This is a genomic window from Undibacterium sp. GW821-FHT07F11 (genome assembly GCF_059418665.1).
Map to the genome: position 1 here is coordinate 173,015 of NZ_JBWKQH010000003.1, position 50,253 is coordinate 223,267.

The 50,253-nt window shown below is 49.1% G+C and carries 35 protein-coding genes (1 of these 35 running past the window's edge); 19 read left to right on the top strand and 16 right to left on the bottom strand.

Annotated elements, in window-relative coordinates:
• The 5 genes from lpxB to AC07OI_RS08215 all read left to right on the top strand — a co-directional run.
• Positions 1–42, top strand: partial view of a lipid-A-disaccharide synthase gene (lpxB, locus tag AC07OI_RS08195; protein WP_492704330.1) — the final stretch only. Its footprint begins 1,119 nt before the window's first position; the window shows 42 of its 1,161 coding nt (coding positions 1,120–1,161); its start codon lies beyond the left edge, outside the window; its stop codon occupies positions 40–42.
• Between the two features lie 58 nt (positions 43–100).
• Positions 101–880, top strand: coding sequence for a TatD family hydrolase (locus tag AC07OI_RS08200; RefSeq protein ID WP_492704331.1), 780 nt, complete (start codon positions 101–103; stop codon positions 878–880).
• Positions 881–900: 20 nt separating this feature from the next.
• Positions 901–1,575, top strand: coding sequence for an ankyrin repeat domain-containing protein (locus tag AC07OI_RS08205; protein WP_495256863.1), 675 nt, complete (start codon positions 901–903; stop codon positions 1,573–1,575).
• Between the two features lie 348 nt (positions 1,576–1,923).
• The gene (locus AC07OI_RS08210) at positions 1,924–3,648 is read left to right on the top strand and encodes an ABC transporter permease (RefSeq protein ID WP_495256864.1); all 1,725 of its coding nucleotides are present in this window, start codon (positions 1,924–1,926) and stop codon (positions 3,646–3,648) included.
• Between the two features lie 42 nt (positions 3,649–3,690).
• Positions 3,691–4,992 carry an ABC transporter ATP-binding protein gene (locus tag AC07OI_RS08215; RefSeq protein ID WP_495256865.1) on the top strand — a complete coding sequence of 434 codons (1,302 nt, stop codon included), beginning with the start codon at positions 3,691–3,693 and terminating at the stop codon, positions 4,990–4,992.
• Positions 4,993–5,015: 23 nt separating this feature from the next.
• Here the strand turns inward: AC07OI_RS08215 and AC07OI_RS08220 are convergent, their stop codons facing one another.
• From AC07OI_RS08220 to imuA, 3 genes are read right to left on the bottom strand one after another with little or no spacing between them, the layout of a single operon-like run.
• Complete coding sequence (locus tag AC07OI_RS08220) at positions 5,016–8,180, bottom strand: error-prone DNA polymerase (RefSeq protein WP_495256866.1); 3,165 nt, start codon at positions 8,178–8,180, stop codon at positions 5,016–5,018.
• Positions 8,181–8,198: 18 nt separating this feature from the next.
• A complete protein-coding gene (locus AC07OI_RS08225; RefSeq protein ID WP_492704336.1) occupies positions 8,199–9,710 on the bottom strand; it encodes a Y-family DNA polymerase in 1,512 nt (503 codons plus the stop codon).
• On the bottom strand, positions 9,655–10,383 hold the full coding sequence (gene imuA / locus AC07OI_RS08230) for a translesion DNA synthesis-associated protein ImuA (RefSeq protein ID WP_495256867.1): 729 nt from the start codon (positions 10,381–10,383) through the stop codon (positions 9,655–9,657). Before imuA ends, AC07OI_RS08225 begins: the two co-directional genes overlap by 56 nt.
• Before the next feature lie 250 nt (positions 10,384–10,633).
• On the opposite strand from imuA, the gene AC07OI_RS08235 reads away from it, so the two are divergent.
• On the top strand, positions 10,634–10,861 hold the full coding sequence (locus AC07OI_RS08235) for a hypothetical protein (RefSeq protein ID WP_186951405.1): 228 nt from the start codon (positions 10,634–10,636) through the stop codon (positions 10,859–10,861).
• A 177-nt stretch (positions 10,862–11,038) separates the two neighbouring features.
• Here the strand turns inward: AC07OI_RS08235 and AC07OI_RS08240 are convergent, their stop codons facing one another.
• A complete protein-coding gene (locus AC07OI_RS08240; RefSeq protein WP_492704338.1) occupies positions 11,039–11,527 on the bottom strand; it encodes a nuclear transport factor 2 family protein in 489 nt (162 codons plus the stop codon).
• A 65-nt stretch (positions 11,528–11,592) separates the two neighbouring features.
• Here AC07OI_RS08240 and AC07OI_RS08245 point away from each other — a divergent pair, with 65 nt between their 5' ends.
• Entirely contained in the window at positions 11,593–12,111 is a 519-nt protein-coding gene (locus AC07OI_RS08245; RefSeq protein WP_492704339.1) for a winged helix-turn-helix transcriptional regulator, read from the top strand.
• Positions 12,112–12,154: 43 nt separating this feature from the next.
• Here AC07OI_RS08245 and AC07OI_RS08250 read toward each other — a convergent pair whose 3' ends face one another.
• A complete protein-coding gene (locus AC07OI_RS08250; RefSeq protein ID WP_492704340.1) occupies positions 12,155–13,411 on the bottom strand; it encodes an AI-2E family transporter in 1,257 nt (418 codons plus the stop codon).
• 239 nt (positions 13,412–13,650) lie between these two features.
• Positions 13,651–17,700 carry a Pls/PosA family non-ribosomal peptide synthetase gene (locus tag AC07OI_RS08255; protein ID WP_495256868.1) on the bottom strand — a complete coding sequence of 1,350 codons (4,050 nt, stop codon included), beginning with the start codon at positions 17,698–17,700 and terminating at the stop codon, positions 13,651–13,653.
• 411 nt (positions 17,701–18,111) lie between these two features.
• Between AC07OI_RS08255 and AC07OI_RS08260 the strand changes: the two genes are divergently transcribed.
• The 5 genes from AC07OI_RS08260 to AC07OI_RS08280 all read left to right on the top strand — a co-directional run bounded on the left by AC07OI_RS08260 (position 18,112) and on the right by AC07OI_RS08280 (position 24,011).
• The gene (locus tag AC07OI_RS08260; protein ID WP_495256869.1) at positions 18,112–19,134 is read left to right on the top strand and encodes a phospholipase; all 1,023 of its coding nucleotides are present in this window, start codon (positions 18,112–18,114) and stop codon (positions 19,132–19,134) included.
• Between the two features lie 89 nt (positions 19,135–19,223).
• Positions 19,224–20,534: a peptidylprolyl isomerase gene (locus AC07OI_RS08265; RefSeq protein WP_495256870.1), complete on the top strand. Its 1,311-nt coding sequence runs from the start codon at positions 19,224–19,226 to the stop codon at positions 20,532–20,534.
• 37 nt (positions 20,535–20,571) lie between these two features.
• Positions 20,572–21,162, top strand: coding sequence for a hypothetical protein (locus tag AC07OI_RS08270; protein ID WP_495256871.1), 591 nt, complete (start codon positions 20,572–20,574; stop codon positions 21,160–21,162).
• 817 nt (positions 21,163–21,979) lie between these two features.
• Positions 21,980–23,239: a hypothetical protein gene (locus AC07OI_RS08275; protein ID WP_495256872.1), complete on the top strand. Its 1,260-nt coding sequence runs from the start codon at positions 21,980–21,982 to the stop codon at positions 23,237–23,239.
• A 112-nt stretch (positions 23,240–23,351) separates the two neighbouring features.
• The gene (locus AC07OI_RS08280) at positions 23,352–24,011 is read left to right on the top strand and encodes a hypothetical protein (protein ID WP_495256873.1); all 660 of its coding nucleotides are present in this window, start codon (positions 23,352–23,354) and stop codon (positions 24,009–24,011) included.
• Positions 24,012–24,025: 14 nt separating this feature from the next.
• On the opposite strand, the gene AC07OI_RS08285 is transcribed toward AC07OI_RS08280, so the two are convergent.
• Together AC07OI_RS08285 and AC07OI_RS08290 are read right to left on the bottom strand one after the other, a co-directional pair.
• Positions 24,026–24,253 carry a secretin GspD/PilQ domain-containing protein gene (locus tag AC07OI_RS08285; RefSeq protein ID WP_495256874.1) on the bottom strand — a complete coding sequence of 76 codons (228 nt, stop codon included), beginning with the start codon at positions 24,251–24,253 and terminating at the stop codon, positions 24,026–24,028.
• The gene (locus AC07OI_RS08290; RefSeq protein WP_495256875.1) at positions 24,228–24,746 is read right to left on the bottom strand and encodes a hypothetical protein; all 519 of its coding nucleotides are present in this window, start codon (positions 24,744–24,746) and stop codon (positions 24,228–24,230) included. Before AC07OI_RS08290 ends, AC07OI_RS08285 begins: the two co-directional genes overlap by 26 nt.
• Before the next feature lie 515 nt (positions 24,747–25,261).
• Here AC07OI_RS08290 and AC07OI_RS08295 point away from each other — a divergent pair.
• Together AC07OI_RS08295 and AC07OI_RS08300 are read left to right on the top strand one after the other, a co-directional pair.
• On the top strand, positions 25,262–27,313 hold the full coding sequence (locus AC07OI_RS08295; protein WP_495256876.1) for a hypothetical protein: 2,052 nt from the start codon (positions 25,262–25,264) through the stop codon (positions 27,311–27,313).
• A 172-nt stretch (positions 27,314–27,485) separates the two neighbouring features.
• Complete coding sequence (locus AC07OI_RS08300) at positions 27,486–28,046, top strand: NUDIX hydrolase (protein WP_495256877.1); 561 nt, start codon at positions 27,486–27,488, stop codon at positions 28,044–28,046.
• Between the two features lie 120 nt (positions 28,047–28,166).
• On the opposite strand, the gene AC07OI_RS08305 is transcribed toward AC07OI_RS08300, so the two are convergent.
• On the bottom strand, positions 28,167–29,141 hold the full coding sequence (locus tag AC07OI_RS08305) for a site-specific integrase (protein WP_495256878.1): 975 nt from the start codon (positions 29,139–29,141) through the stop codon (positions 28,167–28,169).
• 206 nt (positions 29,142–29,347) lie between these two features.
• Between AC07OI_RS08305 and AC07OI_RS08310 the strand changes: the two genes are divergently transcribed.
• Entirely contained in the window at positions 29,348–30,418 is a 1,071-nt protein-coding gene (locus tag AC07OI_RS08310) for a DNA-binding protein (RefSeq protein ID WP_495256879.1), read from the top strand.
• A gap of 68 nt (positions 30,419–30,486) precedes the next feature.
• Here the strand turns inward: AC07OI_RS08310 and AC07OI_RS08315 are convergent, their stop codons facing one another.
• Positions 30,487–32,256: an ATP-binding protein gene (locus AC07OI_RS08315; protein WP_495256880.1), complete on the bottom strand. Its 1,770-nt coding sequence runs from the start codon at positions 32,254–32,256 to the stop codon at positions 30,487–30,489.
• An 18-nt stretch (positions 32,257–32,274) separates the two neighbouring features.
• Entirely contained in the window at positions 32,275–32,895 is a 621-nt protein-coding gene (locus tag AC07OI_RS08320; RefSeq protein WP_492704349.1) for a response regulator, read from the bottom strand.
• Positions 32,896–33,240: 345 nt separating this feature from the next.
• Between AC07OI_RS08320 and AC07OI_RS08325 the strand changes: the two genes are divergently transcribed.
• Complete coding sequence (locus AC07OI_RS08325; RefSeq protein ID WP_495256881.1) at positions 33,241–34,977, top strand: hypothetical protein; 1,737 nt, start codon at positions 33,241–33,243, stop codon at positions 34,975–34,977.
• Between the two features lie 136 nt (positions 34,978–35,113).
• Positions 35,114–38,530 carry a hypothetical protein gene (locus AC07OI_RS08330; RefSeq protein ID WP_495256882.1) on the top strand — a complete coding sequence of 1,139 codons (3,417 nt, stop codon included), beginning with the start codon at positions 35,114–35,116 and terminating at the stop codon, positions 38,528–38,530.
• 172 nt (positions 38,531–38,702) lie between these two features.
• Here AC07OI_RS08330 and AC07OI_RS08335 read toward each other — a convergent pair whose 3' ends face one another.
• The 3 genes from AC07OI_RS08335 to AC07OI_RS08345 are packed head-to-tail and all read right to left on the bottom strand — an operon-like array spanning position 38,703 to position 42,573.
• Positions 38,703–40,979 carry a xanthine dehydrogenase family protein molybdopterin-binding subunit gene (locus AC07OI_RS08335; RefSeq protein WP_495256883.1) on the bottom strand — a complete coding sequence of 759 codons (2,277 nt, stop codon included), beginning with the start codon at positions 40,977–40,979 and terminating at the stop codon, positions 38,703–38,705.
• Entirely contained in the window at positions 40,976–42,007 is a 1,032-nt protein-coding gene (locus tag AC07OI_RS08340; RefSeq protein WP_495256884.1) for an FAD binding domain-containing protein, read from the bottom strand. The genes AC07OI_RS08335 and AC07OI_RS08340 overlap by 4 nt, the downstream gene beginning before the upstream one ends.
• On the bottom strand, positions 42,004–42,573 hold the full coding sequence (locus AC07OI_RS08345; RefSeq protein ID WP_492704570.1) for a (2Fe-2S)-binding protein: 570 nt from the start codon (positions 42,571–42,573) through the stop codon (positions 42,004–42,006). The genes AC07OI_RS08340 and AC07OI_RS08345 overlap by 4 nt, the downstream gene beginning before the upstream one ends.
• 336 nt (positions 42,574–42,909) lie before the next feature.
• On the opposite strand from AC07OI_RS08345, the gene AC07OI_RS08350 reads away from it, so the two are divergent.
• Positions 42,910–43,119, top strand: a complete 210-nt coding sequence (locus AC07OI_RS08350; protein WP_492704354.1) for a hypothetical protein — start codon at positions 42,910–42,912, stop codon at positions 43,117–43,119.
• 426 nt (positions 43,120–43,545) lie between these two features.
• The gene (locus AC07OI_RS08355) at positions 43,546–44,589 is read left to right on the top strand and encodes a DNA topoisomerase IB (protein WP_495256885.1); all 1,044 of its coding nucleotides are present in this window, start codon (positions 43,546–43,548) and stop codon (positions 44,587–44,589) included.
• Positions 44,590–44,616: 27 nt separating this feature from the next.
• Here the strand turns inward: AC07OI_RS08355 and AC07OI_RS08360 are convergent, their stop codons facing one another.
• Both AC07OI_RS08360 and AC07OI_RS08365 read right to left on the bottom strand, forming a co-directional pair.
• Complete coding sequence (locus AC07OI_RS08360; protein ID WP_495256886.1) at positions 44,617–45,444, bottom strand: CheR family methyltransferase; 828 nt, start codon at positions 45,442–45,444, stop codon at positions 44,617–44,619.
• Between the two features lie 11 nt (positions 45,445–45,455).
• Positions 45,456–50,253, bottom strand: a 4,798-nt coding sequence (locus AC07OI_RS08365; protein WP_495256887.1) for a HAMP domain-containing protein, incomplete at its 5' end; no start/stop codon positions are given.

Genomic DNA, 50,253 nt, shown 5'->3' on the forward strand with positions numbered 1-50,253 from the left:
GTCTCGGCGCAAGCCGTATTACAATTGATTTCAGCAAAATGAGGTTTGACCTCAGTTTGCTGACTGATCATGGCATCAAATTTCCTTAAGAGTAGCAAGCATGTACGTTGACTCCCATTGTCATATCAATTTCCCCGAACTGGCTGAGCGTTTACCTGAGATATTGAGCAAGATGCAGGAAAATGGGGTGACCCATGCGCTATGCGTCTCGGTTGATTTGCCCGATTTTCCACAAGTACTGGCATTGGCGGAACAGTATCCGCACATCTATGCATCCGTAGGCGTACATCCTGACTATGAAGAAACAGAAGAACCGACAGCAGAGCAATTGGTCAAGCTGTCGGATCACGACAAAATCATTGCCATCGGTGAAACCGGTCTCGATTATTTCAGATTGAAGGGTGATCTGGAGTGGCAGCGTGAGCGTTTCAGGCAGCATATCCGTGCGTCTCGCATTTGCCGCAAACCATTGATCATACATACCCGGGCAGCAGCGGAAGATACCATACGCATCATGAAAGAAGAGGGCGCAGGTACAGCGCAGGGTGGTGTGGCCGGTGTCATGCATTGCTTTACCGAGTCGCTGGAAGTTGCGCAAGCGGCAGTGGATCTGGGGTTTTATATTTCCTTCTCTGGCATCCTCACCTTCAAAAGTGCCAAAGATTTGCAGGCAGTGGCAAAAGCCTTGCCGCTGGACCGTATTTTGATAGAAACTGATTCACCTTATCTGGCACCAGCGCCACATCGTGGCAAGATGAACGAACCTGGTTTTGTGCGACATGTGGGTGAATTTTTGGCAGATTTAAAAGGTATCTCTGTCAAAGAAGTGCAAGAGACTACGACCAGAAATTTCTTCCAATTGTTTCAATTTGCCCATTAAGGTCTGATATGCAAACAGCCTTGTCATCTGCATTCTTCTCATCAAGAAAATTTCATCTGCGTTGCCTGGCTTGTTTATTATTGTGGCTATCTTCTGCCTGTGCATTTGCTGACGACCGGGAAGCTTTGATTTTTGCTGTGCGCTTTGATCAGGTCGATAAGGTCAAAGAGTTATTGCAACGTGGTGTGAGTGTAAATATAACGGAAGCAATTCGTGGTGAAACCTTGTTGATGATTGCTTTGCGTGAAGATTCAAAAAAAGTCTTCCAAACCTTGCTTGATCGTAAAGATATCAAACTTGAAGCCAGAGCCAGTAACGGCGACACCATCTTGATGTTGGCCAGCTATCTTGGTAATTTTCCCTTCGTTAAGGCCGTGGTTGAGCGTGGCGCCGAGATTAATCAAGTCGGCTGGTGTGCCTTGCACTATGCGGCGGCAGGCGGCAACAAGGATATTGTTGCCTTATTGCTGGAAAAATCAGCCTACATAGACGCTGAATCGCCAAACAAAACTACTCCCCTGATGATGGCTGCCCGCTCGGGCAAGCATATTATCGTCAATCTTTTGCTGGAAGAAGGCGCTGATCCCACGTTAAAGAATGACCTGGGTTTAACCGCGCTCGACTTCGCAGTGGAAGTGGAGCAAAGAGAAATTGCTGCCATCCTGAAAGAGCGCATGCAAGCCGTAAAGAAATAAAATTTTGCATCGCAACATCTTGCCTGCAAAACAAAGTCTATGTTAAAGTTCGCGCATCTCATTTTCGGAGCACATCTGTGGACAGTTATAGTTGTCGATTTTCAATCAATATGGCAATGTAAGCACAGATTTTCTCTTGCTACCTTGCCATTTGGCGGGTAGTAGTCTTTCGCAGCGCAAGCTGCTCTCTACTTTTACCCTTGTTTTAAATTTTACGTGGCGCTGATTGCTAGTCAGCAGGCTGGTCTTTTGCCGCGTAGTTTATCTTTGTCCAGACTTCAGTCTGCGACAGGAGGGCTGGTATGTCTCGTTTTTTCTTTCTCACCCTGAGTGAGCTAAGGAGCATTCATGTTTGAATTGTTCCGTTTCCAGGCAATCACTGAGAGCAAAGGTCCAAATCGTTGGGATTGGGCTTTACTCCCGTTAGTACTGGCTATATTGGGTATTTTTGCCTTTGCCGCCATGCAGATGAGCCGTCCTTTCGCCGTGGGCGAGGCACTGCAAATCAGTCTTGATCCTGCCTATCTGCCTTACTATTTATTGCGCACGATTTTGCGCATGTTCACTGCATTAGCCTTTTCATTGATTTTTAGCCTGATATTTGCAGCCATTGCTGCCAAATATCAGGCAGCTGAAAAAGTCATGATACCGGCGCTGGATATCTTGCAATCTGTGCCTATTCTTGGTTTTCAAGCGATTGCGATTGCCCCTTTTATTGCCCTGTTCCCTGGTAATTTACTGGGCGTGGAATGTGCTGCCATTTTTGCGATTTTTACATCCCAGGCATGGAATATGGCATTCAGCCTGTATCAGTCAATACGCAATGTACCGCCTGAATTGAAAGAAGCAGCGCAGATTTTCAGGCTCTCTGGCTGGCAGCGTTTCTGGCGTCTGGAACTGCCATTCGCCATGCCGGGCTTGCTCTGGAATATGATGATGTCCATGTCTGGTGGCTGGTTTTTCCTGGTGGCGGCGGAGGCTATTTCTGTAGCAGGTCAAGATATTAAATTGCCAGGCATAGGCTCCTATATTGCGGTAGCGATTGAAGCCAGGGATGGTATGGCCATCACCTGGGCGATTGCGGCCATGCTCATCGGTATTTTGTTGTATGACCAATTATTTTTCCGCCCGTTACTGGCATGGGCTGACAAGTTCCGCTTTGAAGAAACCCAAGGTGACACAGCACAGCAATCATGGTTGCTGGACTGGATGCGTAACAGCCGTTTGTTCCGTGCCTGGATAACCAGGTTCTGGCTTTTCCTTGGGCGCGGCTTGTCATGGTTTAGTGTGCAAGGTGATGGTACGACTGTGCAGGTAAATCAGCGCTTTACCCATCCGGCCTGGCCTAAAGTCCTGGATACAGTTTTGTTGCTGGCATCTGTTTTTGCCATGTACAGCCTGTTCATTTTCATACACAGTGTGGTGGGCTGGGCTGAAGTGGCGCATGTACTGGGCTTGGGCTTGATTACCCTGGTGCGTGTCATGTTGCTGATTGCCCTGGCTTCCTTGTTCTGGGTGCCGGTGGCAGTCTGGATAGGTTTGCGCCCCCAGTATTCCCAAAAAGTGCAGGCGATGGCGCAATTTCTGGCGGCGTTTCCTGTGAATCTGATGTTTCCCCTGGTGGTATTTGCCATGGTGACATTCAAATTGACGCCGAATATCTGGCTCAGCCCCTTGATGGTGTTTGGCACACAGTGGTACATCCTGTTCAATGTCGTGGCTGGTGCTGCCACTATCCCTAATGAACTGCGGCTCGCTGCAGACAACCTGGGTTTGAAAGGCTGGCTGAAATGGAAACGGGTGTACTTGCCTGCAGTTTTCCCCAGCTATATCACAGGCGCAATCACTGCCAGTGGTGGCTCATGGAATGCGAGTATCGTGGCTGAGTATGTTACCTGGGGTAAAACCACATTGGTGGCTGATGGCTTGGGGAGTTATATCAAGCAAATGACGGAGACTGGGGACTTTCACCGTATCGCTTTAGGCATAGGCGTGATGTGCATATTCGTTATGCTGCTGAACCGTTTTTTATGGCGCAAATTGTATTTGCTGGCCGAAGACCATCTGCGTTGAGCCATAGCGCTTACGCCTGGATCATTCATCAAGGAATTCAAGATGACTCAAAATTTATTACTCGATCTGAATCAGGTCGCAAAATCCTTTAAAGCAGCAGATGGTAAATCGCGCCTGATACTGGACAAGGTTGATTTTCAACTCAAAGATGGCGAAATCGTCGCTTTGCTGGGTAAATCTGGCTCAGGTAAATCTACTTTACTGCGCATCATGGCTGGTTTGATACCGGCTGATGCAGGCAAAGTGGCTTATCGTGACAAGACCATCGGTGGGCCAGTAGCTGGTATAGCCATGGTGTTCCAGTCCTTTGCCTTATTCCCGTGGCTGACTGTGCAACAGAATGTGGAACTGGGGCTCGAAGCTCAGGGTGTGCCAGCAGCAGAGCGGGAGCAAAGAGCCGATGCAGTTCTTGAATTGATAGGCCTGGCTGGTTTTGGTGGCGCCTTGCCACGTGAACTTTCTGGTGGCATGAAACAGCGTGTGGGTATAGCCAGGGCACTGGTTACCAATCCTGATGTGCTGCTCATGGATGAAGCTTTTTCTGCCCTGGATGTGTTGACAGGTGAAACCCTGCGTAATGACATGTTGGAGCTGTGGGAAGATGACCGCATATCCACCAAGGGTATTCTCATCGTTTCTCATAATATTGAAGAAGCCGTCATGATGGCAGACCGCATCATTATTTTATCCAGTGACCCGGGCTCGGTCAGATGCGAAATCAAGATAGACCTGCCCAGGCCGCGTGATGTGGATTCGCTTGAAGTCCGTGCCTTGATTGATGAAGTATATGGCTTGATGACCATGCGCGCGACGCATGAGGCTGCGGCAGATACGCCCAATACGCGCCACCTGGGCTATCGCTTGCCTGAGACGGATGTTAGCCGCATCGAAGGTATTCTCGATTTGTTGGCAGAAGCCCCATTCAATGGCCGTGCCGATTTGCCGCAACTGGCAGAAGAGGCTGAATTGTCGGATGAAGAATTATTCCCGACTTATGAGGCCTTAAGCCTGTTGGGCTTCGCCGTGCTGGAAAAAGGCGACATCATGTTGACGCCGCTGGGTAAAAAATATGTAGAAGTAGAGCAGGCGCAAAAGCAGGAATTGTTTGGCCAGCAATTGCTGACCCATGTTCCATTGGCAGCACATATACGCCGTAATCTGGAATCGGAAGCGAGTGGCAGCCTGTCTGAACAACCGCTGATAGATTTGCTGGAAGAGTTTTTGAAGTCTGACGAAGCAAAACGCGTACTCGAAGTCGCCATAGAATGGGGGCGCTATGGCGAGGTTTATGAATATGATTATCACACCGGTCGCCTGACTTTACCTGACGATAACCAGGAGTAAATATATATATAGGGCAGGGGAGCTTAACAAAAATTCCTGCTGCCCACTTCCAGTTGCCCCAGGAGATGCGACATATCCACCAGGCGTTTGGCGACCAGATGCCTGACTTCGGCTTCGCATTGCCAGATGCCATATACGCCCAGTAGTGGTGCACTCAAGACTTCACTACGCTGTTTTTCCAGCACATTTGGCCAGATAATCACATTCACCGGACCAGTTTCATCTTCTATGGTGATGAAGATGACGCCCTTGGCCGTCTGCGGTCTTTGTCTTACCGTGACCAGGCCACAGCCGCGCGCAAATTGTCCTTGCTGAAATGTATTCAGCATTTCTGCTGGCAAGAAACGTTTGGCCAGCAATTGTGGTCGCAGCAAAGCAAGAGGATGGCGCTGCAGACTGAATCCTGTCGCGTGGTAATCACTATAAATCTCCTGTGCTTCTGAAGGGGCTTTCAGTTGTGGCACCTTCTCCTGTATGCTGGTAACACGCAACAAATCCTTATCTGGCATTGCACCTACTGCCTGCCACAGTGCTTGTCTTCTATGTCCAGCCAATGCCGACAAGGCATTGCCGGCAGCCAGCACATGCAAATCATGCTGGCTTAACTGCGCGCGCTTTGCCAGATCATGCACATCAATAAAAGCCTGCTGCTGGCGCGCGGCCATGATACGTAAGGCGGCATCCTCGGACATGCCATACAACAGGGAGAAGCCCATACGCACGGCAGGTTGCATGGTTTCGGTAAATCTATTGAGTTTCGTCTCTGTCTCAAGTGAAGAGTCCCAGTCACTACAAGTCACATCAATCGCACTGACTTGCACATCATGGCGACGGGCATCCTGTATCAATTGCGAAGGTGAATAAAAACCTAAAGGCTGAGAATTCAATAGCGAGCATAAAAACACCGCAGGCTCATGACGTTTGATCCAGCTACTGAAGTATGCGAGGATGGCGAAGCTGGCTGAATGGCTTTCAGGGAAGCCATAATCACCAAATCCCTTCATTTGCTCATAGATACCTTGTGCAAAATCACGCTCATAACCATTCTTGACCATGCTTTCTACTATCCTGGTTTCATAGCCTTCCAGGCCGCCTTTCCGTTTCCAGGCTGCCATTGCACGGCGCAAACCATCCGCTTCTCCTGCCGTAAAGTCTGCCGCATGCATAGCGATTTGCATGACCTGCTCCTGGAAAATAGGTATCCCTAGAGTGCGTTGCAACGCTGCCCGCATACCCGGGTTTTTGTGCATTTCTACAGGTTGCTTGCCCTGACGTCTTTGTAAATAAGGGTGCACCATACCGCCTTGTATAGGGCCGGGCCGCACAATGGCAATTTGTATCACCAGATCATAGAATTCTCTGGGCCTCAAGCGTAGCAACATGCTCATCTGCGCCCGGGATTCTATCTGGAACACACCTATGGTATCTGCCTTGCAGATCATGTCATAGGTTAGCGAATCTTCTCGTGGCACATCCTGCATGCGCTTAGGTTTGCCTGGCAAGCTTGCCATCAAATCAAAAGCCCGTCGCAATGCCGACAGCATGCCAAGGGCCAGCACATCAACCTTGAGCAGGCCCAGGGATTCAAGATCATCCTTATCCCATTGAATCACATTACGCTTTTCCATCGCTGCATTTTCTATCGGCACCAGCCTGGATAATTTGCCGCGCGCAATGACAAAGCCACCGCTGTGCTGAGATAGATGACGCGGGAAACGCAGTAATTTACCTGTCAACAAGGCCCATTGCTGTGCGATAGGAGAATTGATGTCCAGGCCGCATTCAGTGAATCGCTTGAATAATTCTTGCTTGCTATCAAACCAGCGATGTGATTTTGCCACGGCATCAACAATGGCCAGGTCTACGCCCAGGGCTTTTCCCACATCACGCAAGGCGCCGCGCGGGTGGTAAGTGTGTACAGCAGCAGCTATGGCAGCACGGTCACGTCCATATTTTTCATAAATATACTGCATGACTTCTTCGCGACGCTGATGTTCAAAATCGACATCGATGTCGGGCGGTTCACCTCTCTCCTTGGACAGGAAGCGCTCAAACAACAGGGTATGTGTCTCTGGATTGACTTCGGTAATATGCAGGCAATAACAAACGACAGAATTGGCTGCCGAGCCGCGCCCCTGGCAAAGTATCCTTTTTTCTCTTGCAAACTTAACGATATCGAATACCGTTAAAAAATAAGGCTCATAAGCGAGTTCATTAATCAGAAGTAGTTCATGTTCTATTTTATGTGTGACAGATAAAGGCAAACCTTGCGGATAGCGTAGATCAGCTCCTTTATAGACCTGAAGCTTTAAATAACTGGCAGGCGTATACCCTTTGGGTACCAATTCGTGCGGATACTCATAGCGCAATTCATTCAATGAAAAACTGCACAGCTCTGCGATTTTCACTGTTTCGGCCAGAGTATGCAGCGGATAAATCGTCGCTAACCTTAAACGCGAACGCAGGTGCTGCTCTGCATTCATCGCCAGCGTGTAACCACATTCAGTGATGGGCTGGCACAGGCGTATGGCAGTCATCGTATCCTGCAAGGGCTTGCGAGACCTGACATGCATGGTGACCTGGCCAATTGCAACGACGGGTAATTGCACAATCTCAGCTACCGCATCAACTTGTTGTTTTTGATATTCATCTGCAATTTGCATTAGCAAATTCAAACCTATCCAGGCGCGGTCAGGGAAGTTTTGCTTCAACCATTTCGCTTGTTTCAGTAGTAGTTCACTTTCTGCAGGGTAGATTGGCACCAGTATCAACAGACAATCTGGCAAGCCAGACAAGTGTTCCAAACCTGGCGGTGGCGTGACGAAATCTTTGGGCGTCAATAAGTAACTACCCTTGGTTGCCCGGCATCTGCCAAGAGTGATTATTTCAGATAAATTGCCATAGCCTTCACGATTTTGTGCAAGAGCAATCAGATGCACATTATTTTCAGGTGCTTCTACATCTTCCAGTCTGAAGTGGGCGCCGACGATGAGATGCAAGCCGGTATTTTTTGCTGCTGTATATGCTCTTGCCAAGCCAGCAAAGGAGCATTCATCGGTAATGGCCAGGGCGCGATAATCCAGTTTAATCGCACGCGCCACCAGTTCTTCTGAATGTGATGCGCCATGCAGGAAGCTGAAATTGCTCATGCAAAATAATTCGGCATATTCGGGCAGGAAGGTATTCATGCTGATCTATCCAAAATACTATCCAAAAATGCCGTGCAAGAACCAGACAGGTTCTTCACTGTCGGGATCATTGGCGCGCTCGCGATAAATCCAGTAACGCACATGGCGCTTATCGACAGCGATGTAGTAATCCCGGGTTTGTATCTGCTCATTCCACCAGCCTGCTTCTATACGCTCAGCCGGAGAAACAAGTTTGAGTTCTGAGCCGTAATAAGGGCGATGCTCGTGGATGTCCAGCGCCAGCGGCTGCGGTAGCAACCAGTTAGGGCGCAAGGCATAAGCTGCCAAAGCGTGAGCAGGGCAAGGTGGCGGAGCTTTCTTGATGACAGAAATCCAGTGATTTGCAATATCAGCCCTATGGTCTGCTTGTGGTGCTGGCTGCAAGACATTATCTTCGCCCAGACGGGCGACCAGGAGTTCAAGCAAGCGCTTATGTTCATTTGCTTGTCCACCAGGTTCGGGGAACAAGGTATAGCTTTGTGCTTCGCGCAAGATAGTCTGTTTTACCTCCAGCAGCATGCCGATGACGGCACTATGTAGTTTGAGCTGGCTGAGTTTCTCTTTAAACAAACTCAGCAGATGCGACTCTTGCCAGCATGCTTGTGCCAGTTGCAGGTCAAACATGGTCGGTGGGATGGCCTGACGGCCACGTTCATGCAATAACTCCATGTGTATATGCGTAACTGCCAGTTGCTGTGCTGCCAGCCATCCCAGTAACTGGGCCAGCAGACTGCGGGCAAAAATAAGAAGTGATTCTGCAAGCTCTATACGGTCTGGCAACTCCATTTTGACTTTGAATTCTGGTGCCGCCAGATACCATTCGTGTACTTCGGCTTGCTCACCATAAGCTTGATCCAGCTCTATGAGTAAAGCTTTGCCGCAACGCCTCTGCAGGCCAGGGCGGGGTAATTGCCGCAAATCCCGCAGGCTATAGCAGGCTATGCCCTGCAATAATTCAGTCAAAGGCTCAGCTGCAGTAAGTAACTTGACTGGTAGCCTGTCCAGACGCTGGCTCAATCTTTGCAGTTTAAAAACATGCTGTCCTCTGGGTAGTTTGCGCGATGCCTGCTTGGCCAATAACCACGCAGCCCTGGCAACGGGAGCAATGCCAGTTGTAGCTGTATAGCCCAGAATGCGCATGCTTTCTTGCACGCGTTTACGCAAAGCGCGTATACCACCAAACAGGCTCAGGCTGGCACTGATATCAACCAGTATGCAATCGTCTTCTGCCAGACAGACTTGTGGTGAGTATTGCAGCAGCGCAGTTGCCACTGCCTGCAGCGCCAGCTTTTCTTTATTATGGTCACGCTGATAGTAATCAGCATCGGCAGACAGCATCTGCACACCCCCTGCGCGCATGCCCAGACGTATGCCAGCCTGATCGGCAGATTCAGACATGGATGTCACCCGGCCTTGATGAAGAATCACACTGACTTGCGTCTCTTGCTGAGCAAACAAGGGCGTAACAAACACCTCAAGCTGGAGTAAAGGCAGGTGAACGGCTATCCACAGTGGAGGGCAGGTTGCCATAGTTTGTCGCAAGTTTTTCTTTGCATGGATGAGCATAGGCATACAAATAAGGATGATCAGGGACATGCAATGCCAGCGGCGCATCGCGCTGGCTGCCACGGCGCTTGAGGATGCCTAGTTCCAGACCATATTGGCTGGTTTGCACACTCAATCGCAAGGGGGCAGGAGAGGCTTGATGTGCCGCCCGCATGTCACGCATCAAAAAGAATAAAGTCTCCGAGCTTTGTGCTGCCAGATGCAAACGACGCAAAGCTTCACTACGGATGCTGGATGTCCAGAACAACAGCGCGCCACAACTGCTATTGCGCAGCACCTGCTCTGCTGCCCACAGGGCATCTACATGCTTCTGGCAGTGTATCCATATCAACTGCGATGATTGCAAACCTGTGCATGCAAAAGCCAATGCTTGCGGTATATAAGGCGGCGTCAACAAAACAATGGGGCGCCCATCAAGCTGACTTAAGGCAGGCTTAAGCAAGCTGAGTTCGGCAGTGCCAACCTGCGGCAGCAAAATCTCGGTTAATTGCCCTTGCGGCCAGCCATTACCTGGCAATTCGTTATTGAGCTCAGCATAACCACTAGGCAGATAGCCACCCTGACCACGCGCCAGCTGCGATGCACGCCACAATGCAGGGTGTATGCGTTCAGGAGGAAGTGAGGAAACGTGGGCCATATTACATATACTGATTAAATATACAGTATATGTAATATGGCGAAAGACTTCAAAGTTTATTTTATGTGCTGGACTTACGTGACTGGGATAAGAGATTGTGCAGAGAGTGTATGAAGATAAGAAAACCACAGTGCCACACAATACTGATCGCACATACAGTGTTTTATGTTAAAGTTCGCTTCATGGATGAACGCATGGCTGTTTTGATGAACGTTCTTCTATCACATACCAACCGATATGGAGATTGATTATGGCAAACCTCGAACAGTCCTTTGATACACGCTTCAGCCTGCAATTTGCCCCAACATCATTTTTGATGCGTCTGGGGCGCCGTGAAATTTTTGTTTGCCGCGACTTCAGGCAGCGCTCTTATTATGTAAATCCTGTACTCGATTGCAGTACAGGCATACAGGCCGGGCACCTGGAAATACTGATGTTCCGCAAATGGCTGATTATTTTGTCCAAAGCTAATTGGTAGACAATGAGCCATGCTCAAGCGAGCTAGTAAAACCATCTCGCAATTGAACGAATAACTCTTGGTAGCAAATATATCCATCACATTGGACGGACTTGCTTGCTGCAAGCAAGTCCGGTTCTGTGAGGGATAGGGTTTTGGCAAATATGCATTTGAGCACTTGATATCCAAGTGCAAGTTCTAAGCTCGCAGGAAAGGGCCGGGGCCAGGCCAGGACTGATCAGTAATAGGGGATGCCAATGCTTCGTCACATCCCTGTGCGGCACTCCATGCCAGATAACGCCCGCAACGCTGAGTATCCTCCAGTGTATGGATGTAGGTGATCTTTCCCCAGCTCATGCGCATGAATTGCATCACTATATTCTTGTAGGGACCATCTGGCTGGTGCGGCACAATAAAATCCAACACGGCATGGATACGGGTATCCCACGGTGGTCCGATGACAGCAACTTCTTTTACTTCAAAGTGCAAGCCAGGGAACAGGCGGAATAAGCGCTCCCACCACAAAGCCATGGATGCGCGTGAATTACGTAAGCCAGAAATTGGTGAATCTCCTTCAAAGCGATATGCAAAATCAGTGGCCAGACTATCAAGCATCAGACTGACATCGCCTGCGTTGATAGCGGCAAAGGTTTTGCGAAATTTATTCTCAACGATATAAGCATACATGGCTAACTTTCACTGGCATAATGCAAGTAATGTAAACAGTTAACTTGCATCAAGCAAGCTAAATTATGGAGCGAAGCTCTTTTTCTGATTTTTCCTGTTCGATTGCCCGCACGCTGGAAGTCATTGGTGAGTGGTGGTCACTCCTGATTTTGCGCGATCTGTTTCTGGGTTTTGAGCGCTTTGATGATATTCAGCGCAATCTTGGTGTAGCATCCAATATTCTGACAGCCCGACTGAAAAAAATGATGGAGCAGGGCATCGTTGAGCGCAGGACCGATGAACAGGACAAGCGTGTATGGCGGTATAGCCTTACTCAGCAAGGACGGGATTTGTATCCAGTATTACTGGCTCTGACTGCCTGGGGAGATAAATGGCGCACAGCAGAAGGACAGCAGCCTTTACTCGTACGTCATCAACACTGTGGCCATATCACCAGCGCCATACCAGCATGTGCTGTGTGCAAAGAAGAATTGCAGCTTGAAAACATACGATTCGAAGCAGGCCCAGGTGGCAGGGAAACACCAGGTACGGCATTAATGGGGCAAGTGTTGAGCCAGCCCAAATATCCTAAGAAGGGTCAATAAAAATAGTGTGGCATCAAGTCAAGGACGAACAATTTACGCCAGCTTAAGTATTTTCAACCGTATTCTCAGCCGGAACTGAATCTTTCATTGTTTTATCTTCTTCGCTGAGTTTTCTATCGCCAGAAATTTCTAGCGCGATTCCTGCCGCTGCTTCCGCCGGCATGCCATCTGTGCGTCGCAGATATTCAGCCTCGCCGACGATGTCATCCCTTTGTACGGCCAAATCCCTGGGTTGCAAACTTTCACCCGGCAATTCTACTTTCAACTCATCAACCAGCATAAGCAAGGTCGCCGCAACCGGCAACGCGAGCAGTGCACCTCCAATACCATACAGCGAACCACCTGCAATCAATGCGAACAGCACTATGGAAGAGGGCAAACGTAGCGCACGTCCATAGACGACGGGGATTAATATCCGGCTTTCAAATTCCTCATAGCAAAGTAACAGCACGAAAACTACGGTCGCGGCAACACCACCGACAGCCAGGGCAGCCAACACCGCAGGTATCATGGTGAGGAAGATACCAACAAAGGGGAGCACGTCCACGATACCACCAAACGCCGCAATTGCTATTGCATTCGGCACGCCACAGGCAGTAAGCAGAATAAAGAGGAAGACCGTCATCATCGCACAAGTGAGAACCTGCCCACGTACGTAACCACCAACGATGGTTTCAAGATTGAGCATGATGCGTGCCAGCTTGATATGGTGAGCGCGGGGTATGACTGCAAACAATGCGCCGCGCAAGCGGTCGCGGTCTATCATGATGTACAAGGCAAGAAAGAAGGAACCTGCACCATACGCAATAATCTCGAAGAAACCTCTTGAAAAAGCCATTGCTTCGCTACTGTAGGATTTGAAGAGCGCAGCATATTGAATATGGCTCAAGCCGTCCGCCAGAGATTCAGTAACGGGATAAGCAGCGAGAAATTTGATCAGGCGTCCACGCAATTCAGGCTCTTTCTCGACCAGACTAACCACTTGAGCAATAAACGGCGGTACCGTGAAAACGGCTAAGGCGACCAGGACCATCATCAATACAGTGAACACGATCGCTATACTGGTAAAGCGGCGAATTTTATGATGTTCAAGCCAGTCAACCGCCGGATTAAGAGTGCCAACCAGCATCAGTGCAGTGATCAATACAAGAATGACCGGAACCAGTTGCGAGAGTAATGCAAAACCTAACACCACAGCAACGATAGCTACAATGGTAGATTTCGCTAATTCAATGCGAATAGTCTTTTTCGGCATTGGGGTTGTGGTTTTTTGCGCAAATTTTTCTGGGAGTTTTGTCATGTCAGCGCTTATGTTCTGTGCCATTCCTGCACAAGTTCAGTGAATCTGCTTAATGTTTGCTTAAGATCTGCTTCATCATGACAGACTGTCTCGAGGGCATCTGTGCGTTATCCCGCACGTAATTCTTTTATTCGACGACATGGATAACGGGCGGCCATATTAAAATTAGCCGCCCTTATCAACAAACTCTGGTCTGGCTTGCCATCCCGTGGATGAGCAAACCAGTTCATATCAACATATCAAGCGCCTGTCATAGCAGCAGGGCAACCATGCCAACTGGAATTGGCGGGAATATATTCACCCTTCATCACCAGCGTCAATGCACCGAGACTGGCACCATCCGCTACTACGGCACTATACAAAACCGAGCTGCGCGGCCCCATGTACACACGCTCGCCAATACTGACATGATCAATTTTCATGACTCTGTCCTCAAACAAATGTGTTTGCGGGCAGGCTAAGGCATTGATTTCGCTATAGTCGCCGATGCTGACACAGTCAAATTCGGTAATATCTGTCGTATCCATGTACACCCCACGTCCGATTTTGCAACCAAGCAGATTGAATACCAAAGGCAGCCACGGCGTGCCACGCAGATAACGCATGAAATTCGGCACCGCAATACCTTCATACAGATTGGTGATACCCTCTGATATCCAGACAAACGGTGTCCACATGGGGACACTGCTTTTCTTGTAGCGGAAAATCAGTAACCATTTCAACACCAGCACAAAGGCAAAACTCCCTACGCCATACAGCAAACCGGCAACAACCAGGTAATACACAACTTCACTCCAGCGGTCGTCGCCAGCCAAAGGCATCAAGTCCAGAACAATAGTGTAGCCAACAGCAATCACCATCGCATGCGGCGCAATGATACGGAAAGCCTCAATCAAGCCACGTCCCAGACGACGAATTACTGAAGGCCGGAAAGTCAGGTTTTCAGGGAAGCCTTTGGTCTCCTCACGGGCCGGCAAATGGATGGCTGGCGACCCCAGCCAGGTATCGCCCTCATGCATTTGTTCATTATCCGGCGCACTGGAATGTACGCCTATCAATACGTTTTCAGGCAAGATCGTGCCGTCAGGTATATATGCGCCGTTACCAACAAAGCTGCGACGCGAAATCACGGTAGGATGCATGCTCATCCAGCCACAATCGATTTGCTCATCACCCAGCAATACTGCATCAGCAATAAAAGTTTCATCGCCTAAGGTCAGCATGTCTGGCACGACGCCCAAAGCGGTTGAAATCTCAGCACCACGTCCTACTTTTGCACCCAACAAACGATACCAGAAGGGGGCATATACCGTTGCATATACCCCATGCAAGACATTCAGGCTGGATTCCTGAATTTGATTGACCAGCCATTTGCCGCAATAAGTATTGCCATGAACTGGGTATTGTCCCTGCTTTAAGGTTGGCAAAATACTCCAGCGTATGCCGGCAGACAGCAGGGCAGTGCACACAATTAACACCGCAGTAGCAGGAAAAGCCAGCAAGAAATATTTTACTAGCTGAAAAGCCACTGAATTGCTTTGCAGACCAGGGAAGAGTTCGGAGTTGTCAAACCAGTCTATCGTCACAAAACTGGGGAAAACCGGCATGAAAAACAGAGCGCTGATCAAGAGTGAGCCAAACACAAAAAACACAGTTTCACCAATCAGACGCAAGCGCGTAGCCTGTGGCCTTGGAGGGAAAATCGAGGCGTCAAACGCGCCCACATCCCTGGCTGGGGAACCTTTCCAGATTCTGGATTTTGGTATCCGCTGTCCCTCACTCAGTGCAGATTGTCCATCAAGATGGCCACCAGCTTCTATGTGTACATTACCTTCCAGCACAGCATATGACCCAGCATACGCATCGTCTTCCAGCGTGATGGTTCCCAGGATTAACTCGCCATGCTGCACCCTGGCATTTTCAAAATTACTGGCATTGCCTATGCTGCAACGATCGCCTATGCACAACAAATCTGGCACACGCAAAGTCATTGAACCTATTACTACATCAGAACCTATTTTTGCACCCAGTGCACGCAACCACCATGTGTATAAGGAAGAACCGCTCAGCATATAGGCAGGGGCTGCCTCAACCAGTCTGTCAGCCAGCCACCAGCGATAATAAGTCCATCCCCACAAGGGGTAGCGCCCGGGCTTCAGGCGCCCGACAATCAGCCATTTGCCTATGATGGCGACAGCAAATTCGATCAGCGTCAATAATAAGAAAACACCAACGGACAAGAAAATTGCCCTCGCAATCGAGTCTCCAGGATCGCCCGTGAAGAAGTGATAAGCGAAGAAAGGTGCCAGCCATTGCACCATGCGCATGGCCACCAGCCAGGGTATGGCCGCTGCCTGTCCCAGACCGCAAAGCCAGCGCTTCCAATCGGGGGCAGCTACCCATTGTGCCTTGTTGCTTTCGGCAGTGGCATCCTGGGTTTGTCCCGTAGATTCAAGAACATCCAGCATCTTTGCAATGATGCGATGTGCATAAATGTCACTGATCCTGAAATAGGCAAAGCGAGGGTGTTTGCGCAAAATCGACACCAGCTTTGCTGCCATTAAAGAATGGCCACCCAGATCTGTAAAAAAATCTGATGCACGCTGTATTGCCTGCCCAGGAAACAGACTGGCCAAAGCGTCAAACAGCACGACCTCCGTTTCGGTTTGCGGAACATCAGAATCGTTATTCGCCGCCTGTTTGGCCAACTCGATTTTCTTGAGCGTGTTGCGGTCAATCTTGCCCGAAGTCAGCCTTGGCATTTCAGCCAGGTATTCAAACCTGGCAGGCACCATATAAACTGGCAAAACCCGGCTCAATTCTGCACGCAAGATAGCGGCATGCTGTGCAAAAGCGCTGGCTTCAGAATTTGCAGGCAATTGATCGTTGACCATAAAAGCCACAATCTGATCAATCTCTTCGTCCTTACGCAAGACAACGGCAACTGCACCAACACCAGTTTGTTTGGCTAAAACAGACTCAATTTCACCCAACTCAACCCTGAAGCCACGGATTTTCACCTGATCATCAGCCCGCCCCAGACATTGCACACTGCCGTCAGGATTAAAACAGGCCAGGTCACCGGTGCGATACAACCTGACCTCATGCGGATTTCTGGCCCAGGGATTGGGTAAGAATTTTTCAGCAGTTAAATCAGGTCGCCCAAGATAGCCCATCGCGACGCCGGGGCCGGAAATGCAAAGCTCGCCAGTTTCACCTGCCGGCAAGAGGCGCAGACCGTTTTCAACATCGGTCGCAATAACCAGCAAAGAATAATTCGGCAAAGGCCTGCCTATATTGACAGCCTGATCTGGCTGCAATTGCGCCAGGCTGGCCGATACACTGGCTTCCGTCGGCCCATAGGTATTGAACATCTGCCGCCCAGGACGCGACCAGCGCTTGACCAACACCTCGGGGCACATCTCACCGCCCAGATTAATCAGGCGCAGACTATCAACTTCATGGCTGAACAAAGCGAGCAGGGTGGGGACCGCGTGTAAAACGCTGATGCGGTTTTCATTCAAGGCCAGCGGCAAAGCATCTGGATCAGCCGTAATTTCTTTTGGTGCCAGCCACAAAGTTGCGCCAACCAGATAACTGATCCAAATTTCTTCAAATGACATATCAAATGCCAATGAAAATCCCTGGTACACGCGATCATCATATCGTATGCCCAACACATGGTTTTCACTACGTAAAAAATGGCAGATGCTGGTCTGATTCACCAATATGCCCTTGGGCTTGCCTGTAGAGCCTGAGGTATAAATCACATAGGCTGGATCACTGCCTTTGACAACCCCGCGCTTTAATTTGATTTGCCCAACATCAGTTAAAGCTTCTTCAGCCAGCCATTTCTGGCAGCTTAGCCCGGTTAATTGCGGTGCAAAAGCCTGACAACTCAAGATGCCAAAAGCATTTGCATCATTGAGGCAAACAGCTATGCGGTCTATAGGGGTATCAGCATCAAATGGCAGCCAGGCAGCGCCAGATTTGGCAATGGCTGCCTGCATAAGCAGCAAATTAACGCCACGCGGCAGCCATAAGCCAATAATGTGCCCAGGTCGCACACCGGCAGCAATCAAGACAGAGGCAACACGATCTGCATCAGCATTTAACTGGCGATAACTGACAGACTGTTCGCCAGAGATCAGGGCTAGCTTGTCGGGAAAAGCATTCGCGCTTGTCTCCAGCAAATCTGCCAGCACTTCCTCTCGTAAAAAATCAAGCCTTTCCTCACCGTACAAAATTTCTGGGTTTGTTATTGTCTTTGTGCTGCTAAACGATTGCATAAAAAATCTAAAAGAGAAAGGTCACTAAATATAGGCTAAATTTTGGCGACAAAAGCCAAATACTTTCTCATGTTGAGAAATCACAACTAAAACGTCAGTTTACCATTTTGATAAATCCAATTTTGATAAATATGAGTAACGAATTATTTCGTTTCAATTGAATATCTACCCACAAAAAGTGACGCGCTGGTTACCTAAAACTAGAGGTCACATTCTAGAGAAAATAGTAAGCTTTCATTTTCCGTTCATGTTAAAAAGCTAATGCGCTAATATTATTTAATTTCCAATATTTATGCGTGCTTGCGATGGCTTCCCAATTCATTCTGCGTAGACAGATGGGGGCTTGTCGCGGCGATCATTTCAGCAGTCCAAGTTTCGCTCCTTTTTATACTCAAACCTGAAGGACGTTCCATGAAATCTGTTCTCAAACTGGCGGCTGTAGCCACCTTGCTCTGTAGTTTTGCACCTGCACATGCGTTCCTGCAAGAGACCCATCGTCGTATTGCCATCGACGCGGTTAATTTTATGAAAAACAACCCTGACAAGACCAACTATAAAGCGCTGGCAAGCGGCTTGGCACGCGCTGGCATTACCGTAGACCAATTCGCCACAGCGATGGGCCAGGGTGCTTACGATGTAGATGACTTTGCCGATACCTATATTTGCGGCGCTGTTACCGGCGACTGCCAGTTGGCACCAGTCTGGGGTGCAGCACAAAGCATCGTCAAATACACTTCATACTGGCATTTCCAAAACCATACTGCAGGCCCCGATGTGCACGGCAACCCTTTTGGCGGCTATAACTATGCCAAGCTTACCGTGGCTGGCGATGTAGACAATCTGGCGGCATCCTGGCTGGTTGGTGATTATCTTGATGACGGTCCTGGTGGCATGAAGGGCTGGTTTGGCGACGGCAGCAAATACAACACATATGGAGTGACCGAAGCACATTATCGCCTGGGTGGTTATTCCACACCCAGCCAATATGCTGATTTTGAAAAAATCCCCTTCCAGCCCATCGATAATCTGGCGCAATACTGGTTCCAGCAGTTCCTGAGTAGCCCCAGCCTGCAGAGCCTGGGCTTTGTCATGCACTCTACTGATTTGCTGCAGCCCCACCATACCTGGACAACATCAGCCCGTAATCACTCAGGTTGGGAACAATGGGTCAACAGCTATTACGATAGCCAGAGCCTGAATGACCCGGCTTTGGTGGCAGCCGCGATGGCCGATTTCACACCATTGGCACCTAACGCTACCGATATACGTCAATTACTGACACAAGGCGGTACCTATTCTTATCAAAATGGCGGTATCGTTCTCTCATCTACCGACCAGAGTGACCGCGTCCGCACTGGCCGTCTGGTCGTGCCACACGCAATTGCCATGATGGTTCATGTGTTGAACCGTGCCGCCAATCGCCTGAACAGTTGAGGCATATCATGTACAGACAAGGCTACGGCCTGCAACGAAAAATGCGTGTAATAGGCATTGCTGGCTGCCTATCTGTACTGTGTTCAGCAATGTCCACTGCAATGGCTGTGGACATTGCCCCCACTGTGATGGTGATGAATCAGGCCACATCCCAACACGAACTGGCAGCACATCTCAATGGCACTCCTGTCTATAAGCTAACACTGGACGTATTTGCCCACATGGCGCAACTGGATAATCCCAAAAGCAGGCGTGCTGATATCCTCGACAGCATCGTCAGCAATCGCTTGCTTGCGGAAGAAGCCCGTGGCCAGTTTGCCGAAGAGGAACTGCAGTCATCCAGGCGGGTGGCTTTTGAACCCGATGTGACTTTGGATAATCAGTTGAGCGGCTATCTGCGAACCGTTTATCGCAAAGATCTGGAAACAGCTATCAGCAAGCTTGCAGGTGGCAGGCTGGATGCGCTGATTCGTGAGCAAGGCAAGTTGGAGGAAGACGACTTGAACAGCGTTTTCGGTCTCAGAAACAGGCTCATGCTTGACTATAGTCTGAACCTGGCACAGCAGGCTGTTGCTGCCCGTGTCATGGTCTTGCGCTGCAACTTCGCACCAGCTGCCAGTATTAGCCTGCATGACATCTTCCGTCGCCAGAATGTGCAGGGAAGGGTGGAGTTTTTCAACCGTAACCGTGACTTCATTCGTCAGCAGGCGCAACTCTATCTGGCCAATTTGTATGTGCTTGACTGGGCACGTCAGCGCTTTGGTGAGTCGGCACTCAAGGATCTGAGGCGGGCATTGGAAGAAAAAAATGCAGTGCAAGCCATCATGAGCCTGCATGGTATAGGTGCAGATACCGATTCGGAAAGCAGACTCTTAAATCAGCTTGCGGCTGAAGTAAAACCCAAAGAAGTGCAGCTCTACTATCGAACTCACAAGGAAGTGTTCAAGCGTATTACTTCTGTTAAAGCGCGTCATATTCGCCTCGCCAATGAGGTGCTGGCCAGGCAGGTCGCCGACCTGGCACGCCAAGGCACCAATTTCGCTGACCTGGCACGGCAGTATTCCATCGCACCTGATGCACAGCAGGGTGGTGACATGGGCATCATTGTCCATCAAGGAAAATTATCCTGGTTGGCGCAATTGGCCTACATGCAAGAACCCGGCAAGGTATCTCCACCCATACGCGCTGCTGTAGCACCTGACGAAAAAGCCTATTGGGAAATCGTACTGGTGGAAAAACGCAATGAAGGCTATCAGGATCCGGCATCAGAAACCGTACGTTATCAAGCCAGCAGGGCGCTGGCACAGGAAAAAGCCATCCGCCAGCTATCGGCTTTACAGACACAATTGCGGAAGAACGCAAGAATTGAGATCAACCAGGTGGCACTGCTGAATGAATGAGTTAATAAATAACTAGCGAGCTAAGGCATTTACATTTATGAAGAACATTTTCATCGCAACAGCAATCACGGTAACGGCAGGACTGGCAGTCTGGCAATTCTGGCCGCAGCCTGAAGACAGCCAGACCCAACAGCAAGCCAAAGTCAATCTTTCCAGCTCCATTGGATCTGGAAAGCCTGAACGTGAGCGTGCAGCCTCGTGGCCGCCGCCATTTCCAGAGCGCACAGAGGAAAGAAAATTCGTGCCGTTGCTGCCTACCGGGCCACAACTTTCTGCTGCCCAGAGCCTGGTGGCTACCCGCGATGGCGATCCACGCACGCCGCCAATCCAGCATGATCAAGGCACTCAGGAAATGCCCACTGCAGCCGAACTGGCTGATCCGAAAGCCTACCAGAAGTACGAAGCCCGCCAAAACACGCACCTGTATGCTGCCTATGTACAGGCCGCAGACGAAGAGCTTCCACGCTTGCGCGAAGCAATCACTCGCGCCCGTAACATGGGTATAGCACCGGCAGAGATCGCCAAAGGCGAAGAAAAATTACGCCGCATCACCGCCATGCAAAAACAATTACTGACTGAGCATCCAGAATTCCAAAATGGTAGTGCGACGAAAGCAGATTCTAAATAAACTGCTGAAATGCAGCTCCGATACCAGACGCGGAGGCAAGCCGACGGCGTAGGGCCCGATAAAATAGAAACCATTTGTCGCGCTTGTTTAGATAATTTTCAATATTCTTTACAATCATTTTTGGCTTGCCCTTAATGCTCATAATTTCGCATAATTTATCTTATGTTAAATAGAATGCGTAAATGGTTAGGTCAAAAACTAGAAAACATGGCCTCCACAATAAACACAGTCCTTTCCTTTTTTACATTGCAGCCGACAACACGCTAAGTAATCTAAAATCTCCCTTTTTGAAACGCCTGCTAAACGCAGGCGTTTTTTTTCAGCCTCAACTAACCGGTAAAATCGCCGTCGCCTTGCATCATGCATCGCAGTTTTTCGGCAGCCACGAATGAACCAATAATGCTGTCTGATAGTGCTGAGGATTTGTTGTTTTTCGGCGACGGTCATTGGCTCGAACGGAAAAAGCTCTAATTGCATGTCGTTGTATCTGGGGCAAGTAAATTGCAGATGATACAAGAATTTGAACAAATGGCTGGCTTGCATTATGGGGGCGCTTGCTGGCGATCAATGCCCCCTGCATCACTTCACGGCTTGCCCGCTAAAAATCCAGGTAGTCGACAGGCTACTGCCTCTGCGCCCACGTCTCCGAATCCGAACGGGCTTTTCCTTAGTGTTGATCAGGCTGGATATTTTGCCCTGCGTGGCCGCTTGTGTGATTGATAAGTAAAATACTGTTACTCTTACAGAGTTGCAAATAAATCCATTAATAAAATTTAATTAGACAATAGTTTATGTAGGATAAGAAGAAAGGGAGTCTATGGAGATTGATACACTAAAAAAAATATGTGCCGATAATCAAATCACCTACAAAGAAGAAATATTAGGACAAGCGAGGAAGGTGCGTTTATCGATTTCTATTCTAAAAGACAAAGAACCAACTTGGATATATGTCTCAGAAGGACGCAATTTGGACGAGTTCGATGAACTTACAGATTTCTTTGAATATCGCTTAATTAAGGGCTTTGCAGGTGTATGGTCATCCAAATATAAGACTGTTGAATGCCTTATTGACGGCTTATTTGGGAGTATAACTATGATGCGTCTTGGCGAAAGAATCGCAGAGGAAAATTGGGATAGATCCGACGAATTAAATGCTTTCGTTACAGTACCGTCTCCAGTACCAGATTCAAAAATCGAAATAGGAAGACCAACACGTGCATATCAGATACTTAATAACGCTAAAGAAGAATTTGGGACACCTATAGAAATTCAGAAATACTTGCCTTACAACACCATAAAAATCAAAAATGTAGAGGTTGATTCACATAACGAAGCACTCAAATTAGTAAAAAATATTTTTTCTACAATTTGCTTTAATGTGAATATATTAACGGAAATTCCGATACAACTTCATCCTGAAAAAGCGGAACCATACCTATCAATATCATCACGTGATGATAAGGTGAAATTGCTCGCCCCAAGGTATAAATACCATCCAGAACCCATATCGATGTTTTGGCTAGCAGACAATCTTAGAGGCATGCCACTACAAAGGTACTTTTCATTCTATCAAGCCATTGAATTTTATTTCACAATATATGCTGAGGCTGACGCGCAAAGTAGAATTAGAGGGCTTTTGAAAAATCCTTCGTTTAACGTTGATGACGACAAAGAATTGTCGAAAGTAATGAACATCATAAAATTTAACAAGGCTAGCAACGCGTTCGGAAACGAATTAAGCCAATTAAATTCGACTATTACTAAATGCGTGAACGAAGCTGAACTGAAACGGTGGATATCAGAAAATGCTGATAGAAAAGAATTTTTCACGTCATCAAAAGACGCAAAGAAAATATCTGCTATTACATTCAACGTAGAGAAGTGCGATGATCTAATTAAAGCGATTTCGGAGAGAATCTACAATATTCGTTGCAGAATAGTGCATACAAAAGGCACGGAAAACAATGTGGAAGTATTTCACCATTTGTCAAATGAAGCAAAATATCTAAAACACGACATTGAGCTAATAGAGCGGATCTGTAGAGAAGTGATCATATTCAACGGTAGTCCAATTTAAGTCGTGGGCGTTCGTAGGAGATAATAGCCCTCTTACACACCTCTGCGAAATAATTGGGTTAGGCTAATACGTGGTCAAACATAAGAACATTATTCTCTAACCTGGGCTGTATATGAATTCTTCAGACACTGCAAAAGAAATAATTAATGAGCTGTATAGGCAAAATTTTACGCTCACAGGTTATTTCGTCCTGTATTTGGTACTTAACGTCTTGATTGTCGTTTTAGGTTCTTATTTGGGTGCCTACCTTAGAAGTAAAGGCCAGGAAAAACAAAGGGCTGAAGATCATAAAGAAATTAGAGATAGACTTCTTGATACAACGGACAAGGTTGAAACTCTTAAAAAGGAATTGGATAGAATTGACTGGGTGAACAGAGAGTGGACATCAATTCAAATTAAGAAAATTGAAGAAATCACAGCGCAAAGTATCAGCTGCGAGGAATACATACATCAATTGTTAAACCAAAGCATCATGCAAAAAGATGCTAATTTTAATGATCTCCTAATATTTGACAAGGCAATGATAACCGCAGAATTATATTTACCAGAACTTTTTGACGTATGCGAAAATTACGCCAAGTGTGGTAAAAATATTCTGCAACACATCCTAAAATGCAGAGTTGATATAGGGAAAACAACAGATTTGAGCGAGAAACAAAAGATATATGGGCAACTCTACGACCATGACCTACATATGGATTTTGTAGCCCGTAGAAAAGAGTTGATCAAGAAATCTTCAACGTTGCTGAAATCATTGTTGACATCCAAGTGAGTAGTTTATGATGGTCATATTTTTTGCAGTTGCAACACTAGCAAAATCTCACTCTTTGAATTCTCATGACCTTTGGACTGCAAGAAAACCGGGACAAACGACAAACCAGACCTTGACCCGCTCTCTTTCTCCTCAGCAAGTCCACCCAGCACCACCACATCACCATCCTGCAGGCTCAGTGAAGTTTTGACTTCACGCTTGATGAGCGTAGGCGAATTATTTACGCCTGTCTCTGTCTTCACAAAACATGACTTGCCCTTTGCTGTCGTCTATCTGGGGCAAGAGTTTCTGCAGTGTTGCTACTTCTTTTGCGGTGCCACTGAATAGCAAGACGTCTGCAGTCTGATCAATCATGGAAGCTGCCGAGCCTTCCGGCACTTGCTTTGATAACTTGGCACCTTCTGGTGCAGCTACGGCCTTGTTTGCAGCAAACTGGCCTTTGAACAGAGGTGCAAGCACCCTGGTGATATATCCCACGTCTCTGTGCTTAGGCCGATAGACAAACGTCTCCAGCTCGGACTGCAGCTCTATTTTTTCCTGCAGGAGCTTTTTACCTATGTAGTCGACACCGTTCTTTGTCTCGATAGCGAGTCCGAGGCTATCCAGAAAATTCACCATGAAGTGACGTATGTCGCCGTTTTGTGCCTCATAGCGGAATGAAACGGCGCGCGGATCTGTCAACACATCTGGATTGAAGCGCTTAGGAGTAAACCAGCTGTATGACCTGGCCGACATTGACCATGAGGAATTCAAACTTTAAAGGCGGGTTCGTTTCGTCTTGTTTCACGGTGATCGCCTGCTGTGTCAGGCGCAGTTCGGCATGCACTTGCTGGATTAGCTGTTCGTGGCGCCGGATTTCGGCTTCGCGTTGTTCCTTTAGCTTCGGTCTACTTGCCCGCCTGAGTTGCTGTTCTCAAAGCGATACATCTATCGCTGTGATGAGTAGAAAAAATTTCTGGTTAGTGCCTGTTGGTAATGGCATGCCTCCGATGGCGTAAACTTTTCACTCCGGATAAGGCGCGTGACTTTCAAAAAAGACATTGCAATTATTCTAAGAAAATTTCATACTCGTTTAATATTCGCGAACTACCTACTTTGGGGAACATCAGAATGTGAAAAGACAATATGAAAAATCAAATTCCCCGAGCGGTGCGTTGCGCTTGCGCAGGGGGTATTTCAGCAGCCTGTTAAGGCAAGGCGCGAGCGTACTGGTTGTTTGAGATATTCCCACCAACATAATGAGGAACCTTATGCCAAAGACTATCAAAGCAGTGTCAAAGAGCGCCTTACCCGATGTTTTCTTTACGAACATCAACAAGAATCCTAACCAGCTTTCCAAGCGCCCGCTGAAGTTGCCGAAACAATCGACAGAAGATGTTGCTCCTTTTCAAACTCCGAAGCGGAAAGGTAACTTTGTCTGGACGCCGGCGAATGTCGCCAAATGGACTGGGAGCAATCTGGCTTCGGGCGTTGTCGGTTCGATCGGCGGCATGGTGTTCGGCAAATTGATGGACGCCATCGGGCTAGGTGAGCCAAACTTAGCGGCAATGCTGACTGATATCAGCAACCGCATGATCGGAATCGAAAAAGACGTACGCTATATCAAGCAAATTACTGAACAGATATTGGCCGAGCTACGAGAGTTGCGCGTATCAATGGATCAATCCTTTTTGGAAGGCCCATTGAAAGAGGCGTTCGCGAAGATCAATGCGGCCTATGGCACACCTACTCCACGACGTCGTGCTCAGAATGGCGGCTTGATCGCACCCAGCATGATGGAAATTACAGTTCTGGCCAAGACCAAGAACGCAACGCAGATGAAGCCCTACCTCGAAGCGTTCCAAGAGGCCTCGCAGAACGTCTGGCAAGTGCGCAACCAAATCTTCCTTATACATGATGTGCTGGCCTCCACCACCGCTCATGGCACCACAGTGGTGGAAGCGTGGGCGGATGGCCTCATCCTCGCAGTACAAAACAAAAAGCTCTCCCTGGTAGCTGCCTCCCGCACATTGGAAGGCTACTTCATGCAGGCTGTCGGCAAGCAAGTTACTGCTGCGGCCATCCACTGCTTCGCACTCGGCGACGATGAGAGCCGCGTCAACTACTTCATGAAAACTGAGATGGGCGACAAGATGCGCAATCAGACCAACGAGTATTTGCGCTGCATCGAAAAATTAGTCTTCAGTGGCACAGTCATCAAAAAGATTCCATCCAACTTTACCATGCAGGAGTCTGGCGAATTCAACTCGGATGCAGAGGCAATTTTTTTGCGCGCAGATCTGGTTTGTGCAGCGTTAAATCTGGTTAGCAACGAGCGCAAAGTCTCGCTGAAAGACTCGATCTCAGGAGCCTACGGCCGAGTATTGGCTCGCAAAAGTGACATGGGAGCAGACGGCAATGGGCCGCTAATGACTCTGCCTGGACTGCCGTGGATTCGCGGCAAGATTGCTGGCAAAATAGATAACTTGCGGGTTGTTGATTTGACGCGCAGTGGCACCAAGTTGGATCTGGCCGACTTCAACGATTCTGCTCCCACGATGATTCGTTATTACTGGCCGTGGGGAGGTACTAAGCCGACGCAAGGGCGCCCCTTGGAGCCGGTCTTTCGCGGTGGCGTCACCCCTGCCTTTTTTGACGTATTCGAAGATAAAGACTGGCCGCTCGCAGCCGGATTTCTAGACTTTCGCACCATGCTCGTTGGGGCACCAGCGGGTTCACCGCCTACGCTCACGACTAACTCCGTCTTCGCCGGTTGGGACAAGCACTGCGCATGCGATCAAAAATTGTTTGTACCGTATTCTCCCCATCCTTTGGTAGCGCGACCGCCCAAAGGAGCCAATATGATTGAGTGGTCCTTTGCTCACGCTTGGAAGGGCGACGGAAATTTCCTGCGCTCCAGCGCCTTCCATCTCTTTAACTACAAGGGAAAGGCGCCAGCAAAGATACGGCTTACCGTCAACGTCTATTGCGCAGTGGAGCATAAGCCGCACTGTCCCACCTGGGGTGACAATGATGTCAATGCCCGCATCGCTCTAGTAAAACCAGATAACTCAAAGATCCTTTTTTACAACTCCGAACTTGAAGGTGATGGTCGACTCTTTTTAATTCACAGGCGGGGCAACTACAAATCAAACCTGGATTCGTGGCACCAATTGGACATCGACCTGACCGAAGGCGAGTACAGGTTGTCGCTCGATTTCAAAAATTGGGTCGGTTCACGTACTTGGTTTGAAAGTTACGATGGCTGGAATATCGATTCGCTCCATTTCGAATTGAACGGTGTCTGGCTGGAGTGGATATAAGAACTGTGGTGGTCAAGTAATATCGGACACATCAATACCCAAGACTTGCTTTTGACATGACCTTGAAACGGCTACAGTCAGTCTCGATATGTTTCCAGCAATCGATTTGCTGCATAATGCTCTCCTGTTCATGCCGCTCATTGCAAAGCACCACTAACTACAAAAAACTACTATGCGTAAGAAAATCCGAGATGAAGTTATTTCTATCGCTCCCTTCGACGCCATGGAGCGTGATGATATTTCCCGTTGCCTTGCATGGATAGACTCCGGGGTTGATTTGTGTCGCATAGCAAAGCCAGCCACGCCGCCAATGCATCTCGTGTCATATTTTGTCGTTGTAGATGATGGACATGTCCTATTGGTGGATCATAGGAATGCCCAGTTGTGGCTTCCGCCAGGTGGACATGTTGAACAAGGCGAACATCCGCGTGTCACAGTTGAGCGTGAATTAGAAGAGGAACTCGGCTTTGCGGCATCACATCCAATAGGGGGACCTCTATTCGTGACCATAACAACGACTGTAGGACTGACAGCAGGACATACGGACGTTTCGCTATGGTACGTAGTGCGCGCCAGTCGCCACCAAAGTTTTAAATTTGACGAAGGCGAGTTTGTGGATGTACGTTGGTTTTCATTCGAAGAAGTTCCGCTTGAGCGCACAGACCCACATATGAAACGCTTTATTGCTAAGTTAGTAAATAGCGAGAACACCTATGCAACAGCTTTAGGGTAATACATTCCAAGACTGAAAAATGCCTATTCTTTTTTTGTAAAAGAACACTGATTTTCATCAGGATTGGCCAAATGATTCAAGAGTTTTTTGACGTGCCAGTGGCATGCGCAGCCAAAACTCCTACTTCAGCATGGACATAGATCCAGGCATTTGGTCTGATGTGCTCAAACTTGACTCAATTCTGTGCTGCGCAAAAGGATCGGCCGCATCCACATACCGCATGGCGCTTTGTACGCTTTTCCAGCCTACGTATTCCATGAGGGTTTTCAGATCCCAACCATTACCCGTTGCCCAGTTGGCGAATCCACGCCTTAGTGAGTGCGCCGAATAGTTATTGGGGTTAGTGATGCCAGCATCCTTGAATATGGTACGCAGCAGAGGTATCAAGCTGTCCATATGAAGTCCCTGCTCCCCAATTTGCCCCCAGCGGTTCACCGATCTGAATACTGGGCCGGACTCAAGTGCCGCCAATTCTTTCCAGGCCGCATAAGCGGCAACTGGGCAGAACTGCTTTAGTGCCGGCGCTTTAAAAGTTACGCCTTTATTCTGGCGGTCACTTTTTGTATAGGGTAAGAAAAAACTCATGCCCTGACCAGGAATGATCTCAATGTATTCCACCTGCAGGCGGGTCAGCTCATCTCCGCGGAACCCGCGCCAGAAACCCAAAAGCAGCAATGCCCGGTTCCTGGTGTGCCTCAATTCTGCAGCCCGGTCGCCGGTTGCATTCGCAGTGGCAATCGCCTGCTCTATCCAGCGATCAACAATTTCGAGCTGGTCAAGCTGAAAAGGCTTGGCTTGTTTTTCCTGTGCTGGATGCTCTCTTTGTATGCCTCGCAGTACTTTTTTGACTAAGGGGGCTTTGGTTGGGTCTGGGAACCCCTGGTCTATGTGCCACTGCGCCAAAGCGGCCAGGCGCTGGCGCAATGTGTTGATGGCGAGTTTTTCGGCATGATCAACGAGGTACTGGGAAATGTTTTCACTTGTAGCAGGCAAGAAACCGCCCCACTCCACTTCATAGTGTCTGACAGCCGATTGATACGCGCCCCGCGTATTGTCGCGGGTGCCGGCATGCAAGTAATGATCGATTTTGCTCATGCTACATCTGCCTCAAATTCTCGTTTCATTGGCCCAATTGGCACCGTATCAAATACTCCGTGAATTTTAGCTCATTTTTAGCTATAACACTGGATAAACCTATCTTATCCGGTGTTAATTAATTTACACTTAACCTTGTAATTTATAATTAAATGGTATGTAATTACATAATACGTACCACATTACTAAATTTGATGGAGTAAAACATGGCCAGAACCGGATTGCTTAAACCTGAAGTTGAAAAAGCACGTAATTCAATCTTGGCCCAAGGACGTCATCCGTCAGTAGATGCGGTGAGAATTGCGCTAGGCAATACTGGTTCAAAAACCACTATTCATAAATATTTAAAAGAACTGGAAGAAGAAAGTGGTAGCCCAGTGGATAGAAAAACCTCGATCAGTGCAGCCTTGCAAAACCTGGTCGCTCAGCTCGCTAGCCAGTTAGAATCCGAGGCAAGTAGCCGTATTGCTGACATGTCTATGGAGTTCACTGAAAAGGATCTGCAGCATGCCGCAGAAATTAAAGAAGTCACCTCAAAACATGCACAAGTAAAAGAAAAACTTGATCTGACAATTGCTGCCATCAAGCAAGAAATCGAAGCACACGAGCAAACAAAAGAGGTATTGCAAAGTGAGTCCATGGCCCACCATACCCTGGCCCAGCAAGTGATCGATCTCAAGGAACGTCTGGCTGAAAATGATGTCCACCGGCTATCGCTCGAAGAGAAGCATCAACATGCCCGGGATGCTCTTGAACATTACCGCAACTCGGTGAAAGAGCAACGGAACCAGGACATCCGTAGCCACGAGCAGCAAGTGCAACAACTCCAGGCTGAATTACGGCAACTGCAACAGGCATTAGTCGCCAAACAGAATGAAGTAACTCGTCTCAACCAGGACGGGGCACGCTGGGTCGCTGAAATATCACAAGCGCAAAAAACGATTTATGACGAACAGGCCAGCCACCGAAAGCTCAGTAGCCAGATAGATGCACTGCGTGCGATAGAGCAACGGGCAAAGGTGCTGGAACCCCAGTTGAAAGAAAAAGACATCAAAATCAAAGAACTGGAGGCACTGCTGCTTCAGTCTGTTGCGGCAGGCAATAACCAAAAGGAACAGATACATAGGATGGAAGTCGAGCAGGCAAGCGCTATTGCAAAGATCGAAGCGCAGCAAAATATGATGGTGGAACTCAGATCTATTCTTGCTGACAGAATAAATTTGAGTGGGAAAGGGTTATCCCCCGTGCATGAAACAAATAAGCCAGCAACCGATTAGCTTAATCAACTCTCTAATATTCTGCTCTTGATTTCAGACAATCACCGCACTTGCCCGGAGATACTTTATTACTGATTGAACTCGTGTACTTCTGTTCGTTCATTGTCAAATCCGTGCCGTGACTCATTCAGCAACTCAGTCATTCGACGATAAAGTAGCGCTGGAGAAACCGGTTTGTGCAGTAAAGGAATACCCGAGGCACTTGCTTCCCGAAGTCGCTCCGGTGCGGTATCGCCGGTGATCAAAAGCGCGGGTATGTCCTCACCACATTGCTTGCGTACTATGGCAATAGCTTGAGCACCATTATTCAATTCCCGCAAGCGGTAGTCACTGATAATGATTTCCGGCGCAAGCAGTCGAGTAGTCACTAGTGCATCTTCGATTGATTCAACGGCGTTGCATTGACAGCCCCAGGCATCCAGTAATTGAGTCATACCATTTCGTACGGATGCCTCGTCATCAATTACCAGCACTCTGGCACTGATTTTGTACGTGCTGCAGAGCGCGTCACCAATGTCATTTTGAGCCACAACACTGGCATTGGTCAAAGGTAAGACCAGTCTGAACACGCTGCCTCGTCCCGGGCGGGAGCTCAATTCTAATAAATGCCCAAGTTTCTGCGTCAAACCGTTGGCAATCGCAAGACCCAATCCCAGTCCTTTTCGACGATCTCGTTCAGGATTGCCGAGTTGATGGAACTCTCGAAAAATTTCCTTATGCTGAGATACCGGGATACCGATGCCAGTATCCCATACCTCTATCACAGCATAATCACCGCGTCTGCGGCACGCCACCAAGATACCTCCCTGATCGGTATAGCGAATCGCATTTGATATCAGATTACGTATGATCAAATCCACCAGTGCAGGGTCGGACTGAACGGCAATGTTTGTTTCTCGCAAACGGTACACAATGCCTTTGATATTGGCTTGCGGTGCGAGATCATTTTCAATCTTGTTCAACAAGGCTTGCAGGTGAAATGAGCGTACATTTGCCTCGATGACACCTGCTTCGATGCGCGAAAAATCGAGCAAGCTGTCCAGCATTTCAGCGGATGCGGTAGATGCTGAGCGAATGTTACCCAAAACCTGTCGCTGGTCAGCAGAAAGTTCGCTGCGAGCGAGGACTTCTAAAAATAAGCCTTGCGCATGGACAGGCTGGCGTAAATCATGACTGGCTGCAGCCATGAAGCGAGATTTCGCCAAGGTCGCGGATTCAGCCACTTCTTTTTGTATCTTGAGTTCAGCAACCAGTTCAATATTTTCAAAACGTAGTCGCAATGAATCACTTACCATTTTACTCAGATAGCGTGCGAATACTGTCAGTGTAGGAATGAACATGGTAATTGACAGCACCAACGGCAAAATAAACGGTCTTTGGCTCGCCATGATGCAAACGGCTGATAGGCCAAATGGAAGGAAAGTGCTAAGGAAGGCGCGAAAGTCATGTGCAAAATAAATTGCCGTACAAACCCCCAGCAAAATGACCGCACAAAAGAATGCGAACTGCTCCAAGAGTTGACCGAAGGGGAAAAAGAAAAACATGCCTACAGCCCAGGCGACACTGGTTGCAAAACCAAGCAATCTGATGAAACCGAACAAACGGTAGATTTGTTCTGCATTTAATGAATGTCCGCGAAATTGTCGGATAACTAGAAACCAGGTGATAGTTAAACCAACAAAGCACCCTACCCACCCAAGCAAATAGACATGGTTGACGATACTCCAAAATACCCATGTAGTTGCGCATACTCCGGTCAGATTGATGAGTGCGGTAGCAAGGAAATTACTTTCTGCATACCGTACACGCTCGCCAAGAATCGCCTGGTTGACTTGCATCCGCTTTGATCTCTCCGGCTAACCGATCAGCCCGCGGCGATGAGCCACGAAAATCGCTTCAGAACGACTTGTAACCTGCAGGAATGCCAGTACCGCTTGCACATGGGCGCGTACAGTATTTTCTGAAAGATTGAGTCGTCGTGCGATCACTTTGTTAGCCAATCCTTGGCAAAGTAAATTCAATACCTCGCTTTGTCGCGGCGTCAAATGTGTCTGCTCAAAACGATTTTCGTTTGTATCCGCCTCGCCAGGACGAGGGAATTTTATTACCCGTCCACTTAGCACCTGGCCGACAAGCGTAAGTATGTTATCAGCCGTATCCCCTTTGGAGACAAAAGCAATAGCCCCTCTCTCAAGTGCTTGTTGCACCGTTTTTGGCGACGAGTCCGAGGAAAGCATGACAATAGGCGCTTGCGGCCACTTACGCTGAAGCAGCGCAATTCCATCGAGACCATTCAACCCCTGCAATTGAATATCAAGCAGGACAATGCTGGGCACCTGGGCGGTAGAGTGCATGGCTTCATCAAGTGAGGCCGCTTCCACAATTTGAGCTTCGGAAATACTTGAACGTAATAGCAGTGCGAGGCCAGCCCGCATTAAAGCATGATCGTCAACAAGGAGAATGGTGGTCGGCAACATAACGGCATTCACTGGTTTCGTGTGGAGCATAGCAAGTAAGCAGATTGCAGTTCTATAGTCCAATCAGACTATTTAATGAAAATTATTGTCTCACTATAATGCAAAAAAGGAAATTAAAGGATTGCATAACAGACAGCCATCGATAAGCCTCCATAGCCAGCCAACATTTTAAAAGCTGTTCCTATTTCACAATGACTAAGGAGCTTGTCAGCTGCCACGGGCACCGTTAGTGCGTTGATCTGGTAAGGAAATGAGCAGTATCAGATTTTAGTTTCCTGTTGTTTGTTAACTGCGATGGCAAAGATTAGCTACCGCCACATAACCCTCTAACCGATAAGGAACATCATGTCTGCAAATCAATCTTTTCTTTCAAGCCCTAAATATAACTATGACTTCGTGGTTGCAACAACTGAGGCCAGTATTAACGATGGACTGAAAGAGTATCTGAGTACAATCTCGCAATCCGAAACGGTGTTTTGCTTTCTTGCTGACGATTTGGGTAATCCCACTATTGCCATCAGTCTGGCTGATCTCAAGGCGCGTACCGATGGCATTGACCCCTTTACGATACCTGACGGCACCACTTACAGCGATCCTCGCATCACCGCGTTGACGATGCGCCGTTTCATGGTTGGCATCAAAATGAAACTGGGGTTACCGCCCGGCATCTTGCCGCAGGACTTACCTGCCATCGTTAGCCTGGGTTCATCAGCAAACAATGTCACCTTCAATCTCTTGTGCAGTGAATTTCAAATCATCCAGAATACGCCGCCAGGTGGTTTCAGCAGCGTTGGCGCGTGGAATGTCTGGTCGCAACCTGCCAACAAATCCTGGTATTTTACGACCAAGGTCAATCTGGTCTATCAAGATCTGAGCAAAGAGCTCGACACACCCTACTTCAACAGTCATCCGGCCGAGAAAACAGCTCTCCTGAATCAGTTGGTCAATCTCGGGTCTGGTGCATTCAGCCTGCAACAGTTGCTGTTTGACCTGGACAATGCTGCACTGGAGTCTATCCCAGTGATAGAGGGGCTCGCGCCGACTTCGGATGCCGCCACGGTGCTAACACGTTCTTTCGTGAATGGTTATTTTGCGACACTCAAGGCGCATGGCGTACCTGTGCTGTCAGTTCACGCAGTCGCCAACACACCTGATGGCTCCACATTGCGTCTAACCGGCATAGAACGGGAAGTTGGTCTTTTTCTCGATGGCAACGGTGTCGTCATCCCCACCCCCACACCTGATCAGAAAAAGGTCACCACATTGAATTATCTGTGTGCCGCCAACAATCACGCTTTGCCTGGAGTGGCCAGCTTTGACTGGAACTGGGTCGATCCCACAGAGCTTAACAATGAAAGTGGTGTGATCGCCATCAACCGCAATACGCTGGCGAACTACTATCAAAACATTCTGATGCCCGTCATTCGCAATTCCTGCATCGGCGTTAGTGTGTATGTTACCTGCGACCATACTTGGGCACCGATTACCGGTATTGTCGATTATAACTGGACTTTGAGCCCGGGAAAAACACCGCAAACCGTCGTTATCCCACCCAGTGGCGACACTGTGTTGAGCATCAGTTATCACAGCTGTGCCGAAGACCATACAAGTGCTGGAGCAACTTATGGGAAGTTGAAACTCTGGAGTAATTATGACTGCAGCGTCAGCTTCAAAGGAAACCAGATCACTATCGTGCAGCATCTGAAGATAAGGGCCTATGTGAAGTGGGATTTATCAGATGTGACCTACAACCCGTTTGATAAAACTCTGACCGATGTTTATACGCTGTCAGTCGGGCAAAACGGGCAACTGCAAATCAGCAATCCTGTCAGTACCCCGGAAGATAATTCCAAATCGCCAGACGCTGGCTGGTTTGCTAATCATTTCACCAGCGTCAAGGATATTGGTGAAGACATTAAAAAGAATGTCACCGGTTACCTGTCTACCAAGATCACCGATATTCCCGGTCTGGGATTGCAAAGTTTCGTGTTTCCAGGGGCGCGCGTATTTACCTATAAAGACGTGGCGTTTTCTGAGCACCAGGACCTGGTCGCAAAAATTACCTATGTAAAACCAAGTTGATGGATGCTTGGCTGGTGTCAGGCCGGATTTGAACCGGACTTGAACTGATCAGCGCAGGACTGACATCACAAGACCGAACGGAGTGTCCACCATGCCTGGACGCTCCATATCCAAACCATACAGAATGAGGAACGCAATGTCTAACGCACAACTGACGTTTTCATCCGAATTGATGAAAAATTATCTGCATGCCGAATTAATTTCACCGCAAAAAAAATTTGAAGCTTTGCAGACTGCAGACGGACATACCCTGTTGTTTGCAATTGATACCGATGGCGTGTTTAACCTGATCTGCGAAAGCAGTGGCCAATCTGTCGCTGGCTGGTCAAAAATTGACTTGAGTTCCGCGCGCATCAAGCTAGATTTTCCAGGACAAACTAACGCTGCCTGCCGTACTTTTGAAGCGGGTCAAAGTGCCAACGATGGTTCGCTCGGTATCGCCATGGTGGTGACCGGCAATTCTGGAGACCAGTTATATCTTTGCTTGGGCAATTCCAACACAGATATCAGTTGGGCAAGCGCACCGAACTGGCATTCAATTCAGTTCGACAATCCTATGGTAAAGCCCACCACACTGGAGATCGCCCATGTTTTCTTGGGTGAAACTGGCAGTGGTGGACAGTATATCGTTGTCGATATACTGCGCGACCCTGCCAGCCCCGTCCAGGACGTCATCAGGTTTTATATTGCCCCCACAAAAACGGATGGTTATTATTGGCATCGCCACGATTTGCCTGTCGACGTCGAAACGGGTCACTACAGCAGTTGCATGGGCCGTCTGCCCAATGGCATGGTGGACGGCATCTATACCGCAGGCAAGGCTGGTAGCAGCGGCCAACTGGTATTTGCCCCGCTGATCAATATTTTTGGCGATGGCCCGCCAATGCCGACCCGGCTTGACCTGCCCGGTGGAATCATTGCCGACGCTATCGCAGCGACCCGTAATCCGGACATGTCTACAGACTTATTCGTGACCAGCGGCAGCGCATTGTATTATTTCGCCAGCGCGGCACAGCAAGATTCTGCCACCGCGACTTTACTGTTTGAACACAGCTTGCTGCTTGGCGTAACACGTTTGTTCGCCTATCGCACTGACAGCCAGACCTATATCTGGGGCTTGAATCAGGATGATCAGGTATTTTATTCCGTCTGCGCCAACCAGGCGTTGACGACAGCCACAGCCTGGAGTCACCCGCTGCCGATACTGTCAGGTATCGATCAGGTTTCGCCGTATGTCAACAGAGCCAATTCTGGCAACACCCTGTTTGCCGTCGGCGACGATGCCATATTCAAGATGACGCGGTCACCGCAGACAGGTTTATGGACTAGCCACAGGATCAACATGCCAGCACCGGCACCAATTACTGTACCGCACAGTTTTTCTTCTTACACCACCAGACTACAGTTAAGCGACGATAGCAATCGGCCAGTAGCCAATTCGCCGCTAATGCTAAGCGCACTGTCACGCGGCAGCTTCTTCATCAACAATCTGTACTACGTGCTCGACACCACACCAGTCACCGTAAATACCGATCAACTCGGCAGTGTCACTATCATCGAAAGCGTGGACAATACCATCCATGGCACACGGTTTGTCGTCTCTGTACCGGGTGGAACAACGGTGTCCATCAACCCCATGGATGGGCCGATGAACAAAGTGGCACAGCTCAATTCTGAAGCGAGCCTGACAACCGCAGTGATCACCAATGCCGATGGCAGCACACGTCCGCTGGTGCCGCCAGACACTCCCGGCAGTGATCTCAAGACGGTGGCGAAATCCAACAGCAAGTTGATGGCGGCGTACACCAGGCTTGCAAGTAGCGCGCCCCAACACCCGTCCCTCCTCTCCGGCAAGCTGCCAGCGCCCAGGCAAACATTGGCGTTGGTCAGTTTCCCGGATGCCATCGTTGCCGATGCTGGTGATATCTTCCAGTGGCTGGAGTCGGGCGTGGAAAGCGCCGTCGATATCGTCGAAGATGCGGCAAGCGGGGTATGGAGTATTATCGCCAAAATCGCTGGCAAGGTCTATCAAGGCATTCTCGATAGTGCTGAAGCTGTCGTTGGCGCAGTCAAATGGGTATTTAACGCCATCAAAACCGCAATCGAAGATTTGATATTGTTCCTGGAGTTTCTCTTCTTATGGAAGGACATAGTCGCCACACACAAAGTAATGAAGAATGTCTTTACCCAATATGTTCGCCAAGCCATCACCAATTTGCGTGCCGACAAGGCAGAGATCACAGCAGCATTCACCAGCCTGCAAAACGACATCAATAAATGGGCCGACATCCCCCTTTTCGGACAAACCCCCGATACGACCGCTGCGGCGCACGGACCGCTGGACGGCCAACATAGTGCACCGGCCAATCTTGGCTTGCATCATTTTCAAGGCAATGCAAGCGCTGCCGTTTCTTCCTACACTACCCCCACCCTCACAGAATCCATATTCAAAGACTTGCTAGACTTGCTTTCGCGCGAAGAAGCCACGCTGAGTGGTGCTGCCAATTCACTCAAGACTGGCATCATCGACCAATTCGGAACGCTGTCGCTGACGCAGATATTACAGAAATTCCTCACCATCGTCGCCGACAGCCTGTTGCAAACCACAGAGAATATTGTGCTGGCCACTGTTGACGTGCTCTCCCAGCTTGCAGGTGGCATCCTGGATTTGCTGACGGCAAAAATAGATATTCCGGTGCTGTCCTGGCTATACCATGAAGTTGCGGATGAAGATCTGTCATTCCTGGATTTGATCTGCCTCATCAGCGCCATACCGGCCACCATCGTCTACAAGATCGCCTCGGGTTCCACTCCATATCCGCATGATGCAGCACTGACAAAATCATTGATCAGCGCAGTCGGACTTACTGAAGTTCAACAGATACTTGCCCCCTCACATCAGTCAAATGCAGCCCCGCAACGCGTGAGGGCTGATGCGCATCTGATGGCGGCCACCGATACACCAGTAATCGATGGTAAAGCACTGGAGACTTTTGCGTTTGTGACTGGTTTTTGCACCATCGCAGGTGCCCTGGGAATGATACTGGCCTCCTTCAACACTCCTCCTGTATCACCACCCGCCCGCGAAGGAGAGGACCCATTGCCAAAGCCGACCATCATTTGGCCTGCAATCGCTGCCGTGTCCAACATCGCCTATGTATCGCCAGACATCTCGACGATCATGTGGCGTGGTCTGCGCTGGGATCAGAAACTCAACGGCATCCTCACCGATATCTCTCTCCTCAAAGGCTTCGTGGTAGACCTTTTTTTTGCCGGATCAGCACTGTCACAGTGGTTGGAATTCGCTCTTAACCTGACCTGGAACACACCAGTTATTGCCAATATTTACTATACCATCGAGGCCAAGTCTGACGGCCCCGATGACGACCCAGCCATCGTGCCAGACACACTCGGTAATCTAGCTTTCAACGCAGGTGGTATGCTGGCACCTTTTACGAAAGATAAAGATGTTCAGGTTGCCCAAGCCTTGCTAATGGCTTATTACAGTCTGATGATGGTCATCAGTGGCAAAATCAACCGTTTCGGCCCATGAACAAACTGGGCGGATTTTGCTATAAAACCGGCTGTAAAACTAGTTGTATGACACCCGCACCAACGGGTGTTTTTCAGCGAGACAGGGTAAGCAGTATATTGGCATCAGACCGTATAGACATATGTAAAAAACCGGAATTAACAGAGTGTCCCGACCTGGATTATATGAGTGTCTATTGCATGACTTTTTCGGGTGTCATCGGCAAACTACGCAAACGACGGCCGGTTGCGTGAAAGATCGCATTACTGACCGCGGCAGCCACACCTATCAAGCCAATTTCTCCTACGCCTTTTGCGCCCAGGCGGCTGACAATGCGGTCATCTTCTTCAACTAAAATCACGTCAATATCATGGATGTCTGCATTCACGGCTATGTGATATTCGGCAAGATTGTGATTCATGACGCGGCCCAGCTTGTGATCCATACAGCTTTCTTCCAGCAATGCCTGACTGATACCCCAGACTATGCCGCCAGTGATCTGGCTGCGTGCGGTCTTGGTGTTGATGATCTGCCCGGCCGCTATCGCGCTGACCACGCGTGTCACACGCAAAGTGCCCAATGCCTCGTCTACCCTGACTTCGCAAAACACAGCTGAATGGGTAGCCCGCTGGTATTTGTGTTGTTTCAATACAGATGGCAACATCAGGTATTTTTCTTCTATGCGCGTTTCGTCTGCAGCAGACATGATATCTGTCAATGAAATGGCGGTATCTGCTTTTCCATGGATGCGCATGCTGCCATCGGCAAATTCTACCTGCTTGAAACTGGTTTTGGCAAAGCATGACTCAGGCATTTTCTTCGCCAACTTGAACAAGTGCTTTTGCAACTTTTCACATACTCCTTGTACCGCCGAACCTATTGTCGTGACATGGGATGAGCCACCTTCTACCGGTGCCACCGGCAAAGTGGAATCACCTAACTGGAAGACGATTTTTTCTAGCGGCAGCCCCATGCTTGTCGCAGCAATCATGGCCATGGCGGTATAAGTGCCCGTCCCTATATCAGAAGCAGCGCTGCTAACCACCAGATGACCGTCAGCGTGCAACACTGCACTGGCGCGTGCAAAGAATTGCATGGCATCCCATATGCCGGTAGCCATGCCGTAACCGATGAGTTCATTCCCCTCACGCATGGAGCGAGGCTCCAGGGGCCGGTTTTGCCAGCCAAAGCGGGCGGCCCCCTGTTGGTAGCAGGCTCGCAGTTCTTTGGTCGAATACGGCAAGCTCGTAGAAGGGTCAATATCAGCATAATTTTTCAAGCGGAATGCAAGCGGGTCCATGCGGAGTTGGTAAGCCAGTTCATCCATCGCCACTTCCAGTGCATGTATGCCCTGCGCGGCACCTGGTGCGCGCATATTCACCGGGCTGGATTGATCCAGACTGACCAGCTCATAAGCAAGTTTGATGTTGTCACATGCGTAAAGCTGTCCAGACCAGTTGACGATGGTTTCTACATATTCTTCAAAGCGGGATGTAGTTGTGATGGCTTTATGGATGATCGACTTCAGCTTGCCATCCTGGTCGGCAGCCAGCTTCACAGTCTGCACGGTTTCGGGTCTATGGCCTATGCCAAACATTTGCTGACGTGTCATGACGACTTTGACCGAACGTTGCAATTTAAGGGCAGCCATCACGGCCAGAGGCAATTGGTATTGCGGCCGCAAGCCAGCACCAAAGGCGCCACCTACATATGGGTTTCTTACCGTGACTTTATCGCTGGAAAGACCAAACACGCGGCTGACATACCAGCGGCTGTTTTGTGAGCTCTGGGTCTTGTCATAAATCATCAGATGGCCGTCATCATCATGTATTACCGTAGTGGCAAACAATTCCATGGGATTGTGATGTTCGGCAGCACTGCCATATTCGGCTTCAATTTTGAATGCGGCTTGTGCATAGGCCTCGTCAGCATTGCCTTTTTCTCTGGGTGGTGGTGAACCGCCTCGCGTATTGCCGGGTTCCCGGCCATGTTGCAAGTTGTTCTTCAGATCGGTTTCATGTTTTTCAATATCGATGTGAACCTCCACCAGCGAAGCCGCATAGCTCGCGGCCTCAAGCGTCTGGGCTAGTACCAATGCCACTGGCTGTCCGCTATATAGAATTTTTTCATCGTACAGAGGGCGAAATGGCGACCCGCCGGGTGCCGCCATATCTTTATAGAACAGATCAAAAGAACGTATTTTGGGACGATTTTTATAAGTGATAATATCGACCACCCCTGGCACGGATAATGCCCGATCCAGCACAAAATTGGCGATGCGTCCTTTGCAGATATTGCTATTGACCGCTACTCCATACAACATATCTGCATCATCTATGTCGGCAGCATAATGCGCCTGACCACTGACCTTGTCACGGCCATCAATGCGGGAGACCGGCATGCCTGTAGTAACGAAACCTGTTCCCTCATCGGCAACGGGGCTGTGCAATGCGCTGATCAGATCTGTCATGTTGCCACCCTTGTGACATCAGGCTGATGCCCAGGAGAAGCGGCAGCCATTTCGAGGGCGCGTACGACTGCGCGATGTGCCATGCCAAGCTTGAAGTCATTATCGCCCTGCCCCTGTGCATCTTTCAACAAAGAATCTGCAACCCTGACAAACGCTGTGCTTGTTGGTAATTTGCCGGCCAACAGTGCTTCGGCCTGAGGCATGCGCCATGGCTTGTGGGCGACACCGCCAAGGGCAATGCGTGCCTCATGTATGCTGCCATCGTCTGCGATATCAAGCGCAGCAGCTACTGACACCAGTGCAAAGGCATACGATGCGCGGTCACGCAATTTCAGATAGGTGCAATGGTCTACAAATTGCTGCGCAGGTGGCAATTCGATATGCGTAATAAGTTCGCCATCAGCCAGGCTGGTATCAATGTCGGGCCTGTCACCGGGCAGGCGATGAAAATCGGCGAATGCAATCTGCCTTGATGCGTCTGAAGACCGGACATGAATGATTGCCTGCAAGGCAGCCAGGGCCACGCACATGTCGGAAGGATGAGTAGCAATACACATCTCGCTGGCACCAAGTATGGCGTGCTGACGGCTAAAGCCACCGATGGCAGGGCATCCACTGCCGGGTCGACGCTTATTACATGGCACGGCTACATCATAGAAATACACGCAGCGCGTTCTTTGTAATAAGTTCCCACCATTACTGGCCATATTGCGAATTTGAGCGGATGCCCCTGCCAATATCGCCTGAGACAACATGGGATAATGCTGCCTGACCAAGGGGTGATAGGCGGTGTCAGCATTACGGACCATTGCACCGATCAGCAAGCCACCACCAGGACTGGGCTCTATAAGCGTAAAGGGCAAGTGATTGATATCAACGAGACTGCCGGGCGTTTCTACATGTTCCTTCATCAAGTCAATCAGATTGGTGCCACCTGCAATGAATTTTGCTTTTCCTGGTCTGTCCATGCCTACTTGCTGTAAAGCCACAGCAACATCAACAGGAGCAGAGAATGAAAAGGGGTTCATTTTGCCACCGCCCCGGGTACCATGTCCGCCCCAGTATTGTCTTCTGGCGTAGTCAGGCCCATGACTTCAGTAATAGCCGCCATGATTTGCGGGTAAGCCCCGCAGCGGCATAAATTGCCACTCATCAATTCACGGACATCGTCTACAGTTCTGACTTCGCCTTCTGCCATCATGCCTATTGCGGAACATAATTGACCAGGTGTGCAATACCCGCATTGCAGGGCATCATGTTGTATGAATGCCTGTTGCAAAGGAGTAAGCAAGCGGCCTTTAGCCAGACCTTCCACAGTAATGATAACGGCATTATTTTGCATGACGGCAAGCGTCAGGCAGGAATTAATACGCTTCCCATTAACTAAAACGGTGCAAGCACCGCATTGACCATGATCACAGCCTTTCTTGGTACCAGTCAATTTGAATTTTTCACGCAACAGATCAAGTAAAGTGACCCAGGCCTCGACATCGATTTTTTGCACATGCCCATTGATCGTGTATTGCACAGGGTAGCACTGAACGGTGGATGTTGAAGGTGTGCACTGATTCGCGGTATCGACAGCAGTATTCATCACTATCTTTCTTGGCTGGCATGACTCGATTTTAAAGACATACGACATTAATAACTGTACGTTCGCGTACAGACTGTCAGATGCAAAAACCAGGTTCATGCCATCGACCTCTATTCCTATGGTTTTGAATATTTTTTTACACGCACTGCCAACTTGCAAAGCCATGAAACTGCACCGTCAACATATGGCTTACATCATCTGACATGGATATGGCGCGTTTTCCTACGCTGGTCCTACTCCCCCTAAAAAAAATTGCAACTATGATGTCCTTACTGATTGCAACCGATCAGTAAAACGCGACCGCGGCATTCAGCGGAAAACTTTAAGGAGTTAAGTATGCCTACTCAAGCAAACAACAACCAACCTCAAAAATCTGGTAACACTCAAGGCGGTACTCACGAGCAACACGTGAAGGCCGGTCAGCAAAGCCACAAAAATGACGCTCAAGGTTCCGGCCAGGGCTCAAAATCTGCCAGCGGCAATAATAGTTCTGGTAACTCCCAACGTAACGATTCCAAATCCGCTCCTGATTCCAAAAATCGTTAACTCCTTATTGCTATTCAAACTGAATAGCGTGGTTGTGCGATTGTGTGAACAATTGCCTTAGCCAACAAGGAAAGAACAGGTTTGGAAATTTGTAGCTAATGTAGACTTCACCGTCTCATCATGGCTTTATTATTTCCAAGCCTGTTAAAGCGTTCCGGTACGCTTTAACGCTATCTTCATTCACAACATTTGCTGTCATTGCTTCCACCACTCTCTCCCGATCATGCAATGCCTTATCCTGATTAGCTACTCTCCTACCCTGACATATCAAAAGATCTGACAGCTCGCCGTGCCGTTCTGTTTTATCGTGATGCTCAATCTAAAAAAATAGCTTGAGACATGACACCCGCTACAATCGCAAACCGACATCCTGCTGCAAACTCTGGCATCAAGAGGCAGAAAACTGTTTCACTAATAAAAAGCGATGTGCAATTTGCTGCAAAAAAGGCAGGCTTGTCTTACGTCAGCGATCAAATGCCAGGAATTCGACGCTACCCTGTCAACAGACGTGGAAAAACGGCGTTCAGATACCTCACTCCGCAAGGTAAGCCCTTGAAAAACGGCCAAACATTGGCACGTATAAAATCCCTGGCCATTCCTCCGGCGTGGACTGATGTGTGGATTTGTACGCAAGAAGATGGACATATCCAGGCCACAGCAAGGGATGCGCGGTTACGCAAACAATATCGTTATCACAAAGATTGGCGTAGCATCAGAGATGAGGCCAAGTACGACAACATGCTGCCGTTTGCATCGGCTTTACCTCAGATAAGAAAACAGGTAAGCAAGGCACTGGCAATGAAGGGACTACCGCGCGAGAAAGTCATCGCTACGGTAGTAGCCCTGATAGAAGATACCAGCATGCGCATAGGTAATGATGAGTATGCGCGCACCAATCATTCTTATGGCATCACGACGCTCAGAGAAAAACATGTGCATCTGACCGGCTCCTATCTTCAGTTTAACTTTCGTGGCAAAAGCGGTGTGAAACATACCATCAAGCTACGGGCACCAAAACTATGCCGTATCATCAAGTCCATGCTGGACCTTCCTGGCCAGACACTCTTTCAATACCTGGACGAGGAAGGCCAGATTCACACAATTAATTCTACTGACGTGAATGATTACATACGCAGCGCTGCCAATGGTGACTTTACGGCCAAAGACTTCAGGACCTGGGCAGGAACAAGCTTTGCAGTGCAAGCCTTGCTGGAAATCGGCGCGGCAGAAACACAGGCAATCGCCCGTAGCAACCTGGCCGAAGCCGTCCGCCGGGTTGCCCGGAAACTGGGTAATACTCAGGCAGTCTGCCGTAAGTGCTATATCCATCCACAAGTCGCCATTTCATATATGGAAGGGACATTGGCAGAGGAATGGCATGCAAGTGAACGTGCGGCTAGAAAAGAGAAATTCACATTGAAAAAAGATGAAACCATCATGGTAAGACTTTTGCAAAAATGGCAGAAATAATTTATCAATGATAAAAGCAGCTCCGCCTTAAGGATGATATCGGTACAAGCCATATTCATCCGAGATAGCCTGATAATGCCATGCCATATTGATCTTGTTGCTGTAATGACTGGCTAAATCCGCATCCAGCAAGCCAAATGGAGTAAGGCTGGCAGCGAACAGGCGCAAGGCCCTGTGACGCAGGGCAACGCCAAAATTGAGGAGCGCCCTACGGCAACTGATCAGTTCAAATTCATTAAACGATGTGTCCGTGATCAGGCTGAATTGTGACCAGATCAGGTTTTTTTGCAGATGATCCGTTAGTATCAGCTTGCCGTCTTTTTCCTGAAAGTAGTCGGCCAGCCTGCCGTGCCCGCCACTTGAAAAGTAATTTTTTTCATACTCAGCGAATTTCCCGACAGAGAACCCTGTGTCCGTCATTTCTTGCAAAAGTGCTTCGTTTGAACAGGTTACGTAGACTGCCGCTTTTTCGTATACCTGCTCTTCCTGGAGCAAGATAACGAGGGTGTAAACTTCTTCAATACTGGAACAATCTGCCATCCATATTCGGGTATGCGAATGTGAACGCAGCCATGGTGATAATTGGCTGCGCAAGAATTGTAGTCGCTGTGGTTCGCCAAACAAGGGAAATGGGCACAAGAGAAGAGCATGCAATAAAGCATCCCACTGCGCGTTGTCATGCAATATGCTGTCTTGCAATGCTGAATAGGTTTTGATCGAATTCTGCTTCATCAAGGTATTGAGTTTTTCCACCAATACCATGCGATCAAAACCGCGGAAGTCATCACCGCGATAGCGATAAATGGCTTCCAGCAGCATATCGAGTTCTATATCCTCGACTTTTGATGCGTTCATCGGATACCTGCTTATTCCGTCAGCCAGACACGCATCAGCGACAGTAACTGCGCGCTATCTACAGGCTTGGTAATATAGTCTGACGCTCCCGCTTCAAAGCACTTGTCCCTGTCACCTTTCATGGCCTTGGCCGTCAAGGTGATGATGGGCATGCTTTTGAACTTGGGTACTTTCCTGATGGCGCGCATGGTATCGTAGCCATCCATCTCCGGCATCATGATATCCATCAAGACGATCTCAATCTCGGGATCCTGTTCCAGCAGTTCTATGCCATCCCTGCCGTTTTCCGCAAAAACGACCTTCATATCCTGCCTTTCCAAGACTGTCGTCAGGGCAAAGATGTTACGCAAATCATCATCAACGACAAGTACTTTGCGCCCAGCCAGCGTGCCATCGGACGCGTGCATGTCTTCCAGCATGCGTCTTTGCAATTCGGGCAGATCGGCAGGCGAGCGATGAAGGAACAGTGCCGTTTCATCAAGCAGGCGTTCTGGCGAACGGGCATCTTTGACGACGATGGTTTTAGCGACCTTGCGTATCTTGGTGACTTCCTTGCGCGACAACTCCTTGGCCGTATAAATGATGACAGGCAAGTCCCTGAGTTTTTTATCTTTGCTGATGGTTTCCAGCAATTCAAAACCATCGATATCAGGCAAAGTCAGATCCAGCACCATACAGTCAAAATGTGTACTTCTCAGCGCTTCCAGCGCTTTCTGACCGCTTTCTACGGCAGTGATTTGTACATCATGCTCACCTATCAGATCTACAATGCGGCCACGTTGTAAATCTTCATCTTCCACTACCAGTAAACTGCGTTTCCTTCTGATCAGGAATTGTTGTATGCGGTTAAATTCCTCTTCCAGCCTTTCGCGCTTGATTGGCTTGGTCAGATAAGAAATGGCACCATGTTGCAGACCGCGCTCGCGCTCGTCCGAGTTGGACATTATATGTACAGGAATGTGCCGCGTGCCTGGGTCGCGCTTCAGGCGGTCCAGCACGGTAAAACCATCACAGTCTGGCAGATCTATATCGAGCAGGATGGCGGTCGGACAGTAATCGCGTGCAAGTGTCAGCGCTGCATCACCGCTTTGGCTGACGATGCCCTTAAAGCCCTTTTCCCTAGCGAAAGCGAGCAAAATGGCAGAAAACCTGGCATCATCCTCGACAATCAGCAAGGAAGGATCACCACTGGCGATCATATTCCTGTCATCGAATGCAGCTTCGCCTTCAGCATAGTTCAGGCTCATCGTCGCTGCTTCAATCGATACAGCACGCGCCAATCCATCAGAACCAGTCATGGGGGCTTCCAGCACTCTGGTGAGTGTCGGGGGTGCTGAAGTTGCATTTTGTTGCGGCATCTGGCTAATCAGTCCACCTCCGCTATACGGCAAGAACAATGTAAATGTACTGCCTTGTCCAACTATACTGGTCACACGGATTTCCCCTCCCAGCAAACGCGCCAGTTCGCGGCTAATGGAAAGCCCCAGTCCAGTACCGCCATATTTACGTGCCGTACTGCCATCTGCCTGCTGGAAAGCTTCAAAAATCAATTGCAGCTTGTCGCTGGCGATACCAACGCCTGTATCTGCCACCGAGAAAGCCAGTACTGCATCAGCATGACTTAACTGTGGCAGGTCAGCAGTCCAGCCTGACTGCACGACGCCAATACTGAGCCGCACTTCCCCGCGTGAGGTAAATTTGAAGGCATTGGATAGCAGGTTTTTAAGAATCTGCTGCAAGCGTGTCGTATCGGTTCTGATCGCAGCTGGCAAACCTTGGTCGAGGGTAATCGAGAAATTGATATTCTTGGCTTCTGCCATGTGGCGGAAAGTACGTTCTACATAAGACGCCAGTATCGACAGGCGCGATTCGCTGAGCTCCAGCGTGACGGTACCGGATTCTATTTTCGACAAATCGAGAATATCGTTGATCAGCGTCAGCAAATCACTGCCGGAGCCAAAAATCGTCTTGGCGTATTCCACCTGGTTGCCAGACAAATTACCCTGAGGATTGTCACTCAGTTGCTGGGCAAGGATCAACAAGCTGTTCAGTGGCGTACGCAATTCATGCGACATATTGGCCAGGAATTCGGACTTGTATTTGGATGACAGTGCCAGTTGCGTTGCTTTTTCTTCCAGCGCCAGTTTGGCTTGTTCGACCTCGCGATTCTTGCGTTCCACTTCAATATTCTGGTCGGACAGCAGGCTGGCTTTTTCCGCCAACTCCTGGTTCGTTTGTTGCAGTTTTTGTGCCAGTGACTGGGATTGAGTCAGCAGACTCTCAGTACGGCTATTCGCTTCAATCGTGTGCAAAACAACGCCGATGGATTCCATCAACTGATCCAGGAAACCCATATGCGTTTGCGTGAACTTGTCGAGCGAGGCAATCTCGATAACCGCCTTTACCTGCTGTTCAAACAGGATAGGCAAGACCACGATATTAGTCGGCGGCGCAGAGCCCAGGCCGGATGATACCTTGATATAGTCACGCGGCACATTGGTCAACCATACCCGGTTTTTTTCCAAGGCACACTGTCCTACCAAGCCTTCGCCAGGCAGAAAGGAGGTCGGTAATTTACTGCTTGAACGGTAGCCATAACTGGCGATCATTTCCAGCAAGGGAGCATCGTTATTCGAGTCCATCATGTAAAACACTCCATGATGGGCAGATACCAGCGGCGCCAGTTCAGACAGGATCAACTTGGTGACCGTACTCAAATCACGCTGGCCTTGCAGCAAACGGGTAAAGCGTGCCAGATTGGTTTTGAGCCAATCCTGTTCAGCATTCTTTTGTGTCGTTTCTTTGAGGTTACGGATCATCTCATTGATATTGTCCTTGAGATCTGACACCTCGCCACGTGCCTTAACTTGAATCGAGCGTGACAAGTCCCCCCGTGTTACCGCGGTCGCCACTTCTGCAATCGCACGTACTTGGGTCGACAAATTGGCGGCAAGCTGGTTGACGTTTTCGGTCAAATCTTTCCAGGTACCCGATGCTCCTGGCACACTGGCCTGGCCACCGAGCTTACCTTCGACACCCACCTCACGAGCAACGGTTGTTACCTGGTCGGCAAATACGGCCAGCGTGTCCGTCATTTCATTAATGGTATTGGCCAGCGATGCAATTTCGCCCTGCGCAGCCACAGTCAGTTTCTTTTTAAGATCGCCATTAGCCACGGCTGTTACCACACCGGCAATACCCCGTACCTGCGCTGTGAGGTTAGCCGCCATGAAATTCACGTTTTCGGTCAAATCTTTCCAAGTACCACCAACACCTTTTACTTGCGCCTGTCCACCGAGTTTGCCTTCAGTACCCACTTCACGCGCCACACGGGTTACTTCGGACGCAAATGAGCTGAGCTGATCCACCATGACGTTGATAGTGTCTTTTAATTCCAGAATTTCGCCTTTAACATCCACTGTGATTTTTTTGGACAAATCGCCATTCGCCACTGCCGTCGTCACGTCGGCAATATTACGTACCTGCCCGGTGAGATTGGATGCCATGAAATTCACGTTATCGGTCAGATCTTTCCAGGTACCAGAGGCGCCGGGTACATTCGCCTGACCGCCCAAACGTCCCTCTGTACCCACTTCACGCGCCACCCGTGTCACTTCTGAAGCGAAGGAATTAAGCTGATCCACCATGGTATTGATGGTGTCTTTCAACTGCAAGATTTCACCACGCACGTCGACCGTAATTTTTTTGGACAGGTCGCCATTCGCCACCGCCGTCGTCACATCAGCAATATTACGCACCTGAGAAGTCAGGTTACCCGCCATGGAGTTGACCGAGTCGGTCAGATCCTTCCAGGTACCCGCTACACCAGGTACATTCGCCTGACCGCCGAGCTTACCTTCAGTACCGACTTCACGCGCCACCCGCGTTACTTCAGAAGCAAACGAGCTGAGCTGATCCACCATGACGTTGATGGTGTTCTTTAATTGCAGAATTTCACCCTTGACGTCGGCCGTGATTTTCTTGGATAAGTCACCATTCGCCACCGCTGTCGTCACCTCGGCGATGTTACGCACCTGCCCGGTCAGGTTGGATGCCATGAAGTTGACGTTATCAGTCAAATCTTTCCAGGTCCCACCCACCCCTTTCACAAACGCCTGACCACCGAGCTTGCCTTCAGTGCCCACTTCACGTGCCACGCGGGTTACTTCAGAGGCAAACGAGCTGAGCTGATCCACCATGACATTGATGGTGTTCTTCAATTCCAGAATTTCGCCTTTAACGTCGACCGTGATTTTTTTCGACAAGTCTCCTTTCGCAACAGCCGTCGTCACATCCGCTATGTTACGTACCTGCCCGGTCAGGTTGGATGCCATGAAGTTGACGTTATCGGTCAAATCCTTCCAGGTACCGGCAACGCCGGGCACATTCGCCTGGCCACCCAGCACACCTTCGGTGCCGACCTCACGCGCCACCCGCGTCACTTCAGACGCAAATGAGCTGAGCTGATCCACCATGACGTTGATGGTGTTTTTGAGTTCCAGAATCTCGCCTTTGGCGTCAGCCGTAATCTTCTTCGATAAGTCACCATTCGCTACAGCTGTTGTCACATCAGCAATATTTCTCACCTGCCCCGTCAGGTTACCTGCCATGGAATTGACCGAGTCGGTCAGATCTTTCCAGGTACCTGCTACACCTGGTACATTCGCCTGGCCGCCCAGTTCTCCCTCGGTGCCGACCTCACGCGCCACCCGGGTAACTTCTGATGCAAACGAGCTGAGCTGATCCACCATGACGTTGATGGTGTTTTTGAGTTCCAGAATCTCGCCTTTGGCGTCAGCCGTAATCTTC

Excerpts from the sequence above, each read along its gene's own strand:
- AC07OI_RS08200 (WP_492704331.1), top strand. The coding sequence starts at position 101 with ATGTACGTTGACTCCCATTGTCATATCAATTTCCCCGAACTGGCTGAG.
- AC07OI_RS08210 (WP_495256864.1), top strand. The coding sequence starts at position 1,924 with ATGTTTGAATTGTTCCGTTTCCAGGCAATCACTGAGAGCAAAGGTCCA.
- AC07OI_RS08215 (WP_495256865.1), top strand. The coding sequence starts at position 3,691 with ATGACTCAAAATTTATTACTCGATCTGAATCAGGTCGCAAAATCCTTT.
- AC07OI_RS08220 (WP_495256866.1), bottom strand. The coding sequence starts at position 8,180 with ATGAATACCTTCCTGCCCGAATATGCCGAATTATTTTGCATGAGCAAT.
- AC07OI_RS08225 (WP_492704336.1), bottom strand. The coding sequence starts at position 9,710 with ATGGCAACCTGCCCTCCACTGTGGATAGCCGTTCACCTGCCTTTACTC.
- imuA (WP_495256867.1), bottom strand. The coding sequence starts at position 10,383 with ATGGCCCACGTTTCCTCACTTCCTCCTGAACGCATACACCCTGCATTG.
- AC07OI_RS08235 (WP_186951405.1), top strand. The coding sequence starts at position 10,634 with ATGGCAAACCTCGAACAGTCCTTTGATACACGCTTCAGCCTGCAATTT.
- AC07OI_RS08240 (WP_492704338.1), bottom strand. The coding sequence starts at position 11,527 with ATGTATGCTTATATCGTTGAGAATAAATTTCGCAAAACCTTTGCCGCT.
- AC07OI_RS08245 (WP_492704339.1), top strand. The coding sequence starts at position 11,593 with ATGGAGCGAAGCTCTTTTTCTGATTTTTCCTGTTCGATTGCCCGCACG.
- AC07OI_RS08250 (WP_492704340.1), bottom strand. The coding sequence starts at position 13,411 with ATGACAAAACTCCCAGAAAAATTTGCGCAAAAAACCACAACCCCAATG.
- AC07OI_RS08255 (WP_495256868.1), bottom strand. The coding sequence starts at position 17,700 with ATGCAATCGTTTAGCAGCACAAAGACAATAACAAACCCAGAAATTTTG.
- AC07OI_RS08260 (WP_495256869.1), top strand. The coding sequence starts at position 18,112 with ATGAAATCTGTTCTCAAACTGGCGGCTGTAGCCACCTTGCTCTGTAGT.
- AC07OI_RS08265 (WP_495256870.1), top strand. The coding sequence starts at position 19,224 with ATGTCCACTGCAATGGCTGTGGACATTGCCCCCACTGTGATGGTGATG.
- AC07OI_RS08270 (WP_495256871.1), top strand. The coding sequence starts at position 20,572 with ATGAAGAACATTTTCATCGCAACAGCAATCACGGTAACGGCAGGACTG.
- AC07OI_RS08275 (WP_495256872.1), top strand. The coding sequence starts at position 21,980 with ATGGAGATTGATACACTAAAAAAAATATGTGCCGATAATCAAATCACC.
- AC07OI_RS08280 (WP_495256873.1), top strand. The coding sequence starts at position 23,352 with ATGAATTCTTCAGACACTGCAAAAGAAATAATTAATGAGCTGTATAGG.
- AC07OI_RS08290 (WP_495256875.1), bottom strand. The coding sequence starts at position 24,746 with ATGTCGGCCAGGTCATACAGCTGGTTTACTCCTAAGCGCTTCAATCCA.
- AC07OI_RS08295 (WP_495256876.1), top strand. The coding sequence starts at position 25,262 with ATGCCAAAGACTATCAAAGCAGTGTCAAAGAGCGCCTTACCCGATGTT.
- AC07OI_RS08300 (WP_495256877.1), top strand. The coding sequence starts at position 27,486 with ATGCGTAAGAAAATCCGAGATGAAGTTATTTCTATCGCTCCCTTCGAC.
- AC07OI_RS08305 (WP_495256878.1), bottom strand. The coding sequence starts at position 29,141 with ATGAGCAAAATCGATCATTACTTGCATGCCGGCACCCGCGACAATACG.
- AC07OI_RS08310 (WP_495256879.1), top strand. The coding sequence starts at position 29,348 with ATGGCCAGAACCGGATTGCTTAAACCTGAAGTTGAAAAAGCACGTAAT.
- AC07OI_RS08315 (WP_495256880.1), bottom strand. The coding sequence starts at position 32,256 with ATGCAAGTCAACCAGGCGATTCTTGGCGAGCGTGTACGGTATGCAGAA.
- AC07OI_RS08320 (WP_492704349.1), bottom strand. The coding sequence starts at position 32,895 with ATGTTGCCGACCACCATTCTCCTTGTTGACGATCATGCTTTAATGCGG.
- AC07OI_RS08325 (WP_495256881.1), top strand. The coding sequence starts at position 33,241 with ATGTCTGCAAATCAATCTTTTCTTTCAAGCCCTAAATATAACTATGAC.
- AC07OI_RS08330 (WP_495256882.1), top strand. The coding sequence starts at position 35,114 with ATGTCTAACGCACAACTGACGTTTTCATCCGAATTGATGAAAAATTAT.
- AC07OI_RS08335 (WP_495256883.1), bottom strand. The coding sequence starts at position 40,979 with ATGACAGATCTGATCAGCGCATTGCACAGCCCCGTTGCCGATGAGGGA.
- AC07OI_RS08340 (WP_495256884.1), bottom strand. The coding sequence starts at position 42,007 with ATGAACCCCTTTTCATTCTCTGCTCCTGTTGATGTTGCTGTGGCTTTA.
- AC07OI_RS08345 (WP_492704570.1), bottom strand. The coding sequence starts at position 42,573 with ATGAATACTGCTGTCGATACCGCGAATCAGTGCACACCTTCAACATCC.
- AC07OI_RS08350 (WP_492704354.1), top strand. The coding sequence starts at position 42,910 with ATGCCTACTCAAGCAAACAACAACCAACCTCAAAAATCTGGTAACACT.
- AC07OI_RS08360 (WP_495256886.1), bottom strand. The coding sequence starts at position 45,444 with ATGAACGCATCAAAAGTCGAGGATATAGAACTCGATATGCTGCTGGAA.